Raw genomic sequence first — 55,549 nt, forward strand, 5'->3', positions numbered from 1 at the left:
CGGCGGGTCCGACGAGTGGCACATGCTCGCCCGCTTCGACTCCCCGGACTCGCTGGCCGGCTGGGAGGCCAGCCCGGAACGCCGCTGGTGGCTGGGCTCCGCGCAGGGCCTCGCCGAGATGACCCGCGCCGAGCGCCGCACCGGCATCGAGGGCTGGTTCGACGCCCCCGAGCAGGTCGAGGCCGTCGGCCCGGTGCAGGCCGGCCCGCCGCGCTGGAAGCAGGCGACCACCATCTGGCTGGCGTTCTTCCCGCTGAACCTGCTCGCCACCGTCACCCTGGGCGCGCTGATCGCGGACTGGCCGGTGGTGCCGCGCACCGCGGTGCTGACCCTCGTGCTGACCCCGCTGATGGTGTACCTGATCCTGCCCCGGATCACCCGGCTGCTCGGCTGGTGGCTGCACGGCCGACGGTTCCGGGACCGGCACCTCAGCCCCGCCGGCTGACCCGGCACATCCGCCCGGCTGATCATCCACGGGGGCCCCCGGACCGTCCGTTGCGCGGTCGCTACCGTCGTTCGGTGCTCACCTCGGAACCGACGGTCGCGGAACGGGAGCCGGTCGACACCGCACGTGACCGCCTCCGCCTGCGCTGGGCGGGCGGGCTCGGCCTGCTCGCCTTCGTGCTGGCCGTCGCCGTGCCGTTCCTCCCGGTGATCCAGCACGAGAACACGATCGTCTGGCCGTCGCCGTCCACCGGCACAGCCGACGTCAACGCCCCGCTGGTCGCGCTGCGCCCGGAGTCGATGTCGGTCACCGTGCCGGCCGAGGCGATCCGCAGCCTGGACGCGCGCACCCCCGGCCCGGCGACCGTGGTGTCCACGGTGCCGCCCGAGTCGCCGGAGGGCGCCCGCTCCGGGATGTCGCTGTCGGTCTCCGACGGCAGGCTGCTGCTGGTCAACCGTGGGCAGGAGCTGGTGGCGGCGCCGCTGCGGGACGGCCCGACGCAGGTGCGGATCACCTCCGACGCCCGGTCCAGCACCGTCGATCTCGGCTCCGGGGCGCAGACCTTCGAGGGCGACCTGCGGCCGCAGTCGGTCGGCGTCTACTCCGATCTGGACGCCGACCTCGATCCGCTCGCCGACACCGCCGTCCGGATCAGCCCGGACACCCGCTTCGACACCAGCCCGTCGGTCTGGAAGACGGCGGCGACCGTCGTGGCGAGCGTCGCACTGGTCGGCTCGCTGCTCGCTCTCGCCGGGGTGGACCGCCGGCTCGGCCGCAGCCCGCACCGGGCCGGGCGAGAGGCCGTCGGCGGGCTCGCCGGGCGGTGGCCGCCGCGGCTGCGCCGCTGGTGGTCCCGGGCCCGTCCACGCCCGGTCGATCTCGTGGTCACCGCGGTGCTGTTCGTCTGGATGGCGATCGGCGGCCAGACCTCCGACGACGGCTTCACCCTCGGCATCGTCCGGGACGTCCCGAGCTCGGGCTACGTCGGCAACTACTACCGCTGGTACGACGCCGCCGAGGCGCCCTTCGGCTGGTTCTACGATCTCTACGCGCTCTGGGTGCAGGTCTCGGACTCGCTGCTGTGGCTGCGGCTGCCGTCGGTGCTGATGGGCATCACCGCGTGGTGGCTGGTGTCGCGCGGCCTGCTGCCCCGGCTGGGCAGGCAGGCCCGCCGCTCGCACGCCGCGACCTGGGCCGCCGCCGCGGTGTTCCTGGCGTTCTGGATGGCCTACAACTCCGGCCTGCGCCCGGAACCGGTGGTCGTGGTGTGCTCGCTGCTCGCGCTGGTGTGCGTCGAGCGGGCGGTCGCCCTGCAGCGGCTGCTGCCGCTCGCGCTCGGCCTGTTCGCCGCGTCGATGGCGGTCGGCGCGAACCCGGCCGGGCTGATCGCCGTCGCCCCGTTCCTGGCCGCGGTCCGGCCGCTGTGGCGGCTGCTCAGCAGCCGGGTGCGGGCGTTCGGCCCGGTCCCGGTGCTCGCCCCGCTGCTCGCCGCGGGCACCGCGATCCTGATGATCGCCTGGGCGGACCAGAGCTGGGCCGCGGTCATCGAGTCCACCCGGATCCGCTCCGACATCGGCCCGGACTGGCCCTGGTACACCGAGATCGAGAACCGCTACGCGCCGCTGTTCGCCGGCACCGCGGACGGCTCGATCGCCCGCCGCTTCCCGATCCTGCTGGTCATGCTGTGCACGCTGGCCTGCGTCGCGGTGCTGATCCGCCGCTCCCGGATCCCGGGCGCCGCGCTCGGCCCCGCGCAGCGGCTGATCGGCAGCACGATCATCTCGTTCTTGATCTTCGCGATGACGCCGACGAAGTGGACCCACCACTTCGGCGACCTGGTCGGGCTCGGCGCCGGGATGGTCGCGCTGGCCGCGATCGCGACCGGATCGGACGCGCTGCGGTCGCTGCGCAACCGGCTCGCCTTCCTCTCGGCCGCGTTCCTGGTCGCCGCGCTCAGCGCCGCCGGGCCGAACACCTGGTGGTACACCAACAACTGGGGCGTCCCCTGGGCCGACGAGCAGCTGATGTTCGGCGGTTTCGAGGTCTCCACGGTGCTGCTGTTCGCGGCGCTGCTGCTGGCCGCCGGCGCCGGCGTCGAACACCTGCGCGGCATCCGCGAGGAACGCCATCCCGACCAGCTCGCCGGGCTGGAACGCGCGATCGGCCGGCTGCCGCTGGTCGGCCGCTGGTGGCGGGCCCGGGACTGGCGGCGGGACGCCTCGGCGGCACTGGCCGCCACCCGCAGGCTGCGGCTCACCTCCGCCCCGCTCGCCGTGCTCTGCGGGATGCTCGTGACGTTCAACCTGTGGTCGATGACCGCGGCGATGCAGAACCAGGCGGGCTCCTGGTCGATGGGCGCCGACGCGCTGACCCACCCGTTCGGCGGCTCCTGCGGGCTGGCCAGCCAGGTCTACGCCGAACGCAGACCGGCCGACGGCGTGCTCACCCCGGCACCGGAACCGAGCGGGATGGCCCCGCCCGCCAACCCCGATCTGCTCCCGACCGTCGCCCCGCCGCCCCCGCCGGGGGAGGCGACCGCCACCCCGGCCCCGCTGCCGCCCGGCGTCGTGCCGCCGAACAGCCCGGACGCGGAGCTGCTCAACCCGACCAGCGGCGGATCCGGGTTCCGCCGCGACGGGCTCCCGCCGACCGGCGGCGGCACCGGCGTCTCCGGGTTCGAGTACGTGCTGTCCGGCGGGCTGGGCAGCGACGTGGCCCCGGCGTTCGGCAGCTTCGACCCGTCCGGCCAGAACACCGGCACCCTGCGCACGCCGTGGGCCGAGCTCACCGCGGACCAACGGGCCGGCACGACCCCCCTGGTGGTGACGGCGGCCGGCCGGCTCGGCGGCGGCAACCGGCTGACGATCCAGTACGCGACCCGGCTCGACGACGGCCGGGTCCGGGTCGTGGAGCAGACCACTCTCGACGACGGCCGCGGCGAGGAGATGCCGTGGCGGGAGCTGCGGTTCGACATCCCGGAGGCCGCCCGCAGCGCCACCGAGGTGCGGATGGTGGTGCAGGACAACTCGGTCGGTGCCGACGGCTGGCTGGCCGTCGCACCGCTGCGCGCCCCGCAGCTCGCCCCGCTGTCCACCGTGGTCGCGGACCAGCCGATGTTCCTGGAGTACCCGGTGTCGCTGGCCAGCCCCTGCCTGCGCCCGTTCGCCACCTCGGGCGGGATCGCCGAGATCCCGGCGTACCGGCTGCAGGCCGACGGCAGCCGGATGCGGTCCGACGGCGAGGGCTGGTCCAGCCCGCAGGCCGGTGGCCCGCTCGGCTGGATCACCGTGATCGGCAAGCAGAACGAGCTGCCCACCTACCTGGAGGGCGACCCCGCCCGGGACTGGGGCAAGGTGCAGTCGATCCAGCCGTACCGGCCCGGCGCCGTCGGTCCCACGCTGGAGCGCACCGACCGGTTGCGCGCCGGGACCTACAGCTCGGGGCCGCTCCCGGAGCCGCCGCCGGGCATCCCGTCCCCGAGCCGCTGACCCGGCGCCGGCCGGGCCCGGTCCGGGCTCTCGGCCGCCGCCGGCCCGGTCACGGCCGTCGCCCCGGCCAGCCGGAGGATCTCGCCGGCGACCAGGTCCGGCTCGGTGACCGGGACCAGATGCCCGGACCGCAGCGCGAGCACGTGCCGGCGTTCCGGCCCGAGCGCGGCGCGGACGGCGTGCGCGGCGTTGAGCGCGGCCCGGACCCGGCGGCCGGTCCCGGTCGCCGCCGTCCCGGAGATGACGGTGACCGGGACGGCGCCGGTGTCCGGCGGGTCGGCGCGCAGCGCGCGCAGGTCGGTCACGGTGGACGCGGCCTCGGCGAGATGACCGGCGACGCCGGCCGGGGAGAGCCACTCGGCGCGCAGGTCCGCGGCCGCGTCGGCGGGCAGCCCGCGCCGCATCGGCGCCGACGCCCGGCGGAGCAGGCCGGTCCGGGCCAGCGCCGGCAGCAGCGCCGCGGTGATCCGCTCCTGCACCGCGAACTCCCGGGTGAAGTACAGCTCGCAGCCCTCGTCGGTCGGGTCGACCAGGACCAGCCCGGCCACCCGCTCCGGGCGGGCGGCCACGGCGACCCGCGCCACCGGGCCGCCCCAGCTGTGCCCGGCGAGCAGGTAGCGGTCGGCGCCGATCCGGTCGAGGACGTCGTTCAGGTCCATCGCGAGCCGGTGCAGGATCCGCGGGCCCGGATCGGGGGCGCTGCGGCCCAGCCCGGACCGGTCGTACACGACGACCGGGGCACGCCCGGCGATCGCGCGCTGCACCGCGGCCCAGGACGACCGGGTGGCCCCCATCCCGGCTTCCAGGACGACCGTCGGCATCCCGGGCGGACCGGGTGTGCGCTGCAGGAACAGCGTGCGGCCGTCCCGGGTGCGGACGTGGCCCGGTGTGCCCTGGGAGTGCGGCACCGCTGTCGCCCGGCCGGTCAGCCGCTGAACCGGACCGCGGGGGCGGGACGCCGGTCCGGATCGGCCCCGGACCCGGATCCGGACGCGGCGGCCCCGGATCCGGCCTCGGCGGATCCGGATCCGGACGCGGACGCCGGGTCGGGTGCGGAGCCGAACGGGGTGGCCGGCGCGAACGGCCCGCCGGGCGCAGCCTGCCCGGCGCTGCCCTCCCCGCCGGACACCGCAGGCTCGGCCCCGGAGTCGGGCCCGGTGTCGGCCCCGGTGCCGGGGACCGGATCGGCCGCCGCCTGCGCACCCCGCCGGTACGCCTCGACGACGCCGGACGGGATCCGGCCGCGTTCGGAGACCGCGTAGCCGTGCTCCCGGGCCCAGACCCGGACCGCCCGGTTCTGCTCGCGGACCGCCGGGTCCCCGTCCGCGCCCGGACGCGGCCCCGCCGGTGCTCTCGATGCCGACTGCGCCGTCGGTGCCGGCCCCGCCGCGCGACGGGCGCGCGGGGCACCGGCCGGGCGGGCGGCGGCGAGGAAGGGCGCCAGCTCCTCCCGGAGCCTGCGGGCGTTCCCGGCGCTCAGGTCGATCTCGAACCGGATCCCGTCGAGCCCGAAATCGAGGGTCTCGTCCGCATCGCCGCCGGTGATGTCGTCGACGAGCCGGGTCGTCTCGACCTTCGCCACTGCTGTTCCTCTCGCGTCGCCGGTCCGGGAGCCCGGTGGTCGGCACGAGCATAACGATGCGTGACCGGGCGACGGGCCGGACGGACGCGCCGCTCAGCAGCCCCCGCCGCCGTCACCGGCGCCGGAACCCGCGTAGCCCGCGGAACGGGCCCGGGGCCGCCCCGGGCGGGACGCCAGCCGCGCGCCGAGGGCCGCCACACCCGTCAGGGCGAGGCCGACCAGTACGAGTACACCGACCACCACGAGAACGTTCACGATGCTCTCCTCCCGGACGCGAGCTGGGTCACACTGCGAGTGCACCCGACGATAGGGCGGCGGGGGAGCGGCGGAGCCGGACTTGAGCAGTTCTTGAGGCCGCTACCGGCGCGTCTGCGGCACGATGTGGCCGTGCGCATCACGATCGACGATCTCAGCGGCCCGGCGGTCCTCGACCTCCTCGCCGATCATCTCGCCGACATGCACGCCCAGGGCCCGCCGGAGAGCACCCACGCGCTGGACGTGGCCGCACTGCGCGATCCGGCCGTCACCGTCTGGGCCTGCCACGACGACACCGGGGCGCTGCTCGGCTGCGCGGCACTGAAGGAGCTCGCCGACGACGACGGTGAGCTCAAGTCGATGCGGACCGCGCCGTGGGCGACCGGCCGCGGCGTCGGCGCCGGCCTGGTCCGGCACGTCGTCGGCGAGGCCCGCCGGCGCGGCTACCGGACGCTGCACCTGGAGACCGGCTCGACCGCGTACTTCGCGCCCGCCCGGCGGCTCTACCAGCGGCACGGGTTCGTGCCGTGCCCGCCGTTCGCGGACTACCCGGAGGACCCGAACAGCGTGCACATGCGCCTGGACCTGCCCGGGTGATCAGCGATCGGTGGGGGGGGGGGGGGGGGGGGGGGCCCCCCCCCCCCCCCCCCCCCCCCCGCCCCCCCCCCCCCCCCCCCCCCCCCGGGCGGCCCCCCCCCCCCACGACTACCCACCCGCAGCCGCCACAGACATCCCAGCGCGTTCCGCGGAACGCAGGACAACCCGCGCGCAGCCGCCGCGTCGCCACAGACACCCCGGCACGTTCCGCGGAACGCGTGACGGCCCGGCGCGTTCCGCGAAACGGTCGCCGGTCCTCCCAGTCCTCCCGACATCCCGCAGAACGGGCTGCGGACCGCTCCTGCGTTCCGCGGAACGCACGCCGGCCGCCGCACCCCGCCATCGACTGCCACCCCGGCGGCGCACTGCGCGGAGCAGGCCACACCCGGCACTGCCGCACAGCCCGTTACCCGGTCCGGCGCGTTCCGCGGAACGCATGCGGCGCCCCCGGGCGTCCACATTGCTGCCCGGCGGCCGACGGCCGCACACTGTCGGACCCCTGGTGCACACTCATGCGAACACACGTTCGATTCACATGGTCGACCCAGGGGGCACCGATGAGCACCGACCACGGCACCGGACCCGATCGGCAGCAGCTGCCGCCGCCGACACCGCTCCCCGAGCTGGAGTCGGAACTCCTGGGGCTGGCAGGCCACATCGCAGCGGCGGAATGCCGGTTCCTGCAGCTCCTCGCCGAGTTCGACCGCCGCGACGGCTGGGCCGGCGTCGGCGTGCGCTCGTGCGCCCACTGGCTGACCTGGCGGGCGGGCATGAGCATGCGGACCGCCACCGAGCACCTGCGCATCGCCCGCGCCCTGGAGAACCTCCCGCGGATCAGGGCGGAGTTCGCGGCCGGGCGGATCTCCTACTCGAAGGTCCGGGCGATCACCCGCGTGACCGGCTCGGACACGGCGGCCCTCGCCCGCATGGCCGACCGGATCACCGGGCCGTCCGCGACCGGATCGGCCACCGTACGCCCCGCCGGCACCTCTCGCGCAAGCGACCGGACCGGCCTCAGCACCGTCGCCGACACCGCCCCGAGCGCCGCCGATCGCACCGCCGCCCCGGATCCCGGCCACACCGACGACTTCGGCAGGGACGGCACTTTCCGCACCAACAGCACCAACAGCACTGACAGAACCGCCGGCACCGACGAGGACACCGCCGGAGCCGGCATCGTCGACTCCGACGCCGCCCCGGACTACGACGACCCGGACTCCGACGCCCCGGACTCCGACGCCCCGGACCGCGACGACCAGCGTTGCGACGACCAGGACTGTGACGAACAGGACCGTGACGAACAGGACCGTGACGAACAGGACCGTGACGAACAGGACCGTGACGAACAGGGTTGCGACGACCAGGACTGCCCCGACCAGGACTGCCCCGACCAGGACGACGACCGGGGCTGCACCGACAGAGACTGCGGCGACCAGGACTGCGCCACGGACGGGACCACGACCGGCGTCTCGGTCGCCGATCCCGAGGTCGCCGAGCAGATCCTGCTGGACCTCGCCCTCTCCGGAACCGCGAGCCACGTCGAGACGGTCGTCCGCGCGGTCCGCCGCCGAACCGCACCGCCCACCGTCACCGCCACCCGCCGTGGCCTGAGCTGGTACCACGACGCCGACGGGTCCCTCGTCCTGCGCGGCCGGTTCACCCCCGAGGACGGCGCGGAGCTCGTCGCGGCGATCTCGTCCCGGCTCACGGTGCCCGCCCCGGCCGGTCATGATCCCGAACAGGCCCCGGGTCCGGTTGCCGACCCGAGTGCGGCCCAGCGGGCCGACGCGCTGCTGGACCTCGTCCGCCAGCAGGAGGGCCGGGCCGGCGACGACGCACCGGCGGTCACCCGCGGCGAGGCCCGGGTCGTCGTGCACATCGACGCCGGAACCGGAACCGCCCGCCTCGCGAAAGGGCCGGAGATCCCCGGCCCCACCGCGGAACGGCTCGCCTGTGACGCCCACGGTCGCATCCTGCTCGACGATCGTCGCCGGAACCGGCTCTACCTGGGGCGCTCCCGCCGGCTCGCCTCCCCGGCACAGATCGCCGCGCTCACTGCACGCGACTGCGCCGACGGCGGAGGCTGCCGGTTCCCCGGCTGCGACAGCACCCGGTACCTGCACGCCCACCACGTCCGGCACTGGCTGCGCGGCGGACGCACGGACATCGACAATCTGGTCCTGCTGTGCGGGTTCCACCACCGGCTGGTCCACGACCACGGCTACCTGATCCACTACGCCGACGGGCGCTGGCAGTTCCGACGGGCCGACGGGACACCGGTACCCGGCGCCGGTGCGCCCCTGAGCGGCGACGACGGAGCGCTGGTCGCCCGGAACACCGGCGCCGGCCTCGGGATCGACGGCGACAGCCTCACCCCCGAGTGGTACGGCGACCGGCTCGATCCCGGGCTGATCCTGGACGCCCTGCTCCCTCCCGTCGTCCCGGGAACGGCTGCCTGAGGGCGCGGGACTACGCCCCGTCCAGGAACCGCGCGATCCGGGGAACCTGGCCGAGCACCGCGTGTCCGGAGCCGGGCACCAGCTCGACGCGCGCGTCCGGGCAGAGCCGCAGCAGCCGGTCTCGGGTCCGCACCGGATCGAAGACGCGGTCCCGCTCGCCCAGCAGCGCGAGCACCGGCATGGTCAACCGGCGGAGGGCGTCGTCGTCGAAGACCGGGAAGCGGGCGGTACGCGGACGGAAGTGCTCGAAGAGCAGGCAGATCTCGTCCAGCACCTCGGGGTGCTCGCGTCCGTCCAGCCCGGTGACGATCTCCGCGGAACGGCGCCGCCCGCCCGGCCCGAACGCGCTCAGCAGGAATGCCGGGGCGACCCTACGGAACGTCTGGCCGCCGATCCCCGCGGGGCAGACGAGTGCCAGCCGGTCCACCCGCCCCGGGTGCCGGATCGCGAAGTCGGTGGCCGTCCATCCGCCGAGCGAGATGCCGGCCAGGTCGGTGGCGCCGATCCCGAGACCGTCCAGGATCCCGGCGAGCCAGTCGGCGGTCGCCGACGTCGTGAGATCGAGCCGGACCGGGTCGCTGAGCCCGGGCTCACCGAGCAGGTCCACCAGCACCACACGCCGGGTGGCCGCCAGCAGCCCGATGTCGTCCCGCCACACCGCGCTGTTCGCCCCGGAGCCGTGCAGCAGCACCACCGGCCGACCCGCCGGGTCGCCGCAGGTCAGCACCGCCGTCGCGCCGGCGCCGGTCTCGACGCGGTGTCGCTGCAGCGGCACCGGCCAGCCGGCGAGCTGCCGCTCGTAGCGTTTCCGGACCGCGGTCGCGCCCGCCTCGCTCGTGTAGATGCCCGTCGCCCGCCCGGTCCGTCCCACCGGCCGATGACAGCACGGCCGGCCCTGCCGGCACCATCGGATTGCCGTGCCGGTAGACAATGCCGATGCGCTGGTACGCGGAACGCCCCGCCCGTCTGGCCCGGCAGGTCGTCGCCGACCTGCTCGCCGTCCTGTGGTCGGTCATCGCGGTGCTCGCCGGGATCGCGGTGCACGACGGGCTGCGCACCCTCGAGGGCCCAGGCCGCTCGCTGGTCGCCGCGGGCGGCCGGATGTCGGAGGTCTTCACTGGGATGTCCGGAGCCGTCTCGTCGCTCCCGTTCGTCGGCGCGGACCTCGCCGTCGCGCTCGACCCGGCGACCCGCGCCGGGGCGGATCTCGCGGCCGCCGGGCACGAGTTCGGCCGGACCGTGGGAATGCTGGCGACCGGTGCGCTGGTCGTCGTGCCGCTGCTGATGCTGCTGCCGGTACTGCTGGGCTGGCTGCCGCTGCGGCTGAACTACGCCCGCCGGGCCGGGGCCGCGGTCGCCGCCCGGGCGGGCGCGCCGGACCTGCTCGCCGTGCGCGCGCTGGCCCGGGTCCCGGTGGCCCGGCTGACCCGGGTGGCCCCCGACCCGGCGGCCGCGTGGCGGGCCGGGGACCCGGACGTCGTCGCCGGGCTGGCCGCGCTGGAGCTCACCTCGCTGGGCCTGCGGCCCCGGACCTGAGCCGACCGCGGCACGGCGGGATCCGCAGCAGCGGTCGGGGCAGCGGTGATCGTCAGGCAGGCCCCGGGTCCGGGTCCGGGGACGACGCGTGCGCCCAGTACCGGCGCGGGATCCGCCCGGCGTGCCGGGCGGCCCAGCCCGCCTCGACCCCGCGGCGCATCGCCGTGGCCATCCGCTCCGGGGCGGCGGCCCGGGTCACCGCGGTCGCGAGCAGCACGGCGTCGCAGCCCAGCTCCATCGCCAGCGCGGCCTCGGACGCGGTGCCGATTCCGGCGTCGAGCACCACCGGCACGCCCGCCTCGGCGACGATCATCTCGATGTTGTGCGGGTTGCGGATCCCCAGGCCGGTGCCGATCGGTGAGCCGAGCGGCATCACGGCGGCACATCCGGCCTGTTCCAGCTTGCGGGCGAGCACCGGATCGTCGTTGGTGTAGGGCAGCACGACGAACCCGTCGTCCACCAGCTGCTCGGCGGCGTCCAGGAGCTCCACCGGATCCGGCAGCAGGGTCCGCTCGTCGGCGACGACCTCCAGCTTCACCAGGTCGGTCTCCAGCGCCTCCCGCGCGAGCCGTGCGGTCAGCACCGCCTCGGCGGCGGTGCGGCAGCCCGCGGTGTTCGGCAGCACCCGGATCCCGAGCCGGCGCAGCAGGTCCAGCAGCCCGGTCCCGCCGGTGACGTCGACCCGGCGCAGCGCCACCGTCGTCAGCTCGGTCCCGGACGCGACCAGCGCCCGCTCCAGGATCTCCAGGTTCGCCGCACCCCCGGTCCCCATGATCAGCCGGGAGTCGAACTTCTCGTCGCCGATGATCAGCGGCGCGTCGGCCTGTCCGGTCATGGTCATCCTCCCTGCACCGCGGTCAGCACCTCGACCCGCGCACCGTCGGTGATCCGGTGCTCGTTCCAGGACGCCCGCGGCACCACCTCGCCGTCGACGGCCACCGCGATGCCCCGAGCGGGCAGCCCGGCGTCGGCGAGCACCCGGGCCAGCACCGGCTCGCCGTCGCCCTCGATCTCGTGGCTCTCGCCGTTCAGCACGATCTGCAACGTCAGCTCCTCTCGGCCCCGACCGGGTCGAACCGGCGGGGGTCGGCCGCATGGGCGGTGTCCGGCACGTCCCGGCCGCGCAGCAGCGCGGCGACCGCGGCGGCGGTGACCGGGACGAGCAGCATGCCGTTGCGCCCGTGCCCGGTCGCCACGAACATCCCGTCCGGCCCGATCCGGCCGATCAGCGGCAGGTTGTCCCGACTCCCCGGGCGCAACCCGGCCGCCGTCTCGGTCAGTTCGTACTCGGCGATCCCGGGCAGCACCCGTTCGGCGTCCCGGAGCAGGTCCCGCACCCCGCCGACGGTGACGGCGGTGTCGAACCCGTTCTCCGCGGTCGTCGCACCGATCACCAGGTCCCCGTGCCCGGGTACCACGCGGGGGACGGCGTACACCGGCCGCCCGTCGACGAGTGCGCGCACCGTCCGCGACGGCGGCGGCAGCGCGCCGGCCCGCCGGGTCAGCCGCAGGATCTCGCCCTTCACCGGGCGGACCAGCCCGTCCAGCGCCGGGTGCAGGCCGGCCGAGTGCGCCCCGGCGGCGAGCAGCACGGCGTCGGCGTCGATCGCGGTGCCGTCGGCCAGCCGCACGCCGGCGACCCGGCCGCCGGTCTCCCGCACCTCGGTGACGGCGCGCTCGTCGACGGTGACGCCCAGCCGCGCGCAGGCGGTGCGCAGCGCGGCGAGCAGCCGCCGGTTGTCCACCGACGGGTCGCCGGGCACCGACAGCCCGCCGCGGACGTCCGGACCGAGCGCGGGTTCGAGCCGGCGCAGCTCGCGGCCGGTCATCCGCTGCACCGGCCGGTCCAGCGACTCCAGGTACCCGGCGAGCGAGTTCAGCTCGTCCCGGTCCCCGGAGCCGGTGGCGACGACGACGGTGCCCTCGGGATGCATCCCGGCGTCGGCCCCGGCGTCGTCGGACAGGGCGCGGGCGAACTCCGGCCAGCGTGCGACCGAGTCCAGCCCGAGCGCCAGCAGGTCCTCCTCGCCCGGCCACGCCTCGGTGACCGGCGCCAGCATCCCGCCGGCCACCCAGGACGCCCCGGTCGCCGGCGCCGGGTCGAACACGGTGACCTGCCAGCCGGCCCGGGCCGCCTCGCGGGCCGCGGACAGCCCGATGGCACCGGCACCGGCGACGGCCAGCCGGCCGCTCCGAAGGGCGGTCATGGAACTTCCACCTCACTCCCTGCGCCGGCATGACCCGGATCAGGTTCGACGGTCGGGACCGCGGCAGGTCCCCTCTCAGCCCGCTCGCCGGGCTCCCGTGGTTCGTCTCGTGCCACCGTCAGGCTACGCCGTACCGTGCGGGCCGTGTCCCACACCGATACCCGCGTCCGTCGCCTGGACAGGCTCGCGGACGCCCGCCTCTACCTGTGCACCGACGCCCGCTCCGAGCAGGGCGACCTGGCCGACTTCGCCGACGCCGTGCTCGCCGGCGGGGTCGACATCGTCCAGCTGCGGGACAAGGGCGGCCCGGACGGGCCGCTGGAGGCGCGGGCCGAGCTGGCCGCCCTGGAGATCCTGGGTGACGCCTGCCGCAGGCACGGTGCGCTGCTCGCGGTGAACGACCGGGCGGACGTCGCGCTGGCCGCCGGGGCGGACGTGCTGCACCTGGGCCAGGACGACCTCCCGGTGCGCTGGGCGCGCCAGGTGGTCGGCGACGACGTGATCGTCGGCCGGTCCGCGCACAGCGCCGACGAGACGGCCACCGCGGCCGTCGAGGACGGCGTCGACTACTTCTGTGCGGGCCCGTGCTGGCCGACGCCGACCAAGCCGGGCCGTCCCGCCCCGGGCCTGGACCTGGTGCGCACGGTCGCGGACCGGGCACCGGAGCGGCCGTGGTTCGCGATCGGCGGGATCGACGAGCAGCGGCTCGACGAGGTGCTCGACGCCGGGGCCACCCGGATCGTGGTCGTCCGGGCGATCACCGGCGCCGAGGACCCGAGGGCCGCCGCCGAGCGGCTGCGCGCCCGCCTGCCCCATCGGACGCAGGCAGCAGGCGCGCCCGCGCCGCACCACTGAGCCGGGGCCGGCGGCGCACCGCACCGCTGGGCTCAGCCGGTGCCGCCGGTGGTGCCACCGTCCTGCCCGGACTGCTGCCGGCCGGACTCGGGCTGCTCGGTCGGCAGCACCCGGTTCAGCCGGTCCTGCAGCGAGTCGCCCTGTCCCGAGCCGGATCCGCTCTCCTGGCCGGGCTCGGAGGTGGCGGTGCTCTCCGCCGACTCCGAGGTGGACGTGCTGGTGCCGGTCTCCCCGGTCGAGGTCTCGGACTCGCTCGACCCGGTGTCGCCGGAGCCCGCGCCCTCGTCCTGCTCGGTGGTGTCCGTGGCCGGCGGGCCACCGACGGCGCGGCTGATCGAGGTGCCGCCGTCGCCGCCGCTGAGCGGCGAGCCCTTGATGAACTCGATGCCGGTGATCAGGAACATCGAGACGGCGAAGGTGACGACGCCGATCACCGCGGACACGATCACCGACTTACGGGTGAGACGCACCCGCCGGAACCGGCCGGGCGCCTGCTCAGCCGGGGCACGGCGGGTCCGGCCCGGTGCCGCCGCGGCACCGAGCAGCACGGTCTCCTCGCCGGTCGGGCCGGCGGCCCCGCGGACGACCGGCTCGCGCACCGGCAGCACCGCGCCCTTCTTCGCCAGCTCGACCGCCTTGGCCGCCTTGTCCTTGCTGACCTCGATCGAGCGGGTGAACAGGGTGGTGGCGAGCGTCGAGATGATCGAGCCGAGTGCGGCGCCGACCACCGTGCCGACGGCACCGAGGAACGACCCGAGGATCGCCGTGACAACCGCGGCACCGGCACCCGCGGCGATCTTGGTCGGGCTCAGGTCGGCCTTCAGCGACGTCTCACCGCCGGTCTTCTCGGTGCCGCCGTCCGCGCCGCCGGAACCGCCGCCGGGTCCGCCGCCGACCGGGCCGTGCGGGCCGCCGGGACCGGCCGCACCCGGGCTGCCGGGGTACGCCCTGATCTGCGGGTGGCCGCCCGGGGGCGTGCCCTGCGGGACGCCCGGGCCGGGCACCATCCGGGTGGGGCGCTGCACGGCCCGCGGGGACCGCGCCGTCGGGACGCCGGGGGGCGCACCCTGCGGCGGCCGGGACGGAGCGGAACGGCGCTGGACCGGGACGCGCGGCGCGTCCGGTGCGACGGGACGGCCGGAGGGGAACGGGTGAGCGGGGCGGCGTCCACCGGGGACACCACGCGGGTCGTCACCGGGGCCGGGCTCGGGGGGGCGCTGCTGAGGCATGGCTCCTTGCAAGGGTCGTGGTCCGGCGGCTCCGCACAGGTGAACGTCCCGGGGCGCGCGAACGCACCCGATGATCACCTGAAGTGGCAACCCTCACACGAGTGAGTGAAAGTCACGTTGTGATCACGATTCTACCGTGACCGGTCGTTGCGTCGCGTCACCGGGGGTGACGGATCCCCGGGTGATCGTCCGGCAGCGCCGTACGCAGCAACGGCCACGACGCGAGCACGCTCAGAGCCACCAGCACCGGGCTCAGGACGGTGCGCGCCAGCCCCAGCAGCACCACCTGGTCCGCGGCCCACAGCGGGAGGAACACGGCGAGCCGCACGACGTACTGCGACACCCACGCCCAGGACGCCCGCTGGTACCCGCGCAGCAGATCGGGATCGCGGCGCCAGCGGGCCCGCTGCCCCAGCAGACCGCCGACGATGACGCCGAGTAGCGGCCAGCGGACGACGATCGAGATCGCCCACGCCAGCGCGCTGCCGGCGTTCGACACGATCTGGACCAGGAAGAAGTCCGACGCCCGCCCGGTGATCAGCGCGATCGCCGCCGCGGCCACCACCCCGGCCAGCCCGAACAGCACCGCGCGCGGCTTGCGCCCGCTGCGGATCCGCCAGACCGCCACCGCGGCACCGGCCACGACCGCCGCCCCGGCGCCCCAGTTGATCGGGTAGACCGATCCGGCCCATCCGGCGGCCAGCCAGGCCGCCACGAAGGCGACCACCGGGACCGAGGCGTCGACGGCGCCGGCCCGACCGCCGAGCAACTCGGCCAGGCCGGGGTCCTGTCGGGGCGCTGCGTGGGGGGTCGGATCGGGGGCCACACGGTAAGGGTGCCCTATCCCGGGCCCGCGCGTCGACGGATCGGCTGTGGCACATCGCGGGAACCGCCGCGACAGATCACGGGAGCCCCGGCGGGCGGAGGGCCCGCCCCGGAGCGTCCGGGACGGGCCCTGCCGTCAACTGATGATCTTGTGGTGGTTAGCGCACCGGGGTGGCGTCACGCGCGCCGATGTACTCGGGGCGCGGCTTCGGCGCGTAGAACGGCTCCACGCACGCGTTCTCGACGCTGTTGAACACCAGGAAGATGTTCGACCGCGAGTACGGGGTGATGTTGTCGCCGGAGCCGTGCATGCAGTTCGAGTCGAACCAGGTCGCGGAGCCGGCCCTGCCGGTCATCATCGCGATCCCGTGCCGGTTCGCCATCGCCGTGATCGAGTCCGGGTCCGGGGTGCCGATCTGCTGCTCCTTCAGCGACGTCCGGTAGTAGTCCTCGGGCGTCTCGCCGACGCAGGACACGAACGTCCGGTGCGAGCCGGGCATGATCATGAGGCAGCCGTTGTACGGGTGGTTGTCGGTCAGCGAGATCGAGCAGCTGACCGCCCGCGGCGTCGGCATGCCGTCCTCGGCGTGCCAGGTCTCGAAGTCGGAGTGCCAGTAGAAGCCGCCACCGCCGAAGCCGGGCTTGTAGTTGATCCGGCTCTGGTGCACGTATACGTCGGACCCGAGGATCTGGCGGGCCCGCGACAGCACCCGCTCGTCGCGCACCAGGCGGGAGATCGCGTCCGAGATCCGGTGCACCTCGAAGATCGAGCGCACCTCGTCGGACGACTTCTCGATCACGCACCGCTCGTCGGAACGGACGGCCGGATCGTTCGCGAGACGGTCGAGCTCGGCCTGGTAGAAGGCGACCTCGTCGCCGGTGAGCAGGTCCGGGACCTGCACGAAGCCGTCGCGGGAGTGCGCCGCGAGCTCCTGCGCGCCGAACATCCCGGCACTCCCGGGCTCGCCCCACACCGTGGGCTCCACCCGCTCGATGAACGCGGGCTCCGGGGAGACCCGGGTGTAGTAGCGGTCACCCGCACCCTGCAGGCGGGTGAGATCGTCGCTGCCGGCCAGGGCAGTCATGGACATTCCTCCTTGCGGTGTCTCTCTTCTTCCCTTCGACGGGGGTCGGTCGGACCTGACGGACCGAAAGGGGCGTTCCCGCTGTCATACAGCGGAAACGCCCCGGTTTCGGACCTGCGCGTGCGGAGGAGGCTCAGCTCTCCTCGGTGATGAGCGGGTACACGCCGTTCTCGTCGTGCACCTCGCGGCCGGTCACCGGCGGGTTGAAGACACAGACGCACTTGATCTGGGTCTTCGGGCGCAGCTGGTGCCGCTCGTTGCCGTTCAGCACGTAGATGGAGCCCGGCTTGAGCTGGTACGTGACCTCGTTGTCCTTGTCGTAGATCTCGCCCTCACCCTCGGTGATGAAGACGGCCTCGATGTGGTTGGCGTACCAGAAGTCGTTGATCGTTCCGGCCCGCAGGGTGGTCTCGTGGACCGAGAAACCGATCTTGTCGTCGGCGAGCACGATGCGCTTGCTGCGCCACTGCCCGTTCTCGGACTCGACGTCCCGCTCTGTTCCGGTGATCTCGTCGATGGTGCGGACGATCATGTGGGTATCAGCTCCCGATGACGCTACGGACGGACTCGCCGATGATCGCAAGACCCTCGTCGATCTCGTCATCGGTGGTGGTGAGCGGAGGCAGGAGCTTGAGCACCTCGTCGTTCGGACCGGCCGTCTCCAGCAGCATCCGGTGCTCGAAGGCCTTGCCCGCGATCTTCTCCGCGAGCCCCTCCTCCTCGAACTGGATGCCGCGGGCGAGGCCACGCCCCTTGGCGAACATCTCGGTGCCCTGGTTGTCGGCGATGATCTTGTGGAAGCCCTCTTCGATCTTCTCGCCCTTGCGGAGGGTGTCCTTCTCCAGGGTGTCGTCGGACCACCAGTGCCGCAGCGTGTGCGTCGCCGTGACGAACGCCGGGTTGTTGCCGCGGAAGGTGCCGTTGTGCTCGCCGGGGCCCCACTGGTCGTACTCCGGCTTGATCAGCACCAGGGCCATCGGCAGGCCGTAGCCGGAGATGGACTTCGAGATCGTGACGATGTCCGGCTTGATCCCGGCGATCTCGAACGAGAAGAACGGCCCGGTGCGGCCGCAGCCCATCTGGACGTCGTCGACGACCAGCAGCAGGCCCTTGCGCCGGCACAGGTCCTCGAGGCCCTGCAGCCACTCGATCCGCGCCGGGTTGAGGCCGCCCTCGCCCTGCACCGTCTCGACGATCACCGCGGCCGGCTCGTTGAGGCTGGACCCGGTGTCGTCGAGGACCTTCTCGAACCACAGGAAGTCGGGCATCTTGCCGTCGAAGTAGTTGTCGAACGGCATCGGCGTGGAGTGCACCAGCGGGATGCCGGCGCCGCCGCGCTTCATCGAGTTGCCGGTCACCGACAGCGCGCCCAGGGTCATCCCGTGGAACGCGTTGGTGAAGTTGATCAGCGCTTCCTTGCCGGTGATCTTGCGGGCGAGCTTCAGCGCGGACTCGACGGCGTTGGCGCCCGTCGGGCCGGGGAACTGGACCTTGTACTCCAGGCCGCGCGGAGCGAGGATCTTCTCCTGGAACGTGTTCAGGAACTCGCCCTTGGCCGTGGTGTACATGTCCAGGCCGTGGGTGATTCCGTCGCGGCCGAGGTACTCCAGCAGCGGCTTCTTGAGCACCTCGGGGTTGTGCCCGTAGTTCAGTGCCCCGGCGCCACCGAAGAAGTCGAGGTAGGAGTTGCCGTCGACGTCGGTCAGCCGGCTGCCCTTGGCCGTGTCGAAGACGACCGGCCAGTTTCGGCAGTAGCTCCGGACCTGGGACTCGAGATCGTCGAAAACGGTCATGTGTTGTCAACCTTCTCTGCTGCGATCGGGCCGATGCGGTACAGGTGCTCCGGCTCGTGCTCGTCACCGAGCAGGTCCGGACCGAACAGGTCCTCCCGCTCGATCGTCGTGTCGTGTCGTCGGGCGAACGAGGTGAACAGGCGGATGGACGACTCGTTGTCCGGGGTGATGGTCGTCTCCATCCGGTCGGTGCCCGCCTCCCGCGCGGTCCGGTCCCACACCGCGTCCAGCATCCGGCCGGCGAGGCCGGCGCCGCGGGCGACCGGGTCCACGCACACCTGCCAGATGAACAGCGTTCGCGGCTGCCCGGGGCGCAGGTAGCCGGTCACGTAGCCGACCGGCCGACCGTCGTCCCGGCGGGCGATCACGGACGCGCCGGCGAAGTCACGGCACCAGAGGACGTAGGCGTAGCGGGAGTTCGCGTCCAGCGTCTGCGACTCCACCGCGAGCCGCCACATGAGCGCCCCGTCGGCCGGCTCCGGCGACACGATCTCGTACGAAGGGTCACCGTCGGCGTCGGCGTCGGACCGTTCCGGGGAGCTCGTGGCTCCGGAGGTCGACGCGGACGCCCGAGGTACGGCCTGCTCGGGTGCGATCATGTCGGACGAGATTAACGGCCCGGACGGGCCGTCGCAGCCGCTGACTGCCCGGACCACCGGCTCGGGCCATCGAAATTGTGACTGCGCGCACATCAGGCAACCGGGCGAATGAATCGGACGTCGTCCCAGCAAGCGGCCGGGTTCCGAGGGTCGCCGGGGCCCGTCGCCGCACGGTCCGGAGGGCGTGCAGAATCGGTCGTCGTGTCGCTCGCCACGCTCCGCGACGACCCGGGCCGCCGTTCGGCCGTTCGTGCGGATGCACTTGCATCTGCACGGGGCCGGGGTGACGATGGATGCTCCGCCGCACACGAACCGGAGGAGAGCCGTGTCGGTACCGCCCGCAGGTGCGCGTCAGGTGCCGTCGCCGACCCTCCCGGTCGAGCCGAACGTACCGGCTCCGGAGCAGAACGTGGCGGTCACCTGCGCCCGTGACGGGTACAGCCACGTCGTGCCGCACGCGGTGCTCGCCGACTCGCTGGCCTCCGGGACCGGGCACTGCACCGCGATGTGCGGGCACGTCGTGCTCCCTGCCTCGCTGGCCGCGCCGCCCGGCGACAGCTGCCTGCTCTGCGCCGAGACCACCGGGATCGGGCGCCGCGCCCCGCGCCGGCGTTCGTGGGCCTCCCTGGCGCGCTCGGTGCGCACCCCCTGACCCGTCCGCTCCCCCCGGCGACCTACCGGCCGCCGGCGACGTCGAGCACCGTGCCGGTCACGTAGCTCGCCTCGTCGGAGAGCAGCCAGGCCACCGCGGCCGCCACCTCGTCCGGACGCCCGGCGCGGCCCATCGGGATCGACGGCGCCATCCGGGCCGCCCGCCCGGGCTCGCCGGCCCTGGCGTGGAAGTCGGTGTCGAGCAGCCCCGGGCGGACCGCGGCCACCCGGATGCCGTCCGCGGCGACCTCCTTCGACAGGCCCACCACGAGCGCCTCGACGCCCGCCTTGGCCGCGGCGTAGTCGTTCCACTCGCCGGGCGAGCCGAGCACCGCGGCCCGCGACGTCACGTGCACCAGCACGCCACCGGCGCCGCCGTGCCGCGGCGACAGCGCGCGCACCGCCGACCGCGAGCAGATCAACGCGGCCCGCAGGTTGAGCGCGAGCACCCCGTCGATCCGCTCGTCGCTCATGTCCTCCAGCCGCTGCCGGGACGGCGCACCGCCGGCGTTCACCACCACCCCGCTGAGCGGGGCCGGCATGTCCGCCGCGAACTCGAACAGCTGCTCGACGCCCGCGGTGCCGGTCACGTCGGCGGCGACCGCGCGGGCCTGCACGCCCATCGCCCGGCAGTCGGCGACGACCCGCCCGGCCTCGCCGGGCGACGACCGGTGCGCCACGACGACGTCCCGCCCGCGGGCGGCCAGCAGCCGGGCGGTGGCCGCGCCGACCCCACGGGAGGCACCGGTGACGAGAACGGTCATGCCCGCAGTGTGCCCCGGCCGGGGGGGGCGGGGTCACCGACCCTGATCGTCCGGTCACTCCCCGTGGACAGTGCGCGCCGGGAGCGGTTCTGATGGGACCCGACCATCGACAGGCGGCGCCGGTGCCGCCGGGCGCGAAGGAGCTGATCGGTGCTTCCGAGTCTGGAACCGGTCGATCTGACCCGCTACCCGCTGCACGAGCCGGGCTCACCGCGCTGGGCGGCCGCCGTGCGGGCGGCGCGGGAGGCCCTGGACTCCGACGGCTGCGCGGTGCTGCCCGGCTTCGTGCGGGCGTCGTACCAAGACCGGCTGCGCGCCGAGGGTGAGCGGATCGCCCCGCTGGCCCACCACGAGAGCCGGGTCGTCAACGTCTACAACACCGAGCCGGACCCGGCGCTGCCCGCCGACCATCCCGCCCGGGTGCCGCTGCAGCGGGGCAACGCGTTCGTCGCCCGGGACCGGATCCCGGCCACCGGGCTGATCCACCGGCTCTATCCCGATCCGGCGTTCCGCGCGTTCCTCGCCGCCTGCGTCGACGTGCCGGAGCTGCACGAGCTCGCCGACCCGCTGGCCGGGCTGTGCCTCAACGTCGTCGCCGACGGCCGGTCGCACCCGTGGCACTTCGACACCAACGAGATCGCGATCAGCCTGCTCACCCGCGCGCCGGAGCAGGGCGGGATCTTCGAGTACGTCCCGGGCATCCGGTCCGCCGACGCGGAGAACACCGCCGAGGTCGCCGCCGTGCTGGCCGGCGAGGGCGGCGACCGGGTGCGCAGGCTCCGGCTGCGCCCCGGTGACCTGCAGCTGTTCCGCGGCCGGTACTCGCTGCACCGGGTCACCCAGGTGCGCGGCGCGACCGCCCGGCACACCGCGATCTTCTCCTACAGCGGACGCCCCGGGGTGGTCGGCAGCGCCGAACGCACCCGGCAGCTGTTCGGCCGGGTACTGCCCGCGCACGGGGGGCCACGTTCCGTCCGGGTCGACGGGCTGATGGACTGATCGCGTGACGGAGCAGACACCCTCGACCTTCGCGGCCGACGACGACCTCCCGAAGGTTCCGCTGCCCACCCTGTCCGCGTCGGTGGACCGCTTCCTGGAGTGGTGCGCGCCGCTGCTCACCCCCGACGAGTACGCTCGCACCGCCGACGCCGCGGCCGAGCTGCTCGTCCCCGGCGGCACCGCGTCGGTGCTGCAGGCCGACCTGGAGCGGTTCGACGCCTCGGCGCACAGCTGGCTCGACGAGTTCTGGCCGTCGCGCTACCTCGGCCGCCGGGACCGGATCGCGCTGAACGCGAACTTCTTCTTCCTGTTCGGGCCGGGCACCGCCGACCAGTGCCTGCGCGCCGCCGAGCTGGCGACCGCCGCGATCGGGCACAAGGTGGACCTCGACGCGGGCACGTTCCCGCCGCCCGCCGGCCGGGGCGGCCCGCAGTCGATGGACCAGAGCAGGCACATCTTCTCCACCACCCGGATCCCGGGTGACCCGCAGGACACCGTCCGCACCCCCTACAGCGACGCGTGGCCGGGCCCGTCCACCGAGTCCCACGTGGTGGTGCTGTCCCGGGGCCGGATCCACCGGCTCGACGTGTTCGGCCCGGACGGCGCGCTGCACACCGTCGACGAGATCGCCGGCGCGCTGCGCGCGATCCGCTCCGCGCATGCCGCGCGCGCCGGGCTCGACGAGGCGGTCGGCTCCCTCACCACCCTCCCCCGCGCCGAGTGGGCGGCCGTGCGGGACCGGCTGACCGGGCTCGCCCCGTCGAACGCCGACGCCGTCGATCTCGTCGAACGGGCGCTGTTCGCGATCTGCCTTGACGACGACGTCCCGGGCGACGAGAGCGCGGCCGCCCGGACGCTGCTGGCCGGGGACTCCGGGAACCGCTGGTTCGACAAGGCGCTGTCGATCGTGGTGCTGCCCGACGGGACCGCCGGGGTGAACATCGAGCACTGCGAGCTGGACGGCACGACCGTGCTCACCCTGGTCGACGCGATGTTCGCGGACAGCGTCGCGACGCACGCCGAGCGGGCCGGGGCCCGCCCGCAGGGCTCCCCGGCCGTCACCGAGCTGGAGTTCGTGCTCGACGACGACCTGCGCGGCACCGTCCGGCGGGCGCACGAGGGGTTCGCGGCGTTCCTCGACGCCACCGCGACCACCCTGGTCGCCGTCGACGACTTCGGCGCCGACACCGCCAAGGCGCTGGGCGTCTCCCCGGACGCCTTCGTGCAGGCCGCCTACCAGGTCGCCCACCGGCGCGCGAAGGGCGTCACCGGCGCCACCTACGAGTCGATCGCGACCCGGCAGTTCCGGCGCGGGCGGACCGAGGCGATGCGCGTGGTCACCCCCGAGATGGTGGCCTTCGTCGACCTGATGCAGGACCCGCAGGCCTCCGCCGACGACCGGCGCACCGCGCTGCGGGCCGCCGCGGACGCGCACGTCGCCCGCGCCCGGCAGTGCCAGCAGGGCGACGCGCCCGAGCAGCACCTGTGGGAGCTGGAGTGGATCCAGCGCCGCCGCGGCGCCGGGCTCGGTGCAACCGGGCCGCTCGCGGTGTTCTCCTCGCCGGGCTGGACGATCATGCGCGACGACTGGCTGTCGACCAGCTCCGCGCCGTCGCGCAACGTGCGGTACTTCGGCTTCGGGTCGACCAGCTCGCGCTGCATCGGCGTCGCTTACGTGCTGCTGCCGGACCGGTTCCACCTGCACCTGTCCACGCCCGCCGACCAGGCCGAGCCGATGGCGGCGTTCGCGCGCGAGCTGCGGGTGGTGATCGGCGAGCTGGTGGCGCTACTGGAGCGGTAAACCGCTGGCCGCCGGATGAGCGCCGTGCTGGGCTCCGCCGATGGAGAGATTCCTCGTCACCGGCAGCTCGGGGCACCTCGGGGAGGCCCGGCAGAAGTTCGTCGACAGCAACGTCTCGGGCACCCTCGCGGTGCTGGAGGAGGCCGCGTCCGCCGGGGTGCGCGGCGTCGTGTTCACCTCGTCGACCAGCGCGTTCGGCCGGGCGCTGAGCCCCACCCCCGGCGGGCCGGCGACCTGGATCGACGAGAGCGTCGTGCCGCGGGTGCGCAACGTCTACGGCGCCACCAAGACCGCCGCCGAGGAGCTGTGCGAGCTGGCGGCGCAGGATCCGGGGCTGCCGGTGGTGGTACTGCGGACCTCGCGGTTCTTCCCGGAGGCCGACGACCGGGAGGAGGTCCGGCTGCGGTTCGACGACGCGGCGTCCAAGCTGGTCGAGTTCTGCCACCGGCGGGTCGATCTCGCCGACGTGGTGTCGGCGCACCTGGCGGCGGCCCGGCGGGCGCCGGAGCTCGGCTTCGCCCGATACGTGATCAGCGCACCCACCCCCTTCACCCGCGACGACCTCCCCGAGCTCGGCCGGGACGTTCCCGCGGTGCTCGCCCGCCGGGCGCCGGAGGTGGCCGCGCTGCTGCGCGAGCGGGGCTGGGCGGTGCCGGAGGTGGACCGCGTCTACTCGTCGGCGCGCGCGGTCGCCGAGCTGGGCTGGCGGCCGCGGTGGGACGCCGGAGCGATCGCCGCACGGCTGCGCTCCGGGGCCGGTCCGGGCAGCCCGCTCGCCGCGGCCGTCGGGCCGAAGGGTTACCACGCAGAGCCGACCGGCGTGTACACACCGTGAGATCGACTCACCGGACCAGGTGACTGTAGGACGCAAGGGCTAACGCCGCGGGTGCGTGCGGCGGTATGGGTGACACAGCAGCATCCACTCCCTCAGCACAGACCTCTCTGCACCGACCCACTCAGCACCGCCCCACAGCGCTTGCCCCTCAGCACCGAGCCCGGAGGTCCGCATGACCGGCCCGCACCAGCCCCGGCCCCACCCCGCCGACGGGACCGCCGGTGCACGGCCGTCCCCGCAGCCCCGGCACGGCCGCTCCGAGCACGACTTCCCGGAGGACTCCTACCAGGGCGACCAGCACGGCGGCGGCTATCCGGACCTGCGGGCCGCCCGGCCCACCGAACGCCCGGTCCCCTCCGCCGAGGGCCCCGACGACCTGTACGGCGAGCGCCCCGCCGGGCCGGGCGGCTACGGCGACCCGGGTGGCTCCGGCGACCCGGGCGGTTCCGGCGGCTACAGCGGGCCGGGCAGCTACAGCGAGCCGGGCGGTTACGGCGACTACGGCGATCCCGGCGACCCGGGCAGGCACGGCCGTCCCACCCCTCGCGGGCAGGCCGACCGGGACCACCGTGGCTATGGCGGTGAGGTGCCCGAGCCGGAGCCCGGTGCGGCCGGCCAGCCGGGCTACCTCGAACCGTCCCCGGCGGCCGCCACCCGCCGGCCCACCCACGGCGCCGGGCCGTCGCGCGGCGCCGGCTCCCGCCCCGGATACGGCGAGTACGGCGATCCGGCGTCGCGCGGCGGGACCGCGATCGACGGCGGCCCGCCCTACGCCGCCCCGGCGGCCGCGCCCGCCGGAGCGGGCTCAGGCTCGGAATCGGAATCGGGAGCGGGCTCGGGGCCGGGGACGGCGGTGGCCGAGCGGGCCGACTCCGACCTGGCGACCGGGCCGACCGCGGCCGTGCCGGCACAGCGCGGGGCGCCCGCCGGCCCGGTCCCGGGCGCGGCCTCCGCCACTGCCCCGGCCACCGCGTCGAACCCGGCCCCGGCTCCGGCCACGACCGCCGGGAACCGGCCGGCCACCGTCGCCGAGGCCGCCGCCGCCCGGTTCGGCAACCAGGGCGGCGCGCCGTCCAGCGGATCCGCGCCGGCCCCGGCCGCCGCCCAGGCATCCGCTCCGGCCGATGCACCGGCGGCTGCACCGGCATTCGTTCCGCGGCGGGACCCGGCCGCACTCACCGTGCTCCGGGTGATCACCTACGTGCTGGTGTCGCTGTCCTGCCTGATCTTCCTGGCCGGTGCGGTGTACGGCGTCGTCGCCTGGCTGGAGCTGCGCGAGGCGCTCAGCACCTCGCCGCTGTTCGGCGGGATCGGAGGCTGATCCGGACACCCGGCCGGGCTCACAGCCGGGCCAGCACCTCGCGCAACCGTGCGTCGAACGCGGCGGGATCCTCCATGAACCCGATGTGCCCGCCCGGGAACCGCTCGGGCGTCACACCCAGCCGGTCCGCCAGCGCGCGCGAGGTCAGGTCGCAGAGCTGGTCGCCGGAGTCCGCGCCGATCCCGACGGTTACCCGGCGGCCGCGCAGGGCGTCGAGATCGGGCACCCACCGCCCGGTCTCGCGCATCTCGTGCAGGAAGAAGTGCCGCTCGTCGGCCGCCTGGCGTTCCTGGTCCGGCTCCGGACCGTCGGCCCCGGGCAGGCCGGTCGCGGCGGTCTCGCCCGGGCCGTCCCCCGGCCCCTCGGTGGGGTCCGCCGCCGGCGGCCCGACCGGCAGGTTCGCTGCCTCCATGAACAGCGCCCAGGCCGCACCGGCGCCCTGCTCCCGGTAGCGCCGCACCATCTCGTCGTTGGTGGCCCGCCGGGCGGCCGCATCGGGCAGCAGCTCCTGCAACGGCGGCTCGTGCGCGACGACGGCGTGCACCAGCTCGGGCCGCGCCTGCAACAGTGCGAGCGAGACGACCGCACCGCCGCTCGACCCGAACAGCGTCGCCGGCCCCTGGCCGAGGTGCTCGACCAGCGCCGCGAGGTCCGCGGCGCGCAGCGGCACCGGGGAGTCGGCGTCGACATCGTCGACCGGGCTGCGGCCGGTGCCGCGCGGGTCGAACGTGACGACGGTGTGATCGGCTGCGAGCAGCGCGGCCGTCGCGGCGAACCCGTCCGCCCCCATCGGGGACCCGACGAGCACCAGCAGCGGGCCGGTCCCGCGGACGTCGAAGTGGATACGGGCCCCGGCGACGTCCAGCACGGCGTCGGTGAGGGTTCCTGCGGTTTCTGCGGTGCCGGTCACGGGGTACCTCCGGTCGGTTCGGCCTGCACGGGTTCCGACCGGCGGCGGACCCGGAACTCATCGCCGTACGCTGGAGATCGTGCCGAGAACGGTGGGCCGACCGATCGCCAGCCGCATCACGGCGATCCTGGGCGTCCTGCTGGCGCTGTTGCTGCTCGGCGGGGCGCTCGTGTGGTTCGCCGAGCGCCGCGGCCTGACCACCGACGACCTGTGGGAGATCGTCGACCCGCCCCCGCCGGAGCAGTGCACCGAGGACGATCCCACCTCGGCGGGCTGCCTCACGCCGAGCACGCTGCGCCTGCACGACGCGGCGGTGGCCCGGTTCGGCGAGCCCGGACCGGACGCGCCGGTCCGGTCACTGACCTGCTGGTCCGAGCACGCCTGGAACCCGTCCAGCGACCATCCTCAGGGGCGGGCCTGCGACTTCTTCCCGGCCGGCTACGGCGAGTTCCCCGCCGGGACCGACCTGGAGCAGGGCTGGGCGGTGGCGGACTGGCTGCGGGAGAACTCGTCCGAGCTGCGGGTGCGGTACGTGATCTGGCAGGGCCGGATCTGGTACCGCGGCGCGGGAGACGCCGGGGAGGGCCGGGCGGGCTGGGGCCGTCCCTACGACGGCGGCGGCATCTACGACCCCGACGACGCGACCGGCGGGCACTTCGATCACGTGCACGTCAGCGTCCGGCCCTGACCGGCGACGGTCAGAGGACCTGCTCGCCGTACATCTCGCCGAGCGGGTCGGCGATCAGCTCGACCCGGGCGCCGTCGGGATCGCGGAAGTACACCGAGACCCCGGAGTGCACCTCGTGCTCGACACCGGCCTCGGTCAGGCGCGCGACGAGCGCGTCCCACCGCTCCGGCTCGACGCTGATCGCGATGTGGTGCAGCCCGCCGAGCACCTCGGCGTACGGGCCGACGTCGAGCCCGGGGAAGTCGAAGAACGCGAGCAGGTTCCCGTTGCCGATGTCGAAGAAGAAGTGCGACGAGCCCGGGTAGTCCCGGTTCTCGATCAGCTCGGTCAGCGGGAAGCCGAGCACGTCCTGGTAGAACCGGACGGTCCGCTCGACGTCCGAGCTGACCAGGGCCGTGTGGTGCAGGCCGCGGGCGGTCGAGGCCGGTCGCTCCCCGGCGGGCCTCAGGTGGGTCCGGCGGATCCGGTCGCGTTCGGCGTCGAGGGTCGGGACGTCGGTGCTCATGGTGCTCAATCCCTTCGGTGCTGCTGGGCGATCAGTGCTGCTGGGCGATCAGTGCTGTGAAGTCCGCGACGTCGTCGAAGGCGTCGGTCCGTGCGGCCCGCGGCCGGTGCGCGCCGACGTCGGCCAGCTCGCCGGCGGCCCGCTCGATCCGGTCCTCCAGGGTGCTCGACGAGTCGGTGGCACCCCAGTCCTCGGGGGCGGCGAACACGGCGGTCGGGACGACGACGGCGTGCAGGTGCGCGAACAGCGGGCGCATCGCGTGCTCCAGGGCCAGCGAGTGCCGCGCCGTCCCGCCGGTGGCGGCGACGAGCACCGGGGTGCCGGTCAGCGCCTCCCGGTCGAGGACGTCGACGAACGTCTTGAACAGGCCGCTGTAGGACGCCGCGAAGATCGGGGTCACCGCGATCACGGCGTCGGCCAGCGCGACCGAGTCCAGGACCGGCGACAACGACGCGTTCGGGAACCCGGTGAGCAGGTGGTCGGCCAGGTCGTGGGCGTGCTCGCGCAGCTCCACGGTCTCGATCTCGACCTGCTCCCCCCGGTCCCGCAGCGCCGCCGAGGCGGCTGCGGACAGCCGGTCGGCGAGCAGCCGGGTCGACGACGGCGTCGACAGCCCGGCGCTCACCACGACGATCCTGCGTGTCATCAGGCGGCCTCCGTCCCCTTCTCACCGTCGGTCTCCTCCGTGTCGGCGGTCGTCGCCGCGACCAGCGTGGCGTGTGTCGGCGCGTCCGGCACGCCGGGCGCGCGCAGCGCCGCGAACTCCTTGCGCAGCACCGGGACGACCTGCTCGCCGAGGATGTCCAGCTGCTCCAGCACGGTCTTGAGCGGCAGCCCGGCGTGGTCGATCAGGAACAGCTGACGCTGGTAGTCACCGACGTAGCCACGGAACCCGAGGGTCCGGTCGATGACCTGCTGCGGGCTGCCGACGGTCAGCGGGGTCTCCCGGCTGAAGTCCTCCAGCGAGGGACCGTGCCCGTAGACCGGCGCGTTGTCGAAGTACGGCCGGAACTCGCGCACCGCGTCCTGCGAGTTGGCCCGCATGAACACCTGGCCGCCGAGCCCGACGATCGCCTTCTCCGCCGGTCCGTGGCCGTGGTGCTCCCAGCGCTTGCGGTAGAACTCGACCATCCGCCGGGTGTGCGACGCCGGCCAGAAGATGTGGTTGTGGAAGAAGCCGTCGCCGTAGTAGGCAGCCTGCTCGGCGATCTCCGGGCTGCGGATCGAGCCGTGCCAGACGAACGGCGGGACGCCGTCGAGCGGGCGCGGGGTCGAGGTGAAGCCCTGCAGCGGGGTGCGGAAGCGGCCCTCCCAGTCCACCACCTCGTCGTCCCAGAGCTTGCGCAGCAGCGCGTAGTTCTCGACGGCGAGGTTCATCCCCTGCCGGATGTCCTGGCCGAACCACGGGTACACCGGGCCGGTGTTGCCGCGGCCAAGGGTGAGGTCGATCCGGCCGCCGGACAGGTGCTGCAGCATCGCGTAGTCCTCGGCGATCTTCACCGGGTCGTTCGTGGTGATCAGCGTGGTCGCGGTGGACAGCTGCAGCCGCTCGGTCAGCGCCGCGATGTAGCCCAGCGTCGTCGTCGGCGAGGACGAGAAGAACGGCGGGTTGTGGTGCTCGCCGAGCGCGAACACGTCCAGCCCGACCTCCTCCGCCTTGCGCGCGATGGCGACGACGTCGGAGAGCCGCTGCGCTTCGGTCGGCGTCCGGCCCGTCGTCGGGTCGGTCGTGATGTCGCTGACCGAGAAGATTCCGAACTGCACGACTACCTCCGAGATTGTTGACCTGTCATCTATATTCTGTCCGAACGTAGGTGACGCGTCAACTATTCCGGTAGTCTGGGACGCGTGACACGGTGGCTGGACGAGCGCGAGCAGACGACGTGGCGGGGTTACCTGCGGATGCAGGCGAGACTGCAGGCGGAGCTGCACCGCAGGCTGCAGGCCGAGTCGGGCCTGTCGATCGCGGACTTCGACGTGCTCGTGGCGCTCACCGACCGGCCGGACGAGCGGGTGCGCGTGCTGGAGCTCGCGACGTCGCTGGAGTGGGAGAAGAGCAGGCTGTCGCACCACCTGGCCCGGATGCAGCGGCGCGGGCTGATCACCCGCGAGGAGTGCGACGACGACGGCCGCGGCAACTTCGTCGTCCTGACCGACCAGGGGCGGGCCGCCATCGAGCGGGCCGCCCCCGGGCACGTGGAGTCGGTCCGGGAGCTGGTCTTCGACACCCTCGCCGACGACGACGTGGACGCGCTCGCCCGGATCACCGGGGCCGTCGGGGCACGGTTGGACAGGGCGCGGCGCTGACCCCTCCGCAGCGCCGCGCCCGCGTCCGGGTCCGGGTCCGGCCGGAACCACGTCGGCCCGTGACCGGGTCGGTCGGGGCCGAGTCGCTCGAGGCCGGGTCCGGAGCCGGGTAGCTCGCGGCCGGGACCGGGCCGGGTAGCTCGCAGCCGGGACCGGGCCGGGTGGCTCGCAGCCGGGACCGGGCCGGGTGGCTCGCGGCCGGGTCCGGGCCGGGTGGCCGGCCGCGTTCCGCGGAACGCCCCTGGGTCCCCTGCACCGGGCGGATCGCGTTCCGCGGAACGCGATCGCGGCCTGCCCGGCCGGTGCGGTGGGCGTTGGGCGGGCCGTGTCCTGCGCGTGCGCATCACCGCTCCCACCGCCCCGGCCGCGTTCCGCGGAACGCACCCACGGCACGATCCCTGCCGGCCGGGCCGGGTCCGCGGAAGCCGATCGGGCCACACCCGGCGGCCGGACCACGTTCCGCGGAACGCGCCGGGAGCCTCGTCTGCCGGCCTGGTCGCACTCCATGGGAAGCGCCGGGAGCCGGGCCCACTGCGTTCCGCGGAACGCAGTTCCGGACTGCCTGCCGGCCGGACCGCGGCCCCGCCGAACGCGCCACGCGGCTCGCCGCTTCGGCCGGCGACGGCGACGGCGAACAAGCCACCCGCCGTCACCGCCCGCCGCTGCTCACCACCTGCCCCGGCCTCCGTCCGCGCCGGCTGTCCGTCCGGCTCACCCCCCGACCGGCTCACCGCCGGCCGTCCGACTTGCCACCCGCCTGATGCACCGCTGACCGCCCGATGCCGCTGCCGCTCAATGCACCGCTGCCGGTCCGATGCACCGCTGCCGGCGCGGCTCACCGCTGCCCGGCGTCCCCGACGGTGCTCCCGGGGTAGCGGGTGCGGAGCAGCCCGCGACAGAAGTGCGCGTTGCCCTCGATCGAGATGCGCTGCGACCGGGCCATCCGCAGCTTCAGCGGAACCTGCTCGGCCGGGTACGGGACTCCGTCGTGCCCGACCAGCACCGGCTCGCCGTCACCGGTGCCGAGCCCGATCGCGGCCCGCCGCCTGCGCAACGCGTCGGTGCCGGGACCGGCGGGCAGGTCGCCGAGCGTCACCCCGTGCAGCGACTCCGGGGTGCGGTCCGGGTCGGCGCGCAGCAACGCGGTCAGCGCGCGCTCCATCGCCGCGGCGTGCGCCTTGCGCCGGAACGTCTCCCGCAGGCCGTCGAGGTCGGAGTCGGCCTCGTGCCGGAAGGTGCCGCGGTATCCGGCGTCGGCGGCCAGGCCGGCGTTGATCAGGTCCGAGTCGTGGTGGTCGTCCAGCTCGACGACGATCTCACCGGTCCAGTCGAGCGCGGTCAGGACGTCCTTCGCGTCGGACGCCATCAGATAGGCGAAGTTCGGGGCGCAGAAGGCGGTGGGCAGCCGCAGGTGGACCTCGACCCGGTCGCCGTCCACCTCGATCGACCGGACGAACTCCAGGTCGGTGATCGGCTCGTCCAGCTCCGGATCGACGACGGCGTCCAGCGCACGACGGGCCGCCGCGACCCGGCAGCCGGGCCCGCCCACCGCCGTGGCCGCGGCGGTCACGGCAGCGCCGGAACCACCCCGAACACCGGCGGGGCCAGCGGGGACGCCGGCGGCGCCATCCGGAAGACCGACGGGGCCGGCGGGAGCGCCGGCTGGGCCACCGGCGGCGTCGAGCACCGGCGTGTTCACGAGGCCACCGCCACTTCCTCCGGGGTCTCGTCGCACGGCTGCAGCTGCTCCGGCACCTCGATGTCGTACATCGTCGCGGCGTTCAGGCCGAGGATCTTCTTCTTCTGCGCGGTGGTCAGCGGCGCGTACTCGGCCAGCTCCTCGGGGATCTGGAAGTCGACGAACCGCTCGACCAGCCAGCGCGGCGTCCAGATCGCGTAGTCGCTGGAGAACTGGATGCGGTCCTCGCCGATCCAGTACAGGAGCTCGCCGAGGATCTGGGCGAAGTACTTGGGCCGGGTGTGGATGAACGGCATCGCGACCGCCAGCCCGGCGTGCACGTTCGGCTCCTGGGTGGCGATCCAGCAGAAGTCCTCGAGCCGCGGCAGCCCGCAGTGCTCGACGACGAAGTTCAGCTCGGTGAAGTCGGTCGCCACCTTGTCGACGTCGGCCACGTCGAACGCGTCCCGGTCCAGCGGCCGGATGGTCGGCCCCTTGTGCACGTGGATGTTGCGGATCCCCAGCTCCTGGGCGGCCTCCAGGTACCGGTAGGACCAGAGGTCGTCGAGCTTCCAGCCGCGGGAGTCGCCGTGCCACTCGGCGGTGTAGAGCTTGACGCCCTTGAGGCCGAACCGCTTCGCGTCCTCGCGCAGCCGGCGTAGGCCCTCCTCCCCGTTGCGCGGGTCCCAGTTGTGGTTGTAGGTGAGCCGGTCCGGGTTGGCCCGGGCGAGCGCGAACGCCTCCTCGGTCTGGCCGAAGCCGTTGACGTAGAACTCGCCGAGCCGGGCCGGCTGGAAGATCGCGTGGTCGACGTGGCCGTCGATGAACAGGTCCTTCATCAGCCGGTCGCCGCCCTGGTAGAGGTAGTCCTCGTAGGGCCAGACCTCGGACTCCGGGCTGAGGTTGCGGTGGTAGTCGTAGAAGCAGTCGATGAACTGCCTGCCGTGGATGTTGCGCTGGTTCTCCGGTCGCGCGTCCCACAGCGCCACGTGCGCGTCCACGATGAAGTAGGACTCACCGTTCGTCGAGTACATCGTCGTCCTCCCGGTCGCGGCGAGGTGGTGGACACCCCGCGACTGCGCGGGCCGGTGCAGGTCCCGCGTCGGAGCCCGACGGTAGGAACGCCGGACACCCGGATGGCGCCCCCGGCGTCTCAACCTGAGACGAGACGGCCGCGCCGGGGCGTGCACCGTGGAGACACCGGCCGGGTGGGAGGTGCATGATGGGGCAGCCGCCGGCGCCGGCGCGGATCTCGGCGTCCTGGATGCGCAGCGAGACCTACGGCGCGCCGACCGAGGCGGTCAGCCCGGCCTTCACCGGCACCGTCGACGACGGGTCGCTGTTCGCCCGCTGCGGCAGCGAGGTGCTCGCCGGGCTGCACGAGGCGTTGCCGGGCGAGCCGATCAGCCTGATGCTCACCGACGCCGAGGGCGTCGTGGTGTCCCGGCTGTGCGACGAGCGCGCCCTGCTCGACGCGCTCGACGACACCTACCTGGCCCCCGGGTTCGCGTTCGGCGAGCGGGAGGTGGGCACGACCGGGCTCGGGCTCGCGCTGGCCGACCGGGTGCCGTCGCTGGTCCGCGGAGACGAGCACTACTGCGCCGGGCTGTGGGGCTACACCTGCGCCGCCGCGCCGGTGCTCGACCCGGTCGACCAGAACCTGCTCGGCAGCATCAACCTCACCACCTGGTCGCAGCGCTCGTCCGGCCTGCTGCTCGCGCTCGCGCGCACCGCGGCCGGGCAGACCTCGGCGCTGATGCTGGCGCACGGACGGGGCGCGGCGTCCCGCCCGGCGCCGCGCGGCGAGGTGTTCCGGATCGCCCCGCAGGCGCCCGCGCTCGCCGCGGACGGGCTGTCCGCCGGCTGGCGGCAGGCGCTCGACGAGGTCGCCGCGGCGCTGCGCGACGGCGCCCGGGTCGGGATCGTCGGCGAGCCCGGCGCCGGGAAGTCGGCGCTGCTGGCGACGGCGCTGCGCGCGGCCCGGCCACGGCACCGGGTGCTGCACGCCCGCCCGCCGGCCGCCGCGGACGCCGTCGACTGGCTGTCGCTGTGGGCGCCGGAACTGGGCAAGCCGGACACCGCGGTGATCGCCGGGCGGGTGCACGAGCTGCCCGCCCCGGTCGCGACCCGGCTGGCCGGCCTGGTCCGCGCGCTCCCGCCGACCGCCCTGAGCATGACCGCCGGCTCGGCCGACGCGGTGCCCGAGGCGCTGGGCCGGCTGCTCGACGTCGTCGTCGAGGTCCCCGCGCTGCGGCACCGGTCGGCGGACGTGCTGCCGCTGGCCCGGCACTTCGCGCGGCCCGGGACGACCTTCACCGACGACGCCGTCCGCGCCCTGCGCGGCCATCCGTGGCCGGGCAACGTCGAGCAGCTGCGCCGGGTCATCCGGGACGCCTGCGCCCGCAGCACCGTCGTCGACCTGCGGCACCTGCCCGCCGAGCTGCTCACCGGCCGGTCCGCCGCGCTCACCCGGATCGAGGCGCTGGAACGCGACGAGCTGGTGCGCTGCCTCAACGGGCACGGGATGAGCGTGACCCGGGCCGCCGAGGAGCTGGGGATCTCCCGGGCCACCGCCTACCGGCGGGTGCAGCGCTACGGCATCACACTCCCCGACCGGGCCCGCTGACACTCACAGCCTGCGCACGCAGGAACCCACCCACACGCCGCCGAGCAGCACGACGATCCCGCCGGTCACCAGCGCCCCGACCACGAGCAGGGACACCCCGCCGGCGAGCACCAGGGCGGCGACGAGGAGCTGGATCCACAGCAGCACCGCCCCAGGATTGCACCGCGCACGATCCCGCGCACGATCCCGCGCACGATCCCGCGCACGATCCCGCGCAGCACGGCGCACCATCGCGCGCACAGCGCGGCGTACACCCACAGGGACACCACCGGGGTGCCGCGAACCGCGTCCGGTGCCATCATCGGTGCAGCGGGCAACGTTGCTCGCAGGGCCGCCCGGGTGACGACGTCCGACCGATCGGACGCACTGTCCACACCCGTTCGGCCGTTCCTGCGGCGGCCGGGGGAACCTGCACCCTCCCCGGACGTCACAGGTGGTGACGGACGGCGTCCGGCCGCGGTGCCCGGGGCGGCGTCCGGACGCACCGGGGGACAGGGCACCATTTCCGGGTGGTACCTGATCGGAGGCTTGCGTGATCGGACTGTCGGACACCGTGGCCGCGTTGCTGGCCGCGATCCCGGCTGCGCCGATCCGGTCGCTCCTCGTGATCGGTCTCGGGGCCTTACTGGAGGGCCCGATCGTCACCGTCGCCGCGGCCGCACTGGCCGGCGCCGGTCAGCTGCCCTGGTGGGGGGTGTGGCTGGCCGCGGTGGTCGCCGACGTCGTCGGCGACACCCTGCTCTACGCACTCGGCAGGCACGGCGACCGGCCGGCCGTCGCCCGGGTGCTGGTCCGGCTCGGCCTGTCCGACGCCCGCCGCGAGGCCCTGACCCGCGAGGTGCACACCCACCTGCCCCGGATCGTCGTCGGGGCGAAGCTCGTCGACATCGGGGCGATCCCCGCCTACCTCGCGGCCGGTCTGGCGAACGTCGGCTACCAGCGCTTCCTGTCCTGGATCATCCCGGCGACCGCGGTCCGGGCGGCCGTGCTCGTCGGCATCGGCTACGCGGCGGGCGACCGGCTCGCCGCGGACCTGGAGAGCCGGCCGTGGCTGCTGGTCGTCGCCGGGATCGCGGTCGGTGTGGCGCTGGTCGTCGGCAGGCTGGCGATCGTGCGGGCCACCGCGGGCCGCCGCCGGGCGCACGCCCGCTGACCGCCGCCGGCGTGGGACGCGCCGGGCGGCGCGGGCCCGGCGGTCCGGACATCCCGCCCAGCTGACGGGAACGCGTTGACAGGCACCGCCGGGCCCGGGTGGGCTGGGCGGTGGTCCGGGACCCGCCCCTGGAGCCCTCCCGTGCTCGACGTACGCCGCCTGGCGATCCTCCGTGCCATCCGTGACCACGGGTCGCTGTCCGCGGCGGCCCGGTCGCTCTACCTCTCGACCTCCGCCGTCTCCCAGCACATGAACGCCCTGGAACGTGAGGCCGGGCTGCCGCTGCTGCTGCGCGCGCCCGGCTCCGGCGGCCGGCTCACCGCGGCCGGGGAGATCCTGGCGGTGCACGCCGAGGCGCTGCTCTCCCGGCTGGCGGAGGCCGGCGCGGAGATGGCCGCGCTCGCCGCGCAGCGCGCCGGGCGGCTGCGGGTCACCGCGTTCGCCGGGCCGGCGGACACGCTGCTGCCCGCCGCGCTGGACCGGCTCCGCGCCGGGTTCCCCGGGGTGGACGTCGACGTCCGGGTGACCGGAGCGGACGACGCCGTCGCCCGGCTGCGCGCCGACGAGACCGACCTGGCGCTGCTCACCGGGGTGCCCGGTGCGGGCGGCGGCGAGGACGGCGTCGTCAGCACCCCGGTGTACGCCGAGCGGTTCGTGCTGCTGGTGCCCGACCGGCACCGGTGGCGGCACCGGCCTGCCGTCCGGCTGGACGAGCTGGCCGGGGAGCGGTGGATCCTGGGCGGGCCGTCCGGCCCGACGCCCGAGGAGCGGATCGTCCGCCGGGCCTGCCGGGAGGCCGGGTTCGTGCCCGCGGTGGCGCACCGGGCGGACGCCCCGGACACGGTCCGCGAGCTCGTCGCGGCCGGGACCGGGATCGCGCTCGTCCCGGAGCTGACGACCGGTGACCGGGCGGCCCGCGGAGCCGGCGCGGTCGCCGTCGTCCCGGTCGCCGGCCGGGCGCCGGTCCGGGACGTGCTCGTCGCGACCGCCCGCGGGGTCCGGAACCGGCCCCCGGCCGTCGAGGGGCTGCTGCGCGCGCTGCGCGAGGCGGCCGCGGCGCACGCCCTGGACCGGACGCTCACCGCGGCCGCCGGCTGACCGGCCGGATCACCCCCGCAGCTCGGGGAACGCGTCGTCGCGCCACTCGAGCGCGGCGGCCGCCTCCGGCTGGTCGGTCTCCCGCCGGCGCAGCTCCACCCGGCGGATCTTCCCGGAGATCGTCTTCGGCAGCTCGGTGAACTCCAGCCGCCGCACCCGCAGGTAGGGGGCCAGGTTCGCGCGGGCGTGCGCGAGGATCGCCAGCGCCGTGTCCCGGGTCGGCTCCCAGCCGGGCGCCAGCGCGACGTACGCCTTGGGCACGGCCAGCCGGACCGGATCGGGCTGCGGCACCACGGCCGCCTCCAGCACGGCCGGGTGCTCGACGAGCACGCTCTCCAGCTCGAACGGCGAGACCTTGTAGTCGGACGCCTTGAAGACGTCGTCGGTGCGCCCGACGTAGAACAGGTAGCCGTCGGCGTCCCGGGTCGCGGTGTCCCCGGTGTGGTAGAAGCCGCCGGCCATCGCCTCCGCATTCCGCTCGGGGGAGTCCAGGTAGCCGGTCATCAGGCTGAGCGGGCGGCGGGCCAGGTCGATGCAGATCTCGCCCTCGGTGTCCGAGACCTCGCCGGTGGCCTCGTCGACCAGCACCACCGGGACGCCGGGCAGCGGGCGGCCCATCGAGCCGGGCTTGACCACCGAACCGGGGGTGTTGCCGACCGACGCGGTGGTCTCGGTCTGCCCGAACCCGTCGCGCAGGGTGAGCCCCCAGTGCCGCTGCACCTGCTCGATGATCTCCGGGTTCAGCGGCTCGCCCGCCGCGATGACCTCGCGCAGCGATCCGGGCCCGCCGGACAGGTCGGCCTTGATCAGCATCCGCCACACCGTCGGCGGAGCGCAGAACGTGCTGACCCGCCGGCTGCGCAGCGTCTCCAGCAGCGCCGCGGCGTCGAACCGGGTGTAGCTGTAGAGGAAGATCGTCGCCCCGGCGATCCACGGCGCGAAGAAGCAGCTCCAGGCGTGCTTCGCCCAGCCCGGGGAGCTGATGTTGAGGTGCACGTCGCCGGGGGTGAGCCCGAGCCAGTACATGGTGCTCAGGTGACCCACCGGGTACGACGCCTGGGTGTGCTCGACGAGCTTCGGCCGGCTGGTGGTGCCGGAGGTGAAGTACAGGAGCAGCCGGTCGTCGGCGGTGGTGCCGGGATGCTCGAGCGGTGCCTCGGCGTCCGCGGCGGGCACGGTGTCGGTGTCGGTGTCGGTGTCGGTGTCGGTGTCGGCGGCGGTGTAGTCCAGCCAGCCCGGCGCCGATCCGCCGACGGCGACCAGCACCCGGCCGTCGTGCAGGCCGGCGAACTTCTCCGCGCAGGACGCGTCGGCGATCACGAACCGGGCCGCGCCGCGCTCGAGCCGGTCCGGCAGGTCGAGCGCGCCGAGCGCCGTCGTGGTCGGCATGACGACCGCGCCGAGCTTCATCACGGCGAGCATCGACTCCCACAGCTCGACCCGGTTGCCGAGCATGACCAGCACGCTGTCGCCGCGGGAGACGCCGAGCGAGGCGAGCCACCGGGCGACCCGGTTGGAGCGGCGGCGCAGCTCGTCGAAGGTCCAGGAGCCCTCGGTGCCGTCCTCGTCGACGATCTGCAGGGCGGGCCGGTGGTCGCCGTCGGCGATCACGTCGAACCAGTCGTGCGCCCACTGGAACGGGCCGGACAGCTCGGGCCAGCGGAAGTCGGCGACCGCCTTCTCGTGCTCGCCGTGCAGCGCGACGAGCCGGTCCCGGGCGTCCCGGAGGATCTCGTGGTTGGTGCTCGGGTGGCTGGTGCTCATGCGTGCGCCTCCGCGTTCTCGGTCTCGTGCTCCAGGGCCCGGTTCCGGGTCTCGTGCAGGAACGAGACGCTGACCAGCGAGATCACCGCGGTGATCGAGAGCATCACGCCGATCGCGATGCTGCCGAACGAGGCGGCGAGGCCGGGCGCGAGCAGCGGCGGGATCGCGCCGCCGAGGACCCCGGCCAGGTTGTAGCCGAGCCCGGCACCGGTGTAGCGGTGCTCGGCCGCGAACAGCTCCGGCAGGTACGACCCGGCCGGGCCGTAGGACACCGAGAAGATCACCAGGGTGACCGAGAGACCGATCCCGAACGCCAGCGGCGTGCCGATGTCCAGCACCGGGAACAGCGCGAGCGCCCAGACGATGCCGGCGATGCAGGAGACCCGGATGACGTTGCGGCGCCCGAACCGGTCGGACAGGATCCCGGAGATCACGATCCCGGCGCCGAAGATCACCGACGCGCCGATGCCCAGGCCGAGCACGACCGGGCGGGGCAGCGCGGCGCCGTCCGGGTCGGTGCCGTAGGCGGTCAGGTACGCGGTGCCCATGTAGAAGAAGGCGAACAGCATGGTCAGCGCGCCGGCCGACAGCAGCACCTCGCGCGGCTGGGCGCGGACGGCCTCCAGGAACGGCAGCCGCTTCGACCGGTCCAGGGTGGCCGCCTCGGCCTTGGCCCGGACCTGGGCGTCCTTGAACGCTGGGGTCTCCTCGATCGAGAGCCGGACCCACAGGCCGACGCCGATCAGGGCGATCGAGAGGATGAACGGGATCCGCCAGCCGTAGGTCAGGAACGCGTCGTCGTCGTCGCCCATGACCAGGCCGGTGACCAGGAAGGTGCCGGACGACAGCGCGAACGCGATCGCCGGGCCGAGCTGCGGGAACACCCCGTACAGCCCGCGCTTCTCCTTCGGCGCGTACTCGGCGGTCAGCAGGGTCGCGCCCGCCCACTCGCCACCGACGGCGAAGCCCTGGCAGAAGCGCAGGAACACCAGGATCAGCGGGGCGGCGACGCCGATCGTCTCGGCCGAGGGCAGCAGCCCGATCAGCACGGTCGCGATCCCCATCAGCAGCAGGGTCGAGATCAGCGTCCGCTTGCGACCGATCCGGTCGCCGTAGTGGCCGAAGATGACGGCGCCGACCGGGCGGGCGAAGAAGGCGACGGCGAACGTCGCGAAGGACGCGACGGTGCCCGCGGTGGCGCCGAGCGCCGGGAAGAAGACCGTCGGGAACACCAGCGCGGCGGCGGTGCCGTAGATGAAGAAGTCGTAGAACTCGATCGTCGTCCCGGCACAGCTGGCCGCGGCGACCCGGCGGAGCGGGACCGGTTTCGTCGTCTCCGGAGGGGACGCGTCGGACATGGGCAGGGGCTCCTCGTCGAGCGGGACGGGTGTCGGCGGATGGGTGGACGAGAGGTTCACCGAGCCGGTGCCGGTGCCGCTACCCACCGAAGTGGGGCTACCCACTTCGGGGGGTAGCCGGCTCGCAGGGCGCTTGACGCCGACCGGGACACATGCGACAACGCACCCGGGACGCGGATGATGAAGCACATCCGCGCGCACCGATGGAGGGCACCCGTGGTCGACGGTGGCACGGCGTGGGACGCGGCCCGGGACGCGCGCAGCGACGCGGCCGGTGGCCCGGCGTGGCATGCGGCGGAGGACGTCGTGGCGCGGACGCTGGAGGCCTCGCTGGCGCGGCGGCTCGGCGAGCTGCACCGCAGCACCGGGCTGCCGGTGGTGTTCGGCGGCGCGACCCGCAGCTGCGCGGCCGGGCAGAAGCTGACGATCACCCGGCTGGCGGGCACCCTGGGCGACTCGCTGCGCCAGCTGGACGTGGTGTCCGGGCGCGGCCTCGGCGGTGCCGCGATGGTGCGCAGGCGGCCGTGCCGGGTGAACGACTACGCCTCGACGGCCGGCATCACCCACGACTACGACCTGCCGGTCGTCGAGTACGAGAAGCTGACCTCGATCCTGGCCTACCCGATCATGGTGGGCGGGGCGGTCCGCGGGATGGTCTACGGGGCGGTCCGCGCGGATCGGCCGATCGGTGACGTCGCCGTCCGCCGGACCGGTGCGATCGCCACCCAGGTCGCCCGGGACGTCACCGCGGCGCTGGAGCCGGTCGCCCCGGCCCCGGGCGGCGGGGCCGGCCCGGACCGCAGCACGGCGCTCGACGAGCTGGCGGCGCTGGCCCGGTCCACCGCCGATCCGGGCCTGCGGGCCAAGCTCGACCAGATCCACCGCGCGCTCACCGGTTCCCGCCCGCCGCCGGCCGCCCCGCCGGGGACCCTGCTGGCGCCGCGGGAGGCGGAGGCGCTGCGGCTGGTGGCGGTCGGGGCGAGCAACGCCGAGATCGCCGCGGACATGGGCCTGGCGGTGGACACCGTGAAGACCTACCTGCGCAGCGCGATGCGCAAGCTCGGCGTGCACAACCGCACCAAGGCGGTGCTGGCGGCCCGCTCCGCCGGCCTGCTCTGATCCTCCCTTCGGGTCGGGCCCCGGGGCACCCGGCGGGTGCTGCCGCCCGGGGGCGGGTGCGGGGAGCATCATGGGCAGGCATGAGCCGGGTGCACGCGTTCTCCGACGACGCTCTGGGTGACGCCGACGCGGTCGGTCTGGCCGAGCGGCTCCGCCGCCGCGAGGTCTCGGCGGCCGAGCTGCGGACCGCGGTCGCCGGGCGGGCCGCGCTCGTCGAGCCGCAGCTGCACGGCCTGGCGCTGGACCGGATCGCCGATCCGGTGACCGGCGAGCGGGCCGGGCCGCTGGCCGGCGTCCCGACGCTGGTCAAGGACAACACCGACGTCCGCGGCTGGCCGGTCACCAACGGCACCGTCGCCTACGTCCCGGCGCCCGCCCGGGAGCACGCCGAGGTCACCCGGCAGCTGCTGGCGACCGGCCTGGACCTGCTGGGCCTGACCCGGATGCCGGAGTACGGCCTGAACGCCTCCACCGAGTTCGCCGCCGCCGAGCCGACCCGCAACCCGTGGGACCCGCGGTTCTCGGCGGGCGCGTCGTCCGGCGGGGCGGCGGCGCTGGTCGCGGCCGGTGTGGTGCCGGTCGCGCACGCCAACGACGGCGGCGGCTCGATCCGGATCCCGGCCGCGGCCTGCGGGCTGGTCGGGCTGAAGCCGACCCGGGGCAGGCTCGCCCCGAACGCGAACGGCGCCCGGATGCCGATCGACCTGGTCGCCGACGGGATCGTGTCCCGGACGGTGCGCGACACCGCGACCTTCCTGGCCGCCGCGGACCGGTACCGCCGCAACCCGGCGCTGCCGCCGGTCGGCCTGGTCGAGGGCCCGGCCCGCCGGCGGCTGCGGATCGGGTTGGTGCTGGACTCGCCGACCGGCGCGCAGATCGACGCCGAGACCCGGACGGCGGTCACCGAGGTGGCCGAGCTGCTCGGCAAGCAGGGGCACCTGGTGGAGCCCGCGAGCACCGGCATCGGGTCCCGGTTCGTCGACGACTTCCTCGACTACTGGGGGCTGCTCGCGTTCTCGGTGGTCACCGGCGGCCGCTGGCTGCACGGCCGCACGTTCGACCCGGACCGGCTGGACGCGCTCACCCACGGCCTCGCCGACCACTACCGGAAGGCGATGGCCCGCACCCCGGTGTTCCTGCACCGGCTGCGCCGGGTCGCGCAGTCCTACACCGAGCTGTTCACCCGGCACGACGTGCTGCTCTCGCCGGTGCTGGCGCACACCCCGCCGGAGATCGGCTGGCTGAGCCCCGCGGTCGGGTTCGACGAGCTGACCCGGCGGCTGCTCGACTACGTGGCGTTCACCCCGCTGTGCAACGTCGCGGGTGCCCCGGCGATCGCGGTGCCGGCCGGGGCGGCGGGCAACGGGCTGCCACTGGGGGTGCACCTGTCCACCGCGGCCGGGGACGAGCGCACCCTGCTGGAGCTGGCGTTCGCGCTGGAGTCCGACCGGCCGTGGCCGCGGATCCAGGGCTGAGCAGCGGCGGCCCCGGACCGCTCAGATGTTGCCGCGGCGCTCCTGCTCCCGCTCGATCGCCTCGAACAGCGCCTTGAAGTTGCCCTTGCCGAAGCCGAGCGAGCCGTGCCGCTCGATCAGCTCGAAGAACACCGTCGGCCGGTCCCCGACCGGCTTGGTGAAGATCTGCAGCAGGTAGCCGTCCTCGTCGCGGTCCACCAGGATCCCGCGGGAGCGCAGCTCGCCGATCGGCACCCGGACCCGGCCGATCCGGGCGCGCAGGTCCGGGTCGTCGTAGTAGGCGGCCGGGGTGTCGAGGAACTCGACGCCGCGGGACCGCAGCACGTCGACGGTGCGCAGGATGTCGTCGGTGGCGAGCGCCAGGTGCTGGACGCCGGGGCCGCCGTAGAACTGCAGGTACTCGTCGATCTGCGAGCGCCGCCGACCGGGCGACGGCTCGTTCAGCGGGAACTTCACCCGGTGGTTGCCGCTGGCGACGACCTTGCTCATCAGCGCCGAGTAATCGGTGGCGATGTCGTCGCCGACGAACTCGGCCATGTTCGTGAAGCCCATGATCCGCCGGTAGAAGTCGACCCAGGTGTCCATCCGGCCGAGCTCGACGTTGCCGACGACGTGATCGAGCGCCTGGAACAGCCGTGGCCCCCGGTCCGCGACGGTGGACGAGCGGGCGACGTAGCCGGGCAGGTAGGGGCCGGTGTAGCGGGAGCGGTCGACCAGGGTGTGCCGGGTGTCGCCGTAGGTCGCGATCGCGGCGGTCCGGACGGTGCCGTGCTCGTCGGCGAGGTCGTGCGGCTCGACGAGCACGGTGGCGCCGTGCGCGCGGGCGTGCGCGATACAGCGGTCCACGTCGGGCACCTCGAGGGCGATGTCGACAATGCCGTCGCCGTGCGCGCGATGGTGGTCGGCGACCGGGCCGGCCGGGTCGACGGCGCCGCGCAGCTCGAACCGGACCGCACCGGAGCGCAGCACGTACGCCTGGTGGTCGCGGTTGCCGGTCTCCGGGCCGGAGTAGGCGACCAGCTCCATCCCGTGGACGACCTGGTGGACCAGCGCGGCCTGGGTGGCGTTGCCGACCGCCCACACCACGGCGTCCCAGCCGGTCACCGGGAACGGGTCGCGGGAGCCGTCGTGCTCCACCAGGCCGACCAGGCGGTGCAGGGTGGCGGCGTCCAGCTCGGCCAGCCGCTCGGCGTCGGTGAGGGTGTGCTCGACGGTCATCGGGTCACCTCCGAGGTGGGGCACGGGTGTGCACCGAGGACACCTCAGTCCGGCGAGCTCGGCAACCAGCCCAGCAGGATCTGGCGCCACCGCCCAGATCGGCCCGGCATGAGCCGTGCCGTGCTGGGCGCAGCGCCCAGCAGCCGTCGGTCACCTCCCGGGCCCGCGCCCGGCCCAGCTCCAGGCATACGCCGGGTCCTCGACGGCCGCGCCGCCCGGACCGAGCGACAGCGGCGCGAAGGTGTCGACCATGACGGCGAGCTCGTCGAAGAACTCCGCACCGAGCGACCGTTCGACCGCGCCGGGCTGCGGGCCGTGCGAGTGACCGCCCGGGTGCAGCGAGACCGAGCCCTGCCCGATGCCCGAGCCCCTGCGGGCCTCGTAGTCGCCGCCGCAGTAGAACATCACCTCGTCGGAGTCCACATTGGAGTGGTAGTAGGGCACCGGCACGGCCAGCGGGTGGTAGTCGACCTTGCGCGGCACGAAGTTGCAGATCACGAAGTTGCGGCCGGCCAGCACCTGGTGCACCGGCGGCGGCTGGTGCACGCGGCCGGTGACCGGCTCGAAGTCGGCGACGTTGAGGGTGTAGGGGTACAGGCAGCCGTCCCACCCGACGACGTCGAACGGGTGGGTGGGCACGACGTGCCGGGTGCCGGTGACGCCGTGCTCCCCGCCGCGGTGCTTGATCAGGACCTCGACGTCGGTGCCCTCCACCAGCAGCGGGCCGTCCGGGCCGTGCAGGTCGCGCTCGCAGTACGGGGCGTGCTCGAGCAGCTGGCCGTAGCGGGACAGGTACCGCTGCGGCGGCCCGATGTGCGAGCTCGCCTCGATCGCGTACAGCCGCAGCGGCTCGGACCCGGCCGGCACCCAGCGGTGCGTGGTGGACCGCGGCAGCACCACGTAGTCGCCCTCGCGGGCGTCGATCACGCCGAACACCGTCTCCACCACGGCCGCGCCGGACTCGACGTACAGGCACTCGTCGCCGATCGCGTTGCGGTACAGCGGGGAGGGCGCACCCGCGACGACGTAGGAGATCCGCACGTCGGCGTTGCCGAGCACCAGCTGCCGCCCGGTCACCGGATCGGCCGCCTTCCAGTCCGGCCCGCCGAGCCCGTGCAGCCGCAGGTGCCGCGGGATCAGCGGCCGGTTCTCCCGCAGCTCCTGGCCGGGGAGCTCCCACGGGGCCGCGTCGACGATCGCCGACGGCACCCCGCGGTGGTAGAGCAGCGAGGAGTCCGCGGAGAACCCCTCCTCCCCCATCAGCTCCTCCCGGTACAGCGTCCCGTCCGGGGCGCGGTGCTGGGTGTGCCGCTTCGGCGGGACGTCACCTGCTCTGCGGTAGTACGCCATCGGACCGACTCCTCCCCCGTGGGCTGCGGTGCGGCCCGATACTCCCGGCGGCCGGCCCGGTGGCGCCAGCGGGCGGCCTACCGTTGCTCCGGTGACGACCGACGACCTGCCCGGCCGCCCCGCGCCGTCCGGGCCGCCCCGCACCCGTCCGCTGGACCCGGCCGGGCTGGATCCCGAGCGGGCCGCACTGCACGCCCGGATCGCCACCGGGCCGCGGAAGGCGCAGGCCGGGGTGCCGCTGACCGACGAGCGGGACCGGCTGGTCGGCCCGTTCGGGGTGATGCTGTTCTCGCCCCGGATCGGCGACGCCGTGCAGCAGGTCGGGGCCGCGCTGCGGTTCGACGACGACCTCCCGCCGCGGCTGCGCGAGCTGGCCGTGCTCGCCGTCGCCGTGCACCACCGCAGCGCGTTCGAGTGGTCGGCGCACGAGCGTCCGGCCCGGGAGTCCGGCCTGTCCACCGGGCAGCTGCGGGCGGTGCTCGACGGCGCCGTCCCGGACGGGCTGGACGCCGCCGAACGGACCGCGCTGGACGTCGTCCGGACCCTGCTGACCACCCGTGACCTGGACGACGACCGCTACGCCGGCGCGCTGCGCGAGCTCGGCCGGGACACCCTGGCCGCGCTGGTGTGGCTGACCGGCTACTACGCGATGCTCGCCGGGGCGCTGGCGGTGTTCCGGCCGGAGTAGCGGGTACCCGCGGTCAACGGCCTACCGCGCGCGGCCGCGATCGCGGATGCTGGGTGTGCCGGAGCCGGGTGGAGGGAGCAGCGTGACCGGGACCGTCGTGGGGCAGACCGTCGCCTCCGCCATGCACACCTTCCCGAAGACCTGCCGGCCGGCGACGACGGTCGGCCAGGCCAGGGCGCTGTTCGGCAAGCCGAAGGTGCACGCGCTGCTGCTGGTCGACGACGACGGGCTGCTGCACGCCGTCGTCGAACGGGCCGACCTGGCCGGACGTGCCGACGCCGCACCGGCCGCACCGGCCGGCCGGCTGGCCGGTCGCACCGTCGGACCGACCGCGGACCTGCGGACCACCTGGGACGCGATGGCGGGCGAGGGGCGGCGCAGGCTGGCCGTCGTCGACGACGGCGGCCGGCTGCTCGGGCTGCTCTGCCTGAAGCGGTCCGGCCGCGGCTTCTGCTCCGACGAGGGCATCCGCGCCCGGGAACGGGAGCGCGCCGGGCCCGGCCGGACCGCCCGATCGGGGTGATCGTCGCCACATCGGCGTGAGGGAGCCGGCCGTGGGGCACTCCCACCCACGCAGGCAACCCGAGGAGGTCATCGTGTCGTTCACCGACAAGATCAAGAACAAGGCCGAGAACGCCACCGGCGTCGCCAAGGAGAAGGCCGGCGAGGCGACGGGTGACAACGAGCTGCGCGCCGAGGGCAAGGCCGAGCAGAGCAAGGCCTCGCTGAAGGACGCCGGCGAGAAGGTCAAGGACGCCGCGTCCAACGTCAAGGACGCCTTCACCAGGGACTGACCGCCCGGGGCCTGCGCCCGCGGAACCCGCACCGGGTCCGCGGGCGCCGGCCGTCCCGGTCAGCCGCCGGATCCGCGGGCGGCGGACAGCCCGGCGGCGACCAGCGGGGCCGTCGCGTCGCCGATGCCGTCGAACCCCTCGCCGCGGGTGTCGCCGCGCAGGTGCCGCTCGTGGATGCCCTCGGCGATCACCGCGATCTTGAGGTAGGCCAGCCCGCGGTGGAACGCCCAGTCCCGGGGCTCCCGGCCGGAGGCCGCGGTGTAGCGGGCGACCAGCTCGTCCGGGGCGGGCATCCGGGCGCTGGTCGAGGCGGCCGTGCCGGCCAGCACCGGGGCGAACACCTCGTCCCGGTAGACGGTGTGCAGCGCGAGATCGGCCAGCGGATCGCCCAGGGTGGCCATCTCCCAGTCCACGACGGCGAGCACCCGGGTCGGGTCGGCCCGGTCCAGGATGGCGTTGTCGATCCGGAAGTCGCCGTGCACCACGGCCGCGTCGCTCTCCGCCGGGCAGCCGGCGTCGAGCAGGGCGTGCAGCGCGTCCACGTCGGGCAGCTCCCGGGTGCGCACCCGCTGCCACTGCGAGTACCAGCGGTCGACCTGGCGGCGCAGGTAGCCGGCGGGCCGGCCGAGCCCGGCGACCGGCTCCGCGGTCACGTCGACGGCGTGCAGCGCGGCGAGCGTGTCGACGAGCGCGAAGGCGCAGTCCCGGACCAGGCCGTCGGACCAGCCGGCCAGGTCCGCCCCGCCGCGCACCACGATCCCGTCGACGAACCCGGTCAGCGCGAACGGCACCCCGAGCACCGAGTCGTCGGCGAGCGCGACCGCGGGGGCGACCGGCACGCCGGACCCGGCGAGCGCCTCGACGAACCGGAACTCGCGCGCCATGTCGTGCGCCGACGGGGTGAGCGTGCCCAGCGGCGGGCGGCGCAGGATCCAGGTGGCGGCGCCGTCGGTGACCCGGTAGGTCAGGTTGGACCGGCCGCCGGAGACCAGCTCGGCGGTGACGCCGCCGCGGTACCCCTCGGCGTTCCCGGCCAGGAAGCGGTCCAGCGCGACCAGGTCGAGGCCGTCCGGGCCGCTCACCGGACGCCCGCCGGCCGCGCAGCCCCGGCCGACCCGGCCGACCCGGCCGACCCGGCCGACCCGGCTGTCCCGGCTGTCCCGGCCGACCCGGCAGTGTGCCGGCCCACCACCCGGCGGGCGATCGACCAGCGGTGCGTCTCGGACGGGCCGTCGTAGATCCGGAACGGCCGCACCTCGCACAGGAACCGGCCCAGCAGCACGTCCCCGGAGACGCCGAGCGACCCGCAGAGCTGCAGCGACCGGTCGACCACCCGCCACACGGCCTCCGCGGTGAAGGTCTTCGCGATCGACACCTCGGCCCCGGCGTGCCGGCCCCGGTCCAGCTCCCAGCAGGCGCGCAGGATCAGCCCGCGGGCGGCCGCGACGTCGATCTCGTTGTCGGCGATCATCGCCTGGGCCATGCCGAGGTCGCCGAGCCGGGAGCCGAACAGCCTGCGCTGCGCCGCGTGCCCCACCGCGATGTCCTGGGCCCGGCGGGCGATCCCGAGCCAGCGCATGCAGTGCGTCATCCGGGCCGGGCCGAGCCGCACCTGGGCGTAGCGGTAGCCCTGGTCGGCCTCGCCGAGCACCGCGTCGTCGCCGACCCGGCAGTCGTCGAAGGTGACCTCGAGGTGCCCGCCGTACAGCGACTCGTCGAGCGTCGGGATGTGCCTGCCCACCTGCATGCCCGGGTTGCCGGCGTCGACCAGGAACATGGTGGCGCCGCCACGGTCCCCCGGCTCGCCCGCGGTGCGGGCCATCACGATGGCGAAGGCGGCGCCGTCGGCGCCGGTGATGAACCACTTGCGGCCGTCGATCCGCCAGCCGCCGGGGACCCGGGTGGCGGTGGTGGACAGCGCGTCCGGGTCGGAGCCCGCGCCGGGGGCCGGCTCGGTCATCGCGAAGCAGGACCGCACGTCGCCCGCCGCGAGCGGGGCGAGGTAGCGCGCCTTCTGCTCCTCGCTCGCGATCTGCTCCAGCATGTGCACGTTGCCCTCGTCGGGCGCGGCGATGTTCAGCGCGATCGGGCCGAGCAGCGAGTAGCCGGCCTCCTCGAACACCGCGGCCCGACCGCACATGTCCAGGCCGTGGCCGCCGAACTCCTCGGCCGCGTGCGGCGCGAACACCCCGGCCGCGCGGGCCCCGGCCTGCAGCCGGCGGCGGACCTCCTCGGATCCGACGACGCCGTCGTGCGCCACCTCGACCGGGATCACCTCCTCCCGGACGAACCGCCGGGTGCGGTCGGTGAGCTCGGCGACCCGGGGGTCCGGCTCGAAGTCGACGGCCATGTCTCCTCCTGCGTGTTGGCTAATAGTCATTAGCCACCATGACGACTGGTCGACGCAAGATGCTGCCGCACGGGTCACAGCTCGGGGATAGACTGCTAGCCGTGCGGGAGGCGGAGATCCGGTCGGCCGCGCTGGAGCAGTTCGTCCGGCGCGGCTACGAGGCGACGACGATGGCCGACATCGGGGCCGCCGTCGGGATGCGCGGACCCAGCCTCTACAAGCACGTCAGCTCCAAGCAGGACCTGCTCGCCTCGCTGATGCACGCCACGATGACCGCGCTGCTGCGCGACCACGACGCGGCGGTGTCCGGGGTGGACGATCCGGTGGAACGGCTGCGCCGGGCGGTCGACGCGCACGTCCGGTTCCACGCCCGGCACCGGCGGGAGGCGTTCGTCGGGAACCGGGAGCTGCGCAGCCTCGTCGAGCCGCACCGCTCGGCGATCCTGGGCCTGCGCGACAGCTACGAGCAGCGGTTCCGCGCCCTGATCGGCGACGGTGCCGCGCGCGGCGCGTTCCGGGTCGCCGATCCGCAGCTGGCGTCGTACGCGATCCTCGATCTCGGGATGGGCGTCGCGGTCTGGTTCCGGGAGGACGCCGGGCCGACCGAGAACGACGTCGCCTGGGCGCAGGTGGAGTTCGCGCTGCGGCTGGTCGGCGCGTCCGTCCCGTGACGGCGCGGGGCGTAGGCGCCGTCCCAGCGGCCGCTCGTCCGCCTCGGACGCGGCCTCCCGGTGCACCCCGCCGCGTTCGGTCGCGCCGAAGCCGGACAGGGTCGCGAAGTCCGCCAGGAAGGTCGGGGCGCCGTCGTCCGCCATCGGGTCCTCCTCGTTCGCCGGGTCCCCCATCGCAGCACTGCCGGTGCGCGGCGGTCACCCGCGCGGCGCCGCCGGTTCACCGACGACTGCTGTGCAGCTGCGCAGCGGATCGGGCGCTCCATGACGACCACGTTTCGTTGTGCACCCGCACAGTCAGTCTGCGGCCGGCAGATCGCGGCGTACGTGCGTTCCGCCCGGCCGCCGGGCCGCCGATGCTGGCACGACCCCAACACGGACGGCCCCCTGGAGGCGGCATAGCCGGCGAGACGGCGGACGGGAACACCGGCGGAAGGTGACCGTCACCGACGCCGAGGCGCGCAAGGTCGCGTTCGGCGCGTTCGTCGGCACCGCGCTGGAGTGGTGTACGACTTCTTCCTCTACGGACGGCGGCCGCGGTGATGTTCAACCGGCTCTACTTCGCGACCGACGACGTGGTGGTCTCCACCCTCGCCGCGTTCGCGGTCGGGTTCGCCGCCCGGCCGTTCGGGGCGGTGGTCTTCGGCCACCTCGGCGACCGGATCGGCCGCAAGCGCTGCCTGATCATCACCGTCACCATGATCGGGATCGTGACCGGCCTGATCGGCCTGCTCCCCGACTTCGCCGCGATCGGGATCGCGGCGCCGCTGCTGCTGACCCTGCTGCGGCTACTGCAGGGCGTCGCGGTCGGCGGCGAGTGGGGCGGGGCGGGGCGGTCACCCTGGCCGTCGAGCACGCACCGCCGGAGCGCCGCGGCCGGTACGCCGCGATACCCAGGTCGACTCCCCGGTCGGCACGCTGCTGTCCTCCGGGGCCTTCCTCGCCGTCGCGCAGCTGCCGCCGGAGAGCTTCGACGCCTGGGGCTGGCGGATCCGGTTCCTGGCGGCGTTCCCGCTGCTCGCGGTGGCGGTGTGGCTGCGCAGGCGGGTCGAGGAGTCCCCGCTGTTCGAGCAGATGCTGGCCCGGGACGAGCGGTCCTCGTCCCCGGTCCGGGAGGTGTTCGCGCGGGCCTGGCCGCAGCTCGCGGTCGGTGCGGGCACCACGCTGCTCGGCGTCGGCGGCTTCTACCGGATCTGGCGTGGTGGCACCCCGGTTCTTCGTCGAGCGGGACCGGGTCGCCACCCGGGACTGACCGCGGCGCGCGGCCCGGGCCCGGCCGGATCAGATCGAGGCGAGGATGTCGAAGCCGGCGCCGTCCGCGGTGGCCAGGTAGATGCGCTGCTCGGTGCGGGCCCCGGTGACCCGCACCGTCCCGCGCGGGCCGTCGTGGCAGGACCGGTCGGCGACCTCGGTGAGCGGCCCGATCTCGGCGGTCCCGGCCCGCTCGACCAGCCCGGCCAGCACCCGGACGCCGTCGTAGCAGGACTCGCCGGGGGCGTTCAGCACCGGCGCGTCCGGCCCGAACCGGCGCACGTAGCGGGCGCCGAAGCCGAGACTCTCCGCGGTCGGCAGCGACTCGAAGTAGCCGGCGGCGGTGAACACGTCCCGGGACGCCCGGGCGCCGGTCTGGGCGAGCATGCTCTCGTCCATCAGCGGGGCGAAGCGGGCGCACCGGTCCTCCAGGCCGCGCCGGGCGAACTGCCGGTTGAACTCCACCGCGTCCCGGCCGACGAGCAGCATCAGCACCCCGTCGCCGTCGCCGGACTCGATCCGGCGCAGCACCGGCGCGAAGTCGGCCGTGCCGAGCCGGACGAACCGCGCCCCGTCCAGCGGCGGTGCCCCGCACTCGCGCAGGAACCGGTGCACCAACTCGGTGGAGCGGCGCGGCCACACGTAGTCGTTGCCGACCACGAACCAGCGCCGCACCCCGATCTCCTCGCCCATCCAGCGCAGCGCCGGATACAGCTGGATCTCCGGGGTCTCGCCGATCGCGAACACCCCGGGCGCGGTCTCGCCGCCCTCGTAGAGCGCGGTGAACACGTAGGGGACCCGGCCGCGCAGCCGCGGCACCAGGTGCTGCCGGACGACCGAGGTGTGCCAGCCGACCACGGCGTCCAGCCGGCCGGCGTCGGCCAGCCGCCCGACCTCGTCGGCGACCCGTGCCGGGCCGGCGCCGCCGTCCACCACGATCAGCCGGACCGGCCGGTCGAGGATCCCGCCCGCGGCGTTGATCTCCTCGGCCGCGAGCCTGGCGCAGAGCAGGCAGGACGGCCCGTAGAGCGCCTCGGAGCCCGCGAACGGGATCACGAGGGCCACGGTGAACTCCGTCATGTCCCATCACCCCGGTGTGCAGGCCCCACCGGGGCCAACGCACGCCGGGTTGCCGGGTATTTCCGGATCGGCGACCGGACGGGTTGCGGCACACGCCCGCTGCGGCGTCCGGCGGCGCCCGGTGCGCCGGTCGGTGCAGCGGCGCCGCGGCCACCGGTGCGTTCCGCGGAACGCACCGGGCGGGCGGGTCAGGCCGAGTTCCCGGCGCGTTCCGCGGCGGCGATCGAGCGGAGCTGCTCGTAGCGGATCGTCCCCCCGGCGGCACCCCAGTTGCCGTCCGGCACCTCGTGCACCAGCGTCCACACGTGCAGCCCCTGCTCGTCCGGCAACCCGGCGGCCTCGGCGACCAGCCGGTGCACGTCGGCGACCAAGCCGTCCTTGCGGCGCTGCGAGAACGCGCGGTCGGGCACTGTCACGTCGACCCGGAACCGGGTCGCCGACCGACCGTTGACGCGCAACGCCCCGGCGGGCGTCTCATGCAGGTAGGTCCAGGTGACCTCGCGGAAGAACTCGGTGTCCGGCGCTTTCTCCCACTCCAGCAGGCAGGTCGCGAGGCGGTCCAGGAGACCGGCGGCGACCTCGGCCTCCAGCGCCCCGGCCGGGACGGTCAGCTCGATCATCGGCACGATGTCCTCCTTCGTCGGATCACCGTAATATGCTCTAGGACATAGAGCATGGTCAAGGAGGCCGGGAGTGCCCACGGGGACACCGCGGCGTGGGCAGACGCGCCGCCGCATGATCGAGAGCACGATCGCGCTGCTCCGCGAGCGAGGGGCCGCGGGGACGACGATCGACGCCGTCCTGGAGCACAGCGGAGCCCCCCGCGGCTCGGTCTACCACCACTTCCCGGGCGGCCGGCGGGAGCTGCTGCGCCGCGCCCTGGAGGGCGTCGACCAGGCGATCTCCGTACTGCTCGAGGCGGCCCCGGTCGACGACCCCCGGCGCGTGCTGGACACCTTCGCGACGTTCTGGCGGACCGGGCCGGGCACCGGCGGCGGGACCCTCCCCGGCTGCCCGGTCGTCGCACTGGTCGTCGACGAGGCACCGGCCGACCCGGAGATCGCCGCGCTGGCGCGGGACGTCCTCGACCGCTGGCGCGCCCGGCTGGCGTCGACGCTGACCGCGGCCGGGCTGCCGGCCGACCGCGCGGCACGCCGGGCGACGCTCGTGCTGGCCGCGCTGGAGGGCGCGGTGCTGCTCTGCCGCGCGGACGGCGACAACGCCGCGCTGGACGCGACCGTCCGGGAGCTCGGCGACCTGCTCGACAGCCGGTGACGCTTGACCAAGGACTATGTCATGTCACATAGTTACTGGCGGTAACACTTCCTGCCGATCTCCCGGGAGCGACCCATGACTGCCCACGACGGGGCCTGGCGCAAGACGGCCTGCATCCTCTGCGAGTGCAACTGCGGCCTGGAGGTGCAGGTCACCGGGCGGGAGCTGACCCGGATCCGGGGGGACCGGGAACACCCGGGATCGGCCGGCTACACCTGCGAGAAGCCGCTGCGGCTCGATCGCTACCAGAACGGGCCACACCGGCTCGACACGCCGCTGCGCCGCCGCCCGGACGGGAGCTACGAGGAGATCGACTGGGACACCGCGCTGGACGAGATCGCGGCCCGGCTCGCCGCCGTCCGGGACACCCACGGCGGCGAGTCGATCTTCTACTACGGCGGCGGCGGGCAGGGGAACCACCTGGGCGGCAGCCACGGGCGAGCGCTGCAGGCGGCGCTCGGGGTGTGCTACGCGTCGAACGCGCTGGCCCAGGAGAAGACCAGCGAGGGCTGGGTCGATCTCCAGCTGCACGGCAACCACACCACCGGCGACTTCGAGAACTGCGAGGTCGCCGTGTTCATCGGCAAGAACCCCTGGCAGTCGCACGGCGTCGCACGGGCCCGGCCGGTGCTGCGCGAGATCGCCCGCGATCCGGCCCGGACGATGATCGTGGTCGATCCGCGGCGGTCGGAGACGGCCGAGCTGGCCGACCTGCACCTGCAGCTGCGCCCCGGCACCGACGCGTGGTGCATGTCCGCGATCGCGGCGACCCTGGTCCAGGAGGACCTGATCGCGCACGACTGGCTGGAGCAGCACGCGACCGGTGTCGACGCCGTCGTCGCCGCGCTGTCCCTGATCGACATCACCGGGCACGCCGGACACTGCGGGGTGCCCGAGGAGCTGATTCGCACCGCCGCCCGCCGGATCGCCGCGGCCGGCAGCGTCGCCACCTACGAGGACCTCGGCGTCCAGCACTCGTCGAACAGCACGCTGGTCGCGTACCTGAACAAGATGCTGTGGCTGCTGACCGGCAACTTCGCCAAGCCGGGCGGCCAGCACATCCACTCCTGGATGTTCCCGATCGCCGGACGCTGGCATCCGGTCCCGCCGCAGGCCGGCGTGGGGCCCGCGGCCGGGCTCCGCCGCCGGATCGGCCGGGCCGCGATGCGCCGCGGCGCGCCCGCACTGCGCAGGGTGCTGCGGTCGGCGCCGGACCGGCTCCGGCCGCTCGCCGAGCGGGCCGCCGCGGGCATGCTGCGGGCCTTCTTCGATCCGGTCGCCGTGCCGGTCGCCCGCCCGATCGCCGACGCGGTCGGCCGGCTCGAACACGACGGCACCACCCCGGTGACCGGGGCACGCATGCTGTACGGCCTGATCCCGTGCAGCTCGATCGCCGACGAGATCCTCACCGACCACCCGGGCCGGTTCCGGGCCATGTGGGTCGACGGCTCCAATCCGGCCCACTCGCTGCCCGGTTCGGAGCGCTTCGCACGGGCGATGCGCTCGCTCGACGTCTCGGTGGTCGTGGACGTCGCCTTCACCGAGACCGCCCGCCAGGCCGACTACGTGCTGCCCGCCTCCAGCCAGTTCGAGAAGTACGAGGCGTCGATGTTCACGCTGCACTTCCCGCACAACACCTTCCAGCTGCGCCGGCCGTTGATGGACCCGCTCCCGGGCACCCGTCCGGAGGCCGAGATCTACGCGCAGGTCGTCGACCGGCTCGGCGTCGTCGAACCCCGGCTGCTCGACGACCTCACCGCCGCCGCCCGGACCGGGCGGGCCGCGTTCGCACTGGCCCTGTTCTCCACCGTCGAGCAACGGCCCGAGCTGGCGGGCCTGCTGCCGCACCTGCTGTACCGCACGCTCGGCACGACGCTGCCCGCCGGGACCGAGTCCACCGCGCTGGTCTGGGGGCTCGCCCAGCTCTGCGCGATCTCCCAGCCGGACGCGGTCGCCCGGGCCGGGTTCGACGCGCCGGGCTTCCGGCGCGGGGAGCAGCTGTTCGCGGCGATCGTCGACCGGCCGCAGGGCGTGCTGTTCAGCAGCGACCGGCACGACGACGCCTGGGACTACGTCCAGCACCCGGACCGGCGCTTCCACGCCGAGATCCCCGAGCTGCTCGACGAGCTCGCCCGGGTCACCGCCGTCGCCCCCGCGCACGCCGACGCCGAGTTCCCCTTCGTGCTCTCCGCCGGTGAGCGGCGCGCCTTCACCGCCAACGTGATCATCCGGGACCCCGGCTGGCGGCGCCGGGACGCCGACGGCGCGCTGCGGATCAACCCGGACGACGCCGCCGCGCTGGCCGTCGGCACCGGCGACCGGCTGCGGATCGTCACCGCCTCCGGCTCCGCCGTGACCACCGTCGAGGTCAGCGACCGGATGCAGCCCGGGCACGTGTCGCTGCCGAACGGGATGGGCGCCGGCTACCCGACCGGCGACGGCCCGACCGGACCGGAGGACGTCACCGGGGTCGCGCTGAACACGCTCACCCGGGCCGCGGACCGCGACCGGTTCTTCGGCAACCCCGGCCACAAGGCCGTCCCGGCCCGGCTGGAGCCGCTGGGCGATCCGGCCTGAGATCGGCCGGTCAGCGGCGGCGCAGCACCGCCAGCAGCTCCTCCAGGGTGGCCAGGCTGTGCCCGGCGAGCAGCTCGTCGAGGTGCGGCAGTGCGGCCACGATGCCGCCCTGCACCGGGAGGTAGCCGTCCTTCCCGGCGTGCGGGTTGACCCAGACCAGCCGGTGCGCGAGCCGCGCCAATCGGCCGGCCTGCTCCCCCAGCAGCTCCGCGGTGCCGCGCTCCCACCCGTCGGAGAACACCACGACGGTCGCCCCGCGGGCGGTGCCGCGCCGGCCCCAGACGTCGA

At 74.7% G+C, this 55,549-nt stretch carries 56 protein-coding genes and 1 riboswitch (2 of these 57 running past the window's edge); of the genes, 25 read left to right on the forward strand and 31 right to left on the reverse strand.

Going from position 1 to position 55,549, the window contains the following annotated elements:
• Positions 1-445 carry the 3' portion of an antibiotic biosynthesis monooxygenase gene (locus ACVJO7_RS18270; RefSeq protein WP_491673884.1) on the forward strand. 197 nt of this gene lie to the left of the window's left edge, so the window shows 445 of its 642 coding nt (coding positions 198-642); its start codon lies beyond the left edge, outside the window; it ends in the stop codon at positions 443-445.
• 74 nt (positions 446-519) lie between these two features.
• On the forward strand, positions 520-3,933 hold the full coding sequence (locus ACVJO7_RS18275) for an arabinosyltransferase domain-containing protein (protein ID WP_491673885.1): 3,414 nt from the start codon (positions 520-522) through the stop codon (positions 3,931-3,933).
• On the opposite strand, the gene ACVJO7_RS18280 is transcribed toward ACVJO7_RS18275, so the two are convergent.
• The 3 genes from ACVJO7_RS18280 to ACVJO7_RS18290 form a co-directional block, all read right to left on the reverse strand.
• Positions 3,876-4,841, reverse strand: coding sequence for an alpha/beta fold hydrolase (locus ACVJO7_RS18280; protein WP_491673886.1), 966 nt, complete (start codon positions 4,839-4,841; stop codon positions 3,876-3,878). The genes ACVJO7_RS18275 and ACVJO7_RS18280 overlap by 58 nt on opposite strands.
• A 17-nt stretch (positions 4,842-4,858) precedes the next feature.
• On the reverse strand, positions 4,859-5,515 hold the full coding sequence (locus ACVJO7_RS18285) for a histone-like nucleoid-structuring protein Lsr2 (protein ID WP_491673887.1): 657 nt from the start codon (positions 5,513-5,515) through the stop codon (positions 4,859-4,861).
• Positions 5,516-5,608: 93 nt separating this feature from the next.
• Complete coding sequence (locus ACVJO7_RS18290) at positions 5,609-5,770, reverse strand: hypothetical protein (protein WP_491673888.1); 162 nt, start codon at positions 5,768-5,770, stop codon at positions 5,609-5,611.
• Between the two features lie 132 nt (positions 5,771-5,902).
• Between ACVJO7_RS18290 and ACVJO7_RS18295 the strand changes: the two genes are divergently transcribed.
• The gene (locus ACVJO7_RS18295; protein ID WP_491673889.1) at positions 5,903-6,367 is read left to right on the forward strand and encodes a GNAT family N-acetyltransferase; all 465 of its coding nucleotides are present in this window, start codon (positions 5,903-5,905) and stop codon (positions 6,365-6,367) included.
• A gap of 557 nt (positions 6,368-6,924) precedes the next feature.
• Positions 6,925-8,826: an HNH endonuclease signature motif containing protein gene (locus ACVJO7_RS18300; RefSeq protein WP_491673890.1), complete on the forward strand. Its 1,902-nt coding sequence runs from the start codon at positions 6,925-6,927 to the stop codon at positions 8,824-8,826.
• Between the two features lie 10 nt (positions 8,827-8,836).
• Here ACVJO7_RS18300 and ACVJO7_RS18305 read toward each other — a convergent pair whose 3' ends face one another.
• Complete coding sequence (locus ACVJO7_RS18305; protein WP_491673891.1) at positions 8,837-9,697, reverse strand: alpha/beta fold hydrolase; 861 nt, start codon at positions 9,695-9,697, stop codon at positions 8,837-8,839.
• A gap of 65 nt (positions 9,698-9,762) precedes the next feature.
• On the opposite strand from ACVJO7_RS18305, the gene ACVJO7_RS18310 reads away from it, so the two are divergent.
• Positions 9,763-10,362, forward strand: a complete 600-nt coding sequence (locus ACVJO7_RS18310; RefSeq protein WP_344021159.1) for a hypothetical protein — start codon at positions 9,763-9,765, stop codon at positions 10,360-10,362.
• Between the two features lie 52 nt (positions 10,363-10,414).
• Here the strand turns inward: ACVJO7_RS18310 and ACVJO7_RS18315 are convergent, their stop codons facing one another.
• The 3 genes from ACVJO7_RS18315 to thiO all read right to left on the reverse strand — a co-directional run bounded on the left by ACVJO7_RS18315 (position 10,415) and on the right by thiO (position 12,569).
• Entirely contained in the window at positions 10,415-11,197 is a 783-nt protein-coding gene (locus ACVJO7_RS18315; RefSeq protein ID WP_491673892.1) for a thiazole synthase, read from the reverse strand.
• Between the two features lie 2 nt (positions 11,198-11,199).
• A complete protein-coding gene (thiS, locus tag ACVJO7_RS18320; protein ID WP_425563609.1) occupies positions 11,200-11,397 on the reverse strand; it encodes a sulfur carrier protein ThiS in 198 nt (65 codons plus the stop codon).
• Between the two features lie 11 nt (positions 11,398-11,408).
• Entirely contained in the window at positions 11,409-12,569 is a 1,161-nt protein-coding gene (gene thiO, locus ACVJO7_RS18325; protein WP_491673893.1) for a glycine oxidase ThiO, read from the reverse strand.
• Positions 12,568-12,675, reverse strand: a riboswitch (TPP riboswitch). It overlaps the preceding gene by 2 nt.
• Positions 12,676-12,704: 29 nt before the next feature.
• Here thiO and thiE point away from each other — a divergent pair.
• Complete coding sequence (thiE, locus tag ACVJO7_RS18330) at positions 12,705-13,424, forward strand: thiamine phosphate synthase (RefSeq protein WP_344021167.1); 720 nt, start codon at positions 12,705-12,707, stop codon at positions 13,422-13,424.
• A gap of 32 nt (positions 13,425-13,456) precedes the next feature.
• Here thiE and ACVJO7_RS18335 read toward each other — a convergent pair whose 3' ends face one another.
• The 6 genes from ACVJO7_RS18335 to ectA form a co-directional block, all read right to left on the reverse strand.
• Positions 13,457-14,449 (reverse strand): hypothetical protein, encoded by a 993-nt coding sequence (locus ACVJO7_RS18335; protein ID WP_491673894.1) that lies wholly within the window; start codon positions 14,447-14,449, stop codon positions 13,457-13,459.
• 361 nt (positions 14,450-14,810) lie between these two features.
• Positions 14,811-15,479 (reverse strand): DUF3159 domain-containing protein, encoded by a 669-nt coding sequence (locus tag ACVJO7_RS18340; protein ID WP_491673895.1) that lies wholly within the window; start codon positions 15,477-15,479, stop codon positions 14,811-14,813.
• A gap of 157 nt (positions 15,480-15,636) precedes the next feature.
• Complete coding sequence (thpD, locus tag ACVJO7_RS18345; RefSeq protein WP_491673896.1) at positions 15,637-16,563, reverse strand: ectoine hydroxylase; 927 nt, start codon at positions 16,561-16,563, stop codon at positions 15,637-15,639.
• Positions 16,564-16,696: 133 nt separating this feature from the next.
• Positions 16,697-17,095 carry an ectoine synthase gene (locus ACVJO7_RS18350; RefSeq protein WP_491673897.1) on the reverse strand — a complete coding sequence of 133 codons (399 nt, stop codon included), beginning with the start codon at positions 17,093-17,095 and terminating at the stop codon, positions 16,697-16,699.
• A 7-nt stretch (positions 17,096-17,102) separates the two neighbouring features.
• Positions 17,103-18,356: a diaminobutyrate--2-oxoglutarate transaminase gene (gene ectB, locus ACVJO7_RS18355; RefSeq protein ID WP_491673898.1), complete on the reverse strand. Its 1,254-nt coding sequence runs from the start codon at positions 18,354-18,356 to the stop codon at positions 17,103-17,105.
• On the reverse strand, positions 18,353-18,955 hold the full coding sequence (gene ectA / locus ACVJO7_RS18360) for a diaminobutyrate acetyltransferase (RefSeq protein WP_491673899.1): 603 nt from the start codon (positions 18,953-18,955) through the stop codon (positions 18,353-18,355). The genes ectB and ectA overlap by 4 nt, the downstream gene beginning before the upstream one ends.
• A gap of 355 nt (positions 18,956-19,310) precedes the next feature.
• Here ectA and ACVJO7_RS18365 point away from each other — a divergent pair, with 355 nt between their 5' ends.
• Positions 19,311-19,607, forward strand: coding sequence for a hypothetical protein (locus ACVJO7_RS18365; RefSeq protein WP_491673900.1), 297 nt, complete (start codon positions 19,311-19,313; stop codon positions 19,605-19,607).
• Between the two features lie 22 nt (positions 19,608-19,629).
• On the opposite strand, the gene ACVJO7_RS18370 is transcribed toward ACVJO7_RS18365, so the two are convergent.
• A complete protein-coding gene (locus ACVJO7_RS18370) occupies positions 19,630-20,370 on the reverse strand; it encodes an SDR family oxidoreductase (RefSeq protein WP_491673901.1) in 741 nt (246 codons plus the stop codon).
• Positions 20,371-20,520: 150 nt separating this feature from the next.
• On the opposite strand from ACVJO7_RS18370, the gene ACVJO7_RS18375 reads away from it, so the two are divergent.
• The 4 genes from ACVJO7_RS18375 (at position 20,521) to ACVJO7_RS18390 (ending at position 25,326) form a co-directional block, all read left to right on the forward strand.
• On the forward strand, positions 20,521-21,369 hold the full coding sequence (locus ACVJO7_RS18375; protein ID WP_344021186.1) for a HalD/BesD family halogenase: 849 nt from the start codon (positions 20,521-20,523) through the stop codon (positions 21,367-21,369).
• A 4-nt stretch (positions 21,370-21,373) separates the two neighbouring features.
• The gene (locus ACVJO7_RS18380) at positions 21,374-23,170 is read left to right on the forward strand and encodes a choline/carnitine O-acyltransferase (RefSeq protein WP_491673902.1); all 1,797 of its coding nucleotides are present in this window, start codon (positions 21,374-21,376) and stop codon (positions 23,168-23,170) included.
• A gap of 40 nt (positions 23,171-23,210) precedes the next feature.
• Positions 23,211-24,005, forward strand: a complete 795-nt coding sequence (locus ACVJO7_RS18385) for an NAD-dependent epimerase/dehydratase family protein (RefSeq protein ID WP_491673903.1) — start codon at positions 23,211-23,213, stop codon at positions 24,003-24,005.
• Positions 24,006-24,177: 172 nt separating this feature from the next.
• Positions 24,178-25,326, forward strand: a complete 1,149-nt coding sequence (locus ACVJO7_RS18390; RefSeq protein WP_491673904.1) for a hypothetical protein — start codon at positions 24,178-24,180, stop codon at positions 25,324-25,326.
• A 19-nt stretch (positions 25,327-25,345) separates the two neighbouring features.
• Here the strand turns inward: ACVJO7_RS18390 and ACVJO7_RS18395 are convergent, their stop codons facing one another.
• Entirely contained in the window at positions 25,346-26,236 is an 891-nt protein-coding gene (locus ACVJO7_RS18395) for an alpha/beta fold hydrolase (protein ID WP_491673905.1), read from the reverse strand.
• A 79-nt stretch (positions 26,237-26,315) separates the two neighbouring features.
• Between ACVJO7_RS18395 and ACVJO7_RS18400 the strand changes: the two genes are divergently transcribed.
• On the forward strand, positions 26,316-26,924 hold the full coding sequence (locus tag ACVJO7_RS18400) for a VldE C-terminal domain-containing protein (RefSeq protein ID WP_344021196.1): 609 nt from the start codon (positions 26,316-26,318) through the stop codon (positions 26,922-26,924).
• Positions 26,925-26,934: 10 nt separating this feature from the next.
• Here ACVJO7_RS18400 and ACVJO7_RS18405 read toward each other — a convergent pair whose 3' ends face one another.
• From ACVJO7_RS18405 to ACVJO7_RS18415, 3 genes are read right to left on the reverse strand one after another with little or no spacing between them, the layout of a single operon-like run.
• Positions 26,935-27,429 (reverse strand): VOC family protein, encoded by a 495-nt coding sequence (locus ACVJO7_RS18405; protein ID WP_344021198.1) that lies wholly within the window; start codon positions 27,427-27,429, stop codon positions 26,935-26,937.
• Positions 27,430-27,460: 31 nt separating this feature from the next.
• A complete protein-coding gene (locus ACVJO7_RS18410; protein WP_491673906.1) occupies positions 27,461-28,075 on the reverse strand; it encodes an FMN reductase in 615 nt (204 codons plus the stop codon).
• A complete protein-coding gene (locus tag ACVJO7_RS18415) occupies positions 28,075-29,193 on the reverse strand; it encodes an LLM class flavin-dependent oxidoreductase (protein WP_491673907.1) in 1,119 nt (372 codons plus the stop codon). Before ACVJO7_RS18415 ends, ACVJO7_RS18410 begins: the two co-directional genes overlap by 1 nt.
• Before the next feature lie 84 nt (positions 29,194-29,277).
• Here ACVJO7_RS18415 and ACVJO7_RS18420 point away from each other — a divergent pair, with 84 nt between their 5' ends.
• Positions 29,278-29,736 (forward strand): MarR family winged helix-turn-helix transcriptional regulator, encoded by a 459-nt coding sequence (locus tag ACVJO7_RS18420; RefSeq protein ID WP_491673908.1) that lies wholly within the window; start codon positions 29,278-29,280, stop codon positions 29,734-29,736.
• 835 nt (positions 29,737-30,571) lie between these two features.
• On the opposite strand, the gene ACVJO7_RS18425 is transcribed toward ACVJO7_RS18420, so the two are convergent.
• Positions 30,572-31,306: an iron-sulfur cluster assembly protein gene (locus tag ACVJO7_RS18425; RefSeq protein WP_344021206.1), complete on the reverse strand. Its 735-nt coding sequence runs from the start codon at positions 31,304-31,306 to the stop codon at positions 30,572-30,574.
• Between the two features lie 125 nt (positions 31,307-31,431).
• On the reverse strand, positions 31,432-32,448 hold the full coding sequence (locus ACVJO7_RS18430; RefSeq protein WP_491673909.1) for an amidohydrolase family protein: 1,017 nt from the start codon (positions 32,446-32,448) through the stop codon (positions 31,432-31,434).
• A gap of 185 nt (positions 32,449-32,633) precedes the next feature.
• Here ACVJO7_RS18430 and ACVJO7_RS18435 point away from each other — a divergent pair, with 185 nt between their 5' ends.
• The gene (locus tag ACVJO7_RS18435) at positions 32,634-34,040 is read left to right on the forward strand and encodes an AAA-type ATPase lid domain-containing protein (protein ID WP_491673910.1); all 1,407 of its coding nucleotides are present in this window, start codon (positions 32,634-32,636) and stop codon (positions 34,038-34,040) included.
• 3 nt (positions 34,041-34,043) lie between these two features.
• Here ACVJO7_RS18435 and ACVJO7_RS18440 read toward each other — a convergent pair whose 3' ends face one another.
• Positions 34,044-34,187 carry a hypothetical protein gene (locus ACVJO7_RS18440; RefSeq protein ID WP_344021212.1) on the reverse strand — a complete coding sequence of 48 codons (144 nt, stop codon included), beginning with the start codon at positions 34,185-34,187 and terminating at the stop codon, positions 34,044-34,046.
• 385 nt (positions 34,188-34,572) lie between these two features.
• On the opposite strand from ACVJO7_RS18440, the gene ACVJO7_RS18445 reads away from it, so the two are divergent.
• Both ACVJO7_RS18445 and ACVJO7_RS18450 read left to right on the forward strand, forming a co-directional pair.
• The gene (locus ACVJO7_RS18445; RefSeq protein ID WP_491673911.1) at positions 34,573-35,193 is read left to right on the forward strand and encodes a DedA family protein; all 621 of its coding nucleotides are present in this window, start codon (positions 34,573-34,575) and stop codon (positions 35,191-35,193) included.
• 141 nt (positions 35,194-35,334) lie between these two features.
• A complete protein-coding gene (locus tag ACVJO7_RS18450; RefSeq protein WP_491673912.1) occupies positions 35,335-36,291 on the forward strand; it encodes a LysR family transcriptional regulator in 957 nt (318 codons plus the stop codon).
• A gap of 9 nt (positions 36,292-36,300) precedes the next feature.
• Here the strand turns inward: ACVJO7_RS18450 and ACVJO7_RS18455 are convergent, their stop codons facing one another.
• A complete protein-coding gene (locus tag ACVJO7_RS18455; protein WP_491673913.1) occupies positions 36,301-38,055 on the reverse strand; it encodes an AMP-binding protein in 1,755 nt (584 codons plus the stop codon).
• A complete protein-coding gene (locus tag ACVJO7_RS18460) occupies positions 38,052-39,413 on the reverse strand; it encodes an MFS transporter (protein WP_491673914.1) in 1,362 nt (453 codons plus the stop codon). Before ACVJO7_RS18460 ends, ACVJO7_RS18455 begins: the two co-directional genes overlap by 4 nt.
• 216 nt (positions 39,414-39,629) lie before the next feature.
• Here ACVJO7_RS18460 and ACVJO7_RS18465 point away from each other — a divergent pair, with 216 nt between their 5' ends.
• Both ACVJO7_RS18465 and ACVJO7_RS18470 read left to right on the forward strand, forming a co-directional pair.
• Entirely contained in the window at positions 39,630-40,532 is a 903-nt protein-coding gene (locus ACVJO7_RS18465; protein ID WP_491673915.1) for a LuxR C-terminal-related transcriptional regulator, read from the forward strand.
• A gap of 80 nt (positions 40,533-40,612) precedes the next feature.
• Complete coding sequence (locus ACVJO7_RS18470) at positions 40,613-42,007, forward strand: amidase (RefSeq protein ID WP_344021224.1); 1,395 nt, start codon at positions 40,613-40,615, stop codon at positions 42,005-42,007.
• A gap of 21 nt (positions 42,008-42,028) precedes the next feature.
• On the opposite strand, the gene hppD is transcribed toward ACVJO7_RS18470, so the two are convergent.
• Both hppD and ACVJO7_RS18480 read right to left on the reverse strand, forming a co-directional pair.
• Complete coding sequence (hppD, locus tag ACVJO7_RS18475; RefSeq protein ID WP_344021227.1) at positions 42,029-43,225, reverse strand: 4-hydroxyphenylpyruvate dioxygenase; 1,197 nt, start codon at positions 43,223-43,225, stop codon at positions 42,029-42,031.
• Positions 43,226-43,375: 150 nt separating this feature from the next.
• Positions 43,376-44,575: a homogentisate 1,2-dioxygenase gene (locus ACVJO7_RS18480; RefSeq protein WP_491673916.1), complete on the reverse strand. Its 1,200-nt coding sequence runs from the start codon at positions 44,573-44,575 to the stop codon at positions 43,376-43,378.
• Between the two features lie 91 nt (positions 44,576-44,666).
• On the opposite strand from ACVJO7_RS18480, the gene ACVJO7_RS18485 reads away from it, so the two are divergent.
• From ACVJO7_RS18485 to ACVJO7_RS18495, 3 genes are all read left to right on the forward strand, one after another.
• Positions 44,667-45,263, forward strand: coding sequence for a carboxymuconolactone decarboxylase family protein (locus ACVJO7_RS18485; RefSeq protein WP_491673917.1), 597 nt, complete (start codon positions 44,667-44,669; stop codon positions 45,261-45,263).
• An 82-nt stretch (positions 45,264-45,345) separates the two neighbouring features.
• Positions 45,346-45,786, forward strand: coding sequence for a CBS domain-containing protein (locus ACVJO7_RS18490; RefSeq protein ID WP_491673918.1), 441 nt, complete (start codon positions 45,346-45,348; stop codon positions 45,784-45,786).
• A 73-nt stretch (positions 45,787-45,859) separates the two neighbouring features.
• Positions 45,860-46,057: a CsbD family protein gene (locus ACVJO7_RS18495; protein WP_344021236.1), complete on the forward strand. Its 198-nt coding sequence runs from the start codon at positions 45,860-45,862 to the stop codon at positions 46,055-46,057.
• Positions 46,058-46,116: 59 nt separating this feature from the next.
• Here ACVJO7_RS18495 and ACVJO7_RS18500 read toward each other — a convergent pair whose 3' ends face one another.
• Positions 46,117-47,139 (reverse strand): phosphotransferase family protein, encoded by a 1,023-nt coding sequence (locus ACVJO7_RS18500; RefSeq protein WP_491673919.1) that lies wholly within the window; start codon positions 47,137-47,139, stop codon positions 46,117-46,119.
• Positions 47,136-48,407 (reverse strand): acyl-CoA dehydrogenase family protein, encoded by a 1,272-nt coding sequence (locus tag ACVJO7_RS18505; protein ID WP_491673920.1) that lies wholly within the window; start codon positions 48,405-48,407, stop codon positions 47,136-47,138. Before ACVJO7_RS18505 ends, ACVJO7_RS18500 begins: the two co-directional genes overlap by 4 nt.
• Before the next feature lie 101 nt (positions 48,408-48,508).
• On the opposite strand from ACVJO7_RS18505, the gene ACVJO7_RS18510 reads away from it, so the two are divergent.
• Positions 48,509-49,078: a TetR/AcrR family transcriptional regulator gene (locus tag ACVJO7_RS18510; RefSeq protein WP_491673921.1), complete on the forward strand. Its 570-nt coding sequence runs from the start codon at positions 48,509-48,511 to the stop codon at positions 49,076-49,078.
• Positions 49,079-49,634: 556 nt separating this feature from the next.
• Here ACVJO7_RS18510 and ACVJO7_RS18515 read toward each other — a convergent pair.
• Positions 49,635-49,766: a hypothetical protein gene (locus tag ACVJO7_RS18515; protein ID WP_491674026.1), complete on the reverse strand. Its 132-nt coding sequence runs from the start codon at positions 49,764-49,766 to the stop codon at positions 49,635-49,637.
• Between ACVJO7_RS18515 and ACVJO7_RS18520 the strand changes: the two genes are divergently transcribed.
• On the forward strand, positions 49,714-50,439 hold the full coding sequence (locus tag ACVJO7_RS18520) for a hypothetical protein (RefSeq protein ID WP_491674017.1): 726 nt from the start codon (positions 49,714-49,716) through the stop codon (positions 50,437-50,439). The two genes, ACVJO7_RS18515 and ACVJO7_RS18520, sit on opposite strands and share 53 nt — an antisense overlap.
• Here ACVJO7_RS18520 and ACVJO7_RS18525 read toward each other — a convergent pair.
• Together ACVJO7_RS18525 and ACVJO7_RS18530 are read right to left on the reverse strand one after the other, a co-directional pair.
• A complete protein-coding gene (locus ACVJO7_RS18525; protein ID WP_491673922.1) occupies positions 50,360-51,409 on the reverse strand; it encodes a substrate-binding domain-containing protein in 1,050 nt (349 codons plus the stop codon). The two genes, ACVJO7_RS18520 and ACVJO7_RS18525, sit on opposite strands and share 80 nt — an antisense overlap.
• Positions 51,410-51,597: 188 nt before the next feature.
• Positions 51,598-52,029 (reverse strand): tautomerase family protein, encoded by a 432-nt coding sequence (locus ACVJO7_RS18530; RefSeq protein ID WP_491674018.1) that lies wholly within the window; start codon positions 52,027-52,029, stop codon positions 51,598-51,600.
• Positions 52,030-52,144: 115 nt separating this feature from the next.
• On the opposite strand from ACVJO7_RS18530, the gene ACVJO7_RS18535 reads away from it, so the two are divergent.
• Both ACVJO7_RS18535 and ACVJO7_RS18540 read left to right on the forward strand, forming a co-directional pair.
• Complete coding sequence (locus ACVJO7_RS18535; RefSeq protein WP_491673923.1) at positions 52,145-52,684, forward strand: TetR/AcrR family transcriptional regulator; 540 nt, start codon at positions 52,145-52,147, stop codon at positions 52,682-52,684.
• Positions 52,685-52,759: 75 nt separating this feature from the next.
• Complete coding sequence (locus ACVJO7_RS18540) at positions 52,760-55,261, forward strand: molybdopterin-dependent oxidoreductase (RefSeq protein WP_491673924.1); 2,502 nt, start codon at positions 52,760-52,762, stop codon at positions 55,259-55,261.
• Positions 55,262-55,271: 10 nt separating this feature from the next.
• Here ACVJO7_RS18540 and ACVJO7_RS18545 read toward each other — a convergent pair whose 3' ends face one another.
• Positions 55,272-55,549: the 3' end of a vWA domain-containing protein gene (locus ACVJO7_RS18545; protein WP_491674019.1), read on the reverse strand. Its footprint extends 859 nt past the window's final position; the window shows 278 of its 1,137 coding nt (coding positions 860-1,137); the start codon falls outside the window, past its right edge — the gene reads right to left on this strand; it ends in the stop codon at positions 55,272-55,274.

Source organism: Pseudonocardia sp. DxW, assembly GCF_058448985.1.

What these genes read in the sequence shown, in the direction of transcription:
- ACVJO7_RS18300 (WP_491673890.1), top strand. Translation starts at nt 6,925, where the DNA reads ATGAGCACCGACCACGGCACCGGACCCGATCGGCAGCAGCTGCCGCCG.
- ACVJO7_RS18310 (WP_344021159.1), top strand. Translation starts at nt 9,763, where the DNA reads ATGCGCTGGTACGCGGAACGCCCCGCCCGTCTGGCCCGGCAGGTCGTC.
- ACVJO7_RS18315 (WP_491673892.1), bottom strand. Translation starts at nt 11,197, where the DNA reads ATGACCGGACAGGCCGACGCGCCGCTGATCATCGGCGACGAGAAGTTC.
- thiO (WP_491673893.1), bottom strand. Translation starts at nt 12,569, where the DNA reads ATGACCGCCCTTCGGAGCGGCCGGCTGGCCGTCGCCGGTGCCGGTGCC.
- thpD (WP_491673896.1), bottom strand. Translation starts at nt 16,563, where the DNA reads ATGACTGCCCTGGCCGGCAGCGACGATCTCACCCGCCTGCAGGGTGCG.
- ACVJO7_RS18350 (WP_491673897.1), bottom strand. Translation starts at nt 17,095, where the DNA reads ATGATCGTCCGCACCATCGACGAGATCACCGGAACAGAGCGGGACGTC.
- ectB (WP_491673898.1), bottom strand. Translation starts at nt 18,356, where the DNA reads ATGACCGTTTTCGACGATCTCGAGTCCCAGGTCCGGAGCTACTGCCGA.
- ectA (WP_491673899.1), bottom strand. Translation starts at nt 18,955, where the DNA reads ATGATCGCACCCGAGCAGGCCGTACCTCGGGCGTCCGCGTCGACCTCC.
- ACVJO7_RS18370 (WP_491673901.1), bottom strand. Translation starts at nt 20,370, where the DNA reads ATGACCGTTCTCGTCACCGGTGCCTCCCGTGGGGTCGGCGCGGCCACC.
- ACVJO7_RS18385 (WP_491673903.1), top strand. Translation starts at nt 23,211, where the DNA reads ATGGAGAGATTCCTCGTCACCGGCAGCTCGGGGCACCTCGGGGAGGCC.
- ACVJO7_RS18390 (WP_491673904.1), top strand. Translation starts at nt 24,178, where the DNA reads ATGACCGGCCCGCACCAGCCCCGGCCCCACCCCGCCGACGGGACCGCC.
- ACVJO7_RS18405 (WP_344021198.1), bottom strand. Translation starts at nt 27,429, where the DNA reads ATGAGCACCGACGTCCCGACCCTCGACGCCGAACGCGACCGGATCCGC.
- ACVJO7_RS18410 (WP_491673906.1), bottom strand. Translation starts at nt 28,075, where the DNA reads ATGACACGCAGGATCGTCGTGGTGAGCGCCGGGCTGTCGACGCCGTCG.
- ACVJO7_RS18430 (WP_491673909.1), bottom strand. Translation starts at nt 32,448, where the DNA reads ATGTACTCGACGAACGGTGAGTCCTACTTCATCGTGGACGCGCACGTG.
- ACVJO7_RS18435 (WP_491673910.1), top strand. Translation starts at nt 32,634, where the DNA reads ATGATGGGGCAGCCGCCGGCGCCGGCGCGGATCTCGGCGTCCTGGATG.
- ACVJO7_RS18455 (WP_491673913.1), bottom strand. Translation starts at nt 38,055, where the DNA reads ATGAGCACCAGCCACCCGAGCACCAACCACGAGATCCTCCGGGACGCC.
- ACVJO7_RS18460 (WP_491673914.1), bottom strand. Translation starts at nt 39,413, where the DNA reads ATGTCCGACGCGTCCCCTCCGGAGACGACGAAACCGGTCCCGCTCCGC.
- ACVJO7_RS18470 (WP_344021224.1), top strand. Translation starts at nt 40,613, where the DNA reads ATGAGCCGGGTGCACGCGTTCTCCGACGACGCTCTGGGTGACGCCGAC.
- hppD (WP_344021227.1), bottom strand. Translation starts at nt 43,225, where the DNA reads ATGACCGTCGAGCACACCCTCACCGACGCCGAGCGGCTGGCCGAGCTG.
- ACVJO7_RS18480 (WP_491673916.1), bottom strand. Translation starts at nt 44,575, where the DNA reads ATGGCGTACTACCGCAGAGCAGGTGACGTCCCGCCGAAGCGGCACACC.
- ACVJO7_RS18505 (WP_491673920.1), bottom strand. Translation starts at nt 48,407, where the DNA reads ATGGCCGTCGACTTCGAGCCGGACCCCCGGGTCGCCGAGCTCACCGAC.
- ACVJO7_RS18515 (WP_491674026.1), bottom strand. Translation starts at nt 49,766, where the DNA reads ATGATCAGGCAGCGCTTGCGGCCGATCCGGTCGCCGAGGTGGCCGAAG.
- ACVJO7_RS18525 (WP_491673922.1), bottom strand. Translation starts at nt 51,409, where the DNA reads ATGACGGAGTTCACCGTGGCCCTCGTGATCCCGTTCGCGGGCTCCGAG.
- ACVJO7_RS18530 (WP_491674018.1), bottom strand. Translation starts at nt 52,029, where the DNA reads ATGATCGAGCTGACCGTCCCGGCCGGGGCGCTGGAGGCCGAGGTCGCC.
- ACVJO7_RS18535 (WP_491673923.1), top strand. Translation starts at nt 52,145, where the DNA reads ATGATCGAGAGCACGATCGCGCTGCTCCGCGAGCGAGGGGCCGCGGGG.
- ACVJO7_RS18540 (WP_491673924.1), top strand. Translation starts at nt 52,760, where the DNA reads ATGACTGCCCACGACGGGGCCTGGCGCAAGACGGCCTGCATCCTCTGC.